This is a genomic window from Arthrobacter sp. NQ4, assembly GCF_029077345.1.
Lineage (GTDB): Bacteria > Actinomycetota > Actinomycetes > Actinomycetales > Micrococcaceae > Arthrobacter.
In genome coordinates, this window is record NZ_JARETC010000006.1 from 1 (window position 1) to 57,671 (window position 57,671).

Genomic DNA, 57,671 nt, shown 5'->3' on the forward strand with positions numbered 1-57,671 from the left:
AGGTTCTTCAGCCCGACGAACTCCGGGCCCATCTGGACCTTGGCCTTGATCCACTCCGGCTTGCGCTCCACCGGGACCGCAGCGTTGCGCTGCTCGATCCGCAGCATCTTCCGGCCTTCAGGTGCCAATGTCACAGTAGAGCTCCTTCAGGGCTCGAAACCAATGCTTCTTCGTGCTTGCGGAATTCCTCCACGAACCGCTCCGCGATGTCCGCGGGATGGATCTCCCTGCCCGTTTCAAGGGACATGGTGGTGACTCCGGCGTCGGTGATGCCGCAGGCGATGATCTGGCCGTAGGGCGCCAGGTCATTGCTGCAGTTGATGGCGACGCCGTGCATGGTGACGCCGTTCAGGACGCGGATGCCGATAGCCGCGATCTTGCGGTCGGGGCCCTTGGAATCGGCCTTGATCCATACGCCGGCGCGGCCTTTGATGCGTTCAGCCTTGATGCCGTAGTCCGCCATGACGGTGATCATGATTTCTTCCAGCCGCTCCACGTAGTCCCTGATCCCGGAGCGGTTCTTCAGCTTCAGGATGGGGTAGGCAACCAGCTGGCCGGGGCCGTGCCAGGTCAGTTTGCCGCCGCGGTCCACTGCGACGACCGGCGTACCGTCAAAGGGCCGCTCGTGGTCCTCGGTAAGCTTGCCGGCCGTATATACAGCGGCGTGCTCCAAAAGAAGGACTGTGCTGGGCGCACTTCCGGCGACAACTTTGTCATGGAGTTCGCGCTGGGCATCCCAGCCTTCCATGTAATCAACGAAGTCGGGGGCAAGACCCAGCTGTGAAAACTCAAGAGTCATGGCATCCAGCTTAGACCCCGCAGCCGCACCGGCCCGGTTTAGTGTCCAAGCTCACCGGCCCTGCCCTTTGTGACTGCAACCCCGGGGGCTGTGGATAACTTCTGCAGGCCGGACGGAACTCGGCTAGACATGGACCATGGACGATGTACAGGCACCCGACGTACCCGGCTACGACGTCGGCAGGCTGCTGGGCCGCGGCGGCAGCGCGGACGTGTGGCTGGCCAGGGAACAACGGACGGGACAGGAATACGCCCTCAAGTGCTTCCGGGCCGCCGGGAGGGGGACGCGCAGCAGCCCGGGCATTACCGAGGAGGAGGTGCGGCGGGAGATCCGCATCCTGTCAGTCCTGGACCACGAGCACCTGATCCGGGCCCACGACGCGGTGCAGGGGACGGAGCCGGGAAATGGTACGGCCCTGACCATGGATTATGCTGCCGGCGGTTCCCTGGCCCAGTTGGTGTCCGCCCGCGGCAGGCTCAGCGTGGGGGAGACGGTCACGGTATTGACGCCGATCGCCCAGGCCTTGGCGTACCTGCACGGCAAAGGCTTCACGCATTCCGACGTCTCGCCCGGAAACGTGCTCTTCACCGGGCAGGGAAAACCGATGCTGTCAGATCTCGGCGTCGCCCGGATGCTCGGGGACCCGGGCGGCGCCGGCACCGCGGGAACGGGCGGATTCCTTGATCCCGCCCCGGTGGACGCGGTCCGTGCCGGCCTGCAGCCCGAACGCGATGTGTACTCGGTGGCTGCCCTTGGGTGGTACTGCCTCACAGGTGAAGCGCCGGGACGCACGGCCGACCGTCCGCCGTTGTCCCTGTTGGTTCCCGGGGTTCCCAAAGACCTCGCGGCTGCCCTGGAAGCAGGCCTGAACGATGAGCGGCGCCTGCGCCCGGACGCGCTGGCGCTGGCCACGGCCGTCTACCGCAGCGCCGAACCGCAGCCCGTGGATCTTTCCGACGCGGTCCACCCCACTGTCCTGCCTGAGCTGTTGACGCGGCGGCACGTTCCCGTCGGGTCAAAGCGCAGCGCACTGCGAACGAAAGCCCAGGGCCTGCGACGCCGGGCGGCCACATCCCGCTGGTCCGCACGGCCGGGAGCGGCAACAGCGACAACCACGCCGGCCAAGGGAAAGCACGTGGACGGGCCCGTTGGTGGGCAGGCGCGGCGGGTGCTGCTGCGCTCCGTCATGCCGCTGATTGCCGCGGTGGCGGCAGTGGCGTGGTGGCTGTCGGCGACCGCAGGGGATGGCACGTGGCTTAAAGGTGCCGCACAGGGGCTGCCACCAACATCTGCGCCGTCAGCAAGTGCAAGTACGGGTGCGGATGCCGATTCAGGCGGCGGTAATGGGCTTCCCTTGCCCGTGGACGCCGCACGGCGGCGGGCCGGAGCAGCTGATCCGGTGGAAGCCGTTCAGGGGCTGGCGGCGCTTCGCGGCTATGCCTTCAGCAGCGGGGGCGTGGAACTGCTGGCCGAGGTGAATGCCCCCGGGTCGACCGCCGCCGCGGCTGACCAGCGCGTCGCCGGCCAGTTTGCCGGATCCGGCCAGCGCCTCACCGGGTTCACCACCACGCTTTCCGAGATCGCCGCCGAAGATGGGGGCACCGAAGCCCATGCCGTGGTGCGGGCTGTATCCGCTACCTCCGGGTACCGGATGGTGGACGCCGGAGACACAGTAGTCGCCACGGGGGCACCCACCAGGCCGCAGCTGCTTCGGCTGGTGCTGGTCTCCGTGGAGGGCCGGTGGCTGGTAGCCGACATCCTTCCGGGCCCGTGAATCGGCACTCCGCTCCGGAGTCCCCGGTAGGGCTAGCCGGCGCTGGTCTTTCCAGCCACCCAGCGGGCAGCATCTGCCAGGTGCCCGTGCTGCCACGTGAACCCTGCGGCGGTCAGGACCGCCGGCTCCATCCGCTGGCTGTACAGCAACAGTTCTTCGCCCAGGCCGGGCATCACGGTGCGCAGCACGGGGGCAGGTACCCGCAGGATGGCGGGGCGGTGCAGCGCGTGGGCCAGCGCTGCCACGATGGTATTGACGTCCGCCTGTTCAGGGGCGGCGAGGTTGACCGGGCCGGAGACCGGGGAGCCCAGGAGGAACAGGAAAGCGGCCGAGACATCGGGCAGTGTCACCCAGGGCCAGAACTGCCGGCCGTTTCCGAACGGTCCGCCCACGCCCAGGCGCAGCAGCGGAAGCAGCTTACCCAATGCGCCGCCTGAGCGGCTGAACACCACCCCGGTCCGGGGCGTTACCACCCGCACTCCCGGCGGCGCCATAAGGGCGGCCTGCTCCCACTCAATGCAGATTTGCGGGAGTGTCCCCTCACCTGCCGCCGCATCTTCCCGCAGCACCGTATTGCCCGCATCGCCGTAATAGCCCGAACCGGACTGGCTGATGAAGGTGGCCGGTGGCATATCAGCCCGTGCCATTGCCTGCACCAGGGTCCTGGTTGGTCCCAGGCGGGAACTGAAGAGTTCCTCCACCCGCCTGCGCGTCCATGGCCTATCGCCGATTCCCGCTCCGGAGAGGTTGACGACGGCGTCAGCGCCCGAGAGTGCGCCCGGATCCAGGACGCCGGCCGCAGGGTCCCAGCGGACTTCGGCGGCGCTGGCAGGGGGCCGGCGGACCAGCGTCACCACCGAATGGCCGGCATTGCGGAATGCCGCGGACATGGAAGTGCCGATGAGCCCCGAGGCGCCGGCCATGACGATGTGCATGGTCCATCTCACCACGGCGGCGCGGGTTGTGTATCTCCCGCGGGGCGGGTGGGGGTTGACTATGATCGAACGATGACCTCTTCCAGCTACTTCCGTTTCCCGCATTTGCACGGCGATCTGGTCACTTTCGTGGCCGAGGATGACGTGTGGATTGCGCCCCTGGACGGCGGCCGCGCCTGGCGTGTTTCCTCGCTCCAGCTTCCTGCCCGCAACCCGCGATTCACCCCGGACGGCAAGCGCCTGGTGTGGACCGTAGTCCAGGGAACGGCGCCGGAGGTAGTGTCCGCACAGGTGGACGGCGGCGGGTACCGGCAGCTCACCTACTTTGGCCACAGCACCACCAAGGTCAAGGGGTTCACCACCGGTGGTTCCGTGGTGGTGACCAGCGCCTTCCGCCAGGCTGAGAGCCGGCACACCCACGCCTACAGCGTTCCGCTTGAGGGCGGCTGGGCCCAGGAGCTCCCGTACGGGCCGGTGGAGTCCGTTGCCTTCGGTCCCGAGGTAGGCGACGAACGCCCTGTAGTGCTGGCCAGCGTGCTCTCCCGTGAGCCGGCGTGGTGGAAGCGCTACCGCGGCGGAACGGCCGGAAAGTTGTGGATCGACCGCGACGGCAACGGCGAGTTCGAACGCCTGCTGCCGGACCTCGACGGCAACCTCACTGATCCGCTGTGGGTGGAGGGCCGGATCGCCTTCCTGTCAGACCACGAGGGCTACGGCAACCTGTATTCGGTGCTTCCCAGCGGCAAGGACCTGCGCCGGCACACCGACCACCAGGACTTCTACGTCCGGCATGCAGCCACGGACGGCAAGCGGGTGATCTTCGAATCCGCAGGCGAACTCTGGGTCCTCCACGGCCTTGCCGCAGACGCGGTCAAGCTCGACATCACCCTCGGCTCCGCCTCACAGACCCGCCGCCCCGCATTGCTCGACGCCGTCAAGCACCTGGGCGCGGTGGCACCGGACACTGCGGGTGCCGCCAGTGCGGTGGAGTCCCACGGCACCATCCACTGGCTGCGGCACAAGGACGGTCCGTCCCGCATCATCGAGGCCACCCCGGGCGTCCGGGGGCGGCTGCCCAGGCCGCTGGGGGACGGCCGCATCGCCTACATCGCCGACCACGACGGTGTGGAAGCACTGCAGATCAAGGACATCGCCACACCCGTCCCGCACACTGCCGGGAAGGTGGACGCGCCGAACAACACCCCGACTGCTGCGGCCAACGCTTCCGCGGAGGCGGCAGCCACCGGCGGGGAGGACGCGGAAGCGGTCAGCCTTCCCCAGCCTGTTCCGGCGTCCGGCGCCAAGGCGCCGGCGGCCGCCACGGTCCACGTTCCCTCCGATGACGAGCAGCAGGCGGACGTGGCGCCACAGGCCGCAGCACCCGTGGCTGACGCCCAGGCAACCACGGCGGGGCCAGGCATCACCGTCCCGACGCCGTCCCGGGCCAGTTCCCTGGAGGCAAGCCCCAACGGCCACTGGGTTGCCCTCGGGACCTCCTTTGGTGACGTGTTCGTCGTGGACACCCGCAGCGGAGACCTCACACAGGTCGCCAGCATCGGGGAAGGCAGTATCTCGGAACTGGCCTGGTCCGCCGATTCCCGCTGGCTGGCATGGTCGGAGCCTGTCACCTCTTTCGGTTCGCGCAGCCGGCTGCGCCTGGCCACCGTGGACCGGCTCGACGCCGAACCCGTAGATGTCACCGACGGCCGCTTCCGCGACGCCTCCCCGGCCTTCACGCCGGACGGCAAATTCCTTGCCTTCCTGTCCAACCGCAGCTTCGACCCCGTGTACGACGGGCATTCGTTCGACCTTTCCTTCCCCAGCCCCATCAAGCCGTACCTGGTGGCACTGACGGCTGAGACGCCGTCGCCCTTTGGCCCTTCGGTTGATCCCGCGGGCGGGGAACCGGACGCCGGCGCGGACGCAAAATCCACGGACGCAGACGAGGCCGGGGACAATGCCGTGCCTGCCGTCACGGTGGACGCGGAGGGCCTGGCCCACCGCGTGATCGGCGTTCCCGTGCCGCAGGGCAACTACAGCTCGCTGAAGGCCGTTGACGGGGCACTCCTCTGGCTCGACTCCGTCCTGGCGGGCGTCACCGGCGACGGAAAGGCCAGCCAGGAGGACAAGGACGCCCGTCCCAGCCTGGTCCGGTACGACATCGCCCGGCGCAAGCAGGCAACCCTGGTGGACTCCGTGGACAGCTACCGCCTCTCCGGTGACCGCAGCAAAGTGGTGATCGTTGCCGACAAGCAGGTGACCGTGGTTCCGTCGGACGCCAAGGCGGATGAGGAATCCGGCAAGGTGGTCAAGGTGGACCTGGGCCGGATCCGTGTCCTGATGGATCCGCTGAGCGTCTGGGGACAGGCTTTCGACGAGGCCTGGCGCCTGCAGCGCGACTTCTTCTGGACCGAGGACATGGCCGGCCAGGACTGGGAGTCCATCCACACCCGGTATCGGCCCCTGGTGGAACGGCTGGGGTCCCATGACGACCTGGTGGACCTGCTGTGGGAACTGCACGGCGAACTGGGAACCTCCCACGCCTACGTGCGCCCTGCCGCCGTCACCGAACGCGGCAGCCGCGGACAAGGCAGGCTCGGCGCCGACCTCACGCACACCGCCCGCGGCTGGGAGATCACCCGCATCCTGGCGGGCGAGTCCTCAGACCCGCTGGCCACCTCCCCGCTCACCAGGCCGGGCGTCGGCGCCAAGGCGGGGGACATCCTGCTGGCCGTCGACGGCGTCCCGCTGTCCGAAAACATCACACCCGCCATGCAGCTGGTCGGGGCTGCCGGCCGCGCCGTGGAGCTTACCCTTCTCAACGGGCCCGGGCATGGCGGTGCTGAAGGCACCCAGCGCCGGGTCGCCGTCGTGCCTGTCAAGGATGAGGAGCGCCTGCGGTACCAGGAATGGGTGGCGGGCAACCGGCGGACCGTCCGGGAGGCGTCGAACGGAACCTTCGGCTACCTGCACATTCCGGACATGATGGCCAACGGCTGGGCCCAGCTGCACCGGGACCTGGACACGGAAACCGCGTTCGATGGCCTGATCGTCGACGTGCGTCGCAACCGTGGGGGACACACCTCGCAGCTTGTCGCTGAACTCATCGGCCGCAAGGTGACGGGATGGAGCATGCCGCGCGGGGAGAAGCCACGCACCTACCCGCACCACGCGCCGAGGGGGCCCGTGATCATCCTTGCGGACGAATTTGCCGGGTCCGACGGCGACATCATCACCCAGGTCTCGAAACTGCGCGGCATCGGCCCCGTGATCGGAACGCGCACCTGGGGCGGTGTTGTTGGAATCGACAACCGCTTCACGCTGGCGGACGGCACTGGCGTCACCCAGCCCCGCTACGCCAACTGGTTCAGCGGCGGCGTGGGCTGGAGCGTGGAAAACTACGGCGTTGATCCGGACATCGAGGTGACCTACCCGCCGCACGCGTACGCTGCCGGACGGGATCCCCAGCTGGAGTACGGCATCGGTGCGCTGAAGGAAATGATCCAGGAACTGCCCACTGACCGGCCTCCGGCCCGCTCGGGCTACCGGAAACTGTTGCCTGCTCCGCTGCCGGCGCGCCGGCAGGACGGCTGACCTCACCGGCAGCAACAAAGGCCCTGCCCTTCCGGAATCCCGGAAGGGCAGGGCCTTTGGTGTTGTGCGGGGCCGTGCGGCCTAGGCCTGCAGCGTGGCGTCGAGGGTGATTTCGATGCCGGCCAGGGCCTGGGACACCGGGCAGCCCTTCTTGGCGGCCTCGGCAATGCGCTGGAAGTCTTCTTCCGAGATGCCGGGGATACGGGCGTTGAGGGTCAGGTGGCTGCCGGTGATGCCGGTTCCGGGCTGGAAGCCAACTTCCGACTTGGTGTTGACCTCTTCCGGCGTGAAGCCCGCCTGGCTGAGTTCGTGGCTGAAGGCCATGGAGAAGCAAGCCGAGTGGGCGGCTGCGATCAGCTCTTCCGGGCTGGTCTTTCCGCCGGCAGCCTCCGTGCGGGCCTTCCAGGTGACATCGAAGGTTCCCAGGCCCGAGCTGTCCAGGGTGGTGTTCCCCGAGCCCTCGGTCAGGCTTCCGGTCCATACGGTGTGGGCGTTGCGTGTTGTAGCCATGTCTCTCCTCAACGTCGATTCGGTCCGGGTCCGGCAGCATGGCCGGGCCCACCGTTTCCCATCCTAGGGATCCGGCACCTGCCATGCACGGATAATCCGCTCTCAGAGGATTATGACCGGCGGTCCGGACGGGGCCGTTACTGCCAGATCGTGGCGATGGCGATGTTGACCAGGGCCAGGCCGCCGACGCCGTGCGCGAGTCCGGTGGAGACCGGCTCACCCTTCTTGACCTTGCGGGATCCGATCACAGCCAGGACGGCAACCACAATGGCGATAACGAACTTGATGCCCAGCTTGGCGTAGTTGGGGTCCTTGTCCGGCAGGAACGGAAGGATGCCCATCATGGCGATGCCGGTGAGCAGCTGCAGGAAAGCGCCATCACGCTGGCGCGGGTGCACGGTGGGGGTCCGCATCGTGGCGATCCAGTAGCCCACGATCATGGCCGCGCCCACCACATGGAGGAAAACCAGGATGTTAAAGAGGATAGTCATGGCTCCAGCTTAGCCAGTCAGTTCTACAGCCCGTAGCAAAGCCACGCTGTCCACCCGTGCCGGGTGCCTGTTAAACAACGACGGCGGCGCGCGCCGCCGGTGGTTATCCCACCGTTGGCACCCGCCGCCGTCGTTCGTGGCTGGCTGTTACAGCCCCAGGTCCGCTTCGAAGGCGCCTTCTTCGAGGCGTGCCTTCAGGGTCTGGAGGAACCGGCCCGCGTCGGCGCCGTCCACCAGGCGGTGGTCGTACGTCAGGGACAGGTACATCATGGAGCGGATGGCGATCGAGTCGTCACCGTTTTCGTCGGCAACCACAACGGGGCGCTTGACGATCGCGCCGGTGCCCAGGATGCCAACCTGCGGCTGGTTGATGATCGGGGTGTCGAACAGTGCGCCCACCGAACCGATGTTGGTGATGCTGAACGTGCCGCCGGACAGTTCGTCCGGACCGATCTTGCCGTCGCGGGTGCGCGAAGCAACATCGGCAATCTTCCCGGCCAGTCCGGCGAGGTTCAGGTTGCCGGCGTCGGAGATGACCGGGACCAGCAGGCCCTTATCGGTGTCGACGGCGATCGCCAGGTGCTCGGCGTTGTGGTAGGTGATTTCCTGCTTGTCCTCGTCGTATGCAGCGTTGAGCTTGGGGTGCTGCTTGAGGGCCTCGGCCACTGCCTTGGCGATGAACGGCAGGAAGGTCAGCTTGGTGCCGTTCTGTGCCTGGAACGAGTTCTTGGCACGGGCGCGCAGCTTGGCGACCTTGGTCATGTCCACTTCGTGCACCTGCGTGAGCTGCGTGGAGACCTCGAGGGACTCGCGCATGCGGCGGGCGATGACCTGGCGGATGCGGGGAGCCTTCTGGGTGGTTCCACGCAGCGACGAGGCTGCTGCACCCGACGCGGCCGGGGCGGAAGCGGCAGGGGCTGCTGCCGGAGCCGCTGCCGGGGCAGCCTTGGCTTCGGCGGCGGCAATGACATCCTGCTTGCGGATGCGGCCGCCAACGCCGGTGCCTGACAGTGAGGAGATGTCCACGCCGTGCTGGTTTGCCAGCTTGCGGACCAGGGGAGTGACGTAGCCGGATTCAGAACCTGCAGCCGGCGCGGCTTCCTGGGCTGCCGGGGCAGCCTGCGGGGCGGGCGCCGGAGCTGCGGCGGGGGCCGGTGCCGCCGCCGGAGCGGGAGCCTCCTGCTTGGGAGCTTCCTGCTTGGGGGCTTCCTGCTGGGGAGCGGCGGGCGCAGCCTGCGGAGCCGCGGCAGCGGCAGCGGGGGCGCCGGAGCCGATAACGGCAAGTACGGAACCAACCTCGGCGGTCTCGTCCTCGTTGACCCGGATTTCCTGCAGCGTGCCGGCAACGGGGGAGGGGATCTCGGTGTCAACCTTGTCGGTGGAAACCTCGAGCAGGGGCTCGTCGACCTCGACGGAGTCGCCTACGGCCTTGAGCCAGCGGGTGACGGTGCCTTCGGTGACGCTCTCACCCAGTGCGGGGAGGGTTACTTCGTGGCTTTCGCCGCCGGCAGCCGGAGCTTCCTGGGCGGGCGCTTCCTGGGCAGGTGCTTCCTGTGCGGGCGCTGCTTCAGCGGGGGCTTCCTGTGCGGGAGCCTCCTGTGCCGGAGCGGCCGCGGGAGCTTCTTCGGCCGGGGCGGAACCGCCGCCGGAGCCGTCACCGATGCGGACCAGCGGTGCGCCTACCTCGGCGGTCTCATCTTCAGCGACCAGGATTTCTTCAATCACGCCAGCTACAGGAGAGGGGATTTCAGTGTCTACTTTGTCGGTGGAGACTTCGAGCAGCGGCTCGTCCACCTCTACCCGGTCACCTACCTGCTTAAGCCAGCGGGTGACGGTTCCTTCGGTGACACTCTCACCGAGGGCGGGCAAGTTAACGGATTCAGACATGTCGTCCCCGTTCTCCTTATTGATCTTTAGTGCGAATGATTGCTGCCTTGTTGGAAGCCTAGTGCACCCGGTCTGCGCGACCGGGTGCACCAGGCCTGGTAATGCTGGTGGGAACTAGCCGTGCAGCGGCTTGCCGGCCAGCGCCAGGTGCGCTTCGCCGAGGGCTTCGTTCTGGGTGGGGTGGGCGTGCAGCAACTGCGCCACATCCTCGGGGTATGCTTCCCAGTTCACGATCAGCTGGGCCTCGCCCACCTGCTCGCCCATGCGGGCGCCGATCATGTGGACGCCCACCACGGGGCCGTCCTTCTGGCGGACCAGCTTGACCAGGCCGGAGGTGCCCAGGATGGAGCTCTTGCCGTTGCCGGCCAGGTTGTATTCCTGGGTCTGGACCTGGTCGTCGCCGAACTTTTCCTTGGCAGCCTTCTCGGTGTAGCCAACGGTGGCGATTTCGGGCTCGGAGTAGGTGACCTTGGGGATGTTGATGTCCTCGACCACAACAGGCTTCAGGCCGGCGATTTCCTCGGCCACGAAGATGCCCTGCTGGTAGCCGCGGTGGGCCAGCTGCACGCCGGGGACGATGTCGCCGACGGCGTAGATGTTGCCGACGCCGGTGTGGAGGCGCTCGTTGGTAATGACGAAGCCGCGGTCGATGGTGACGCCGGCTTCCTCGTAGCCCAGGTTGGCCGTGACGGGGCCGCGGCCGACGGCGACGAGCAGCAGGTCTGCTTCGAACGTCTTGCCGTCCACCAGGGTGACCTTGACGCCGTCGTCGTTCTGCTCCACGCCCTGGAAGAAGACGCCGGTGGAGAACTTGATGCCGCGCTTCTTGAAGGCACGCTCGAAGTTCTTGATGATGGTGGCGTCCTCGTTGGGAACGAGGGAGGGCAGGCCTTCAACGATGGTGACGTCCACGCCGAACGACTTCCAGACCGAGGCGAATTCGACGCCGATGACGCCGCCGCCCAGGATGATGGCGCTCTTGGGGATGTAGTCCATGGTCAGCGCCTGGTCGGAGGTGATGACCTTGCCGCCGATTTCGAGGCCCGGAAGGGTGCGCGAGTAGGAGCCGGTGGCCAGGACGATGTTCTTGCCCTTGTAGGCGGTGCCGTTCACCACGACGGTGTCGGTGCCCTGGAGCTTGCCTTCACCCTCGATGACGGTGATGCCCTTGGACTTGATGAGACCCTGCAGGCCCTTGTACTTGCCGGCGATGATGCCGTCCTTGTACGCGTTGACGGCGTTGATGTCGATGCCGTCGAGGGTGACGTTCACGCCGTACTTGGCGGAATCACGGGCGTGGTCGGCCAGCTCTGCGGAGTGCAGCAGGGCCTTGGTGGGGATGCAGCCGTTGTGGAGGCAGGTGCCGCCCAGCTTGCCCTTCTCCACGAGGCCGACGGTGAGGCCGAGCTGTACCGCACGCAGCGCTGCAGCGTATCCGCCGCTGCCGCCACCGAGTACCAGGATGTCGAATTCTTGCGCAGTTGCCTGATCGGCCACTAAAACGCTCCCTCGCGTGAACGATGACGCGATCAGCGCGCATCATCTGGTCTTGGAACTTGCACTGCCGTGATTATGTCAGCAGGGCAACTCTCTTGCATTTGTGACTACCGTGGTTCACCTTAGCGAACCACCTATCCATGCTCCACCTTGGCACTGCGTTTGTGGAGCGCTTGTGTCCAGTGTCACGCGGCTCTGTGGCACAGGGATCACCTGGCCGCAGAGCCGCGTGGCACCGGGGCTGCAGCCGTTCTCAGGCGGCGGCCAGGATGTCCTCCACGTAGGCCACCAGGGTACGGACGGTGCATCCGGTGCCCTGCTTGTGCGTGTAGCCGTACGGGCTGCCGTTGTTAAACGACGGTCCTGCGATGTCGATGTGCGCCCAGGGGATCTGTTCGCCTGCCTTGTCCTTACCCACGAATTCGCGCAGGAACACGGCTGCGGTCATCATGCCGCCATGCCGTTCGCCGATGTTGGCCAGGTCTGCCACCTGGGAATCGAGGGTGGGGCGCAGTTCCTCCGGCAGGGGCATGGGCCACACCAGTTCACCGGCACGGTCAGCCGCTGCCTTGAGCGCCCCCGTGACGCTGTCCGAGCCCATGACTCCCGCGGTGCGGTTCCCCAGCGCGATCAGCTGCGCGCCGGTGAGGGTGGCGACGTCGATGATCGCGTCAGGGTATTCGCGGCTCGCAGCGACGATGCCGTCCGCCATGACCAGCCGGCCTTCGGCGTCGGTATTGAGCACTTCCACGGTCTTGCCGCCGAACATGGTCAGGACGTCGGCAGGGCGTGAGGCGCCGCCGCCGGGCATGTTCTCGGCGATGCACAGCCAGGCGGTCGCCTTGACCGGCAGGCCCAGGCCGGCCAGGGCCAGGACAGTGTTAAGGACGACGGCGGCGCCCGCCATGTCGCTCTTCATGTCACCCATGTTCAGGGCAGGCTTGAGCGAGATTCCGCCGGTGTCGAACGTGATGCCCTTGCCGACGAGGGCGATCTTGGCGGTGGCCTTGGCGGGGGCGTACTCGACCTTGACCAGGCGGGGCTGGCGCGTGGAGCCCTTGCCCACGCCCATGATTCCGCCGAAGCCTTCCTTCTCAAGGCGCTTCTCATCCCAGACCGTCACCTTGACGGGCAGGCCCTTGGCCAGTTCCTTGGCGGCCTCCGCGAAAGATTCCGGGTAGAGGTGGCTGGGCGGCGTGTTGACGAGGGATCGGGTGTTGTTCACGGCCTTGGCAACGTGCCCGGCACGCTTGAGGGCCGCGTCCAGGTCCGCGCTGGCCGCCAGTTCGGTGAAAATCACGGCGTTGCGGACAGGATCCTTCAGCCCGTCAGTCGAGGAACGGAACTCGGTGAAGGAATAGGCGCCCAGTGCGGCACCTTCCGCGACCGCCGCGATGTCCTGCACCCCGGCGGTGGGGAATGCCAGGGTAACCGTGGCCAGGCCGGCCAGCTGCCGGACGGCGGACCCCGCTGCCCGGCGGAGCGACTCGCCCGTGAGCGTTCCGGCGGCGGGAACCTTGCCGACGCCGGCGAGGACCAGGATGCCTGCCCCGGTTTCGGGCAGGCCCGGCAGGCGGACCAGCTGGTCGGCAGCACCGGTCACCCCAAGTGCCTTGAGCGAGTCCGCGAGTGCCTCCGCGGACTTCGCCGTCAACGGGTTGTCCAGAAGGACCGGGCCATCGGCTCCCTGCCCCACCCCGATGACCACTGCGTCGCTGGGGCTCTTCTTAAGGTCCCGCGAGACGGTACTAAGGTTGACTTCAGTATTCTTGACCACAGGGATGAGTCCTCAATTCTCGAAATGTTCGGGCAGGGATGCATGTTGGGCGCTCTGCCATGGTGGCCCGGATCCGGCCGTTCCGGACGGTCCCGGGGTGGATGCAAGCCCGCCTGGCAGGCCAGTTCCGATCGTAGCCCTTACGCGGTGCCGCCGGAGAATTTCCTGAGAGGTGCGCCACACCTGCCGGCGGAATGCCCGGTGCGCCTGCCGCGTTATGAATGATGTCCACCCGCACCCCTGAAAGGAACATGCCGTGCTTGAACGGATTTCCGGCTCCCTGCTGGACCCCGACGCGCTCTATGCCAGCAACATTGAGCTGTTCCACAGCCCTGAACTCCAGGGGCTGAACATGGTCATGGGTTTCACCGGGTTTGCCGACGCCGGCCACGTGGTGAAGCAGATCAACGCCGAACTGCTGGACTCCCTCGACGCGCAGCCCGTTGCGGTCTTCGACTCGGACCAGCTGATCGACTACCGGTCCCGGCGGCCGCACCTGAGCTTCGTCGAAGACCACATCCAGGACTACCAGGAGCCCCGGCTGGCCCTCTACCGGCTGGTGGATGGCCTGGGGAAGCCCTTCCTCCTCCTGGCCGGCTTCGAACCCGACCTGCAGTGGGAACGGTTCGCCCGCGCCGTCGTGAACATCGTGGAGAAGCTCGACGTCAACCTGGTCACCTGGATCCACTCCATTCCCATGCCCGTGCCGCACACCCGCCCGGTAGGCGTGACCGTGCACGGAAACCGGCCCGAGCTGATCGAAGGCATCTCCGTCTGGAAGCCCACCGTTGAAGTTCCTGCCGCTGTGGGCCACATCCTGGAACTCCGCCTTGTTGAGGCGGGACGCAATGTTGCCGGATACGTCATCCATGTCCCGCACTACCTGGCCGAAGCCGAGTACCCCACCGCCGCCGTCGCCGGCCTGGAATACCTGGGCGCTGCGACGTCCCTCATGCTGCCCACTGACCGGCTCCGCGAATCGGGCCGCGAGGTCAGCCGCCAGATCGCCGAACAGATCGAGGCGTCCGAGGAAGTCCAGCAGGTGGTTTCCCGCCTCGAAACCCGGTACGACGAGAAGGCGGACGGCATGGTGCGCCGGTCGCTGCTGGCCAACGAGAACGACGAGCTTCCCGACGCCGACGACCTCGGTGCCGCCGTGGAGGCCTACCTGGCCAGGGAGAACCCCGGGCAGTAGCGCGGCGTCACAGCATCCGGGGTGCACGCACGCGCCGGGCATAATGAAGTGGTGACTGCACCCCGCGCCTGGCTTATCTGGACCATTGGAATTTTCGGGTACCTGGTGGCCGTGGCGCAGCGGACCTCATTCGGCGTGGTGGGACTCGAGGCCACGGAGCGGTTCCACGCCAGCGCGTCCGCCATCTCCTTCTTTACCGTCCTGCAGCTGCTGGTCTACGCCGGTCTCCAGATCCCCGTGGGCCTGCTGGTGGACAGGTTCGGATCGCGCGCCATGATCGCCGGCGGCGCGGTCCTGATGGGACTCGGGCAGCTGCAGCTGGCCTTTGCCGACAGCATTCCGGGGGGCGTCCTGGGCCGCGTCCTGGTGGGAGCCGGAGATGCCATGACCTTCATTTCGGTGATCCGGCTGATTCCGCTGTGGTTTGCTCCCGCCCGCGTTCCCCTGGTCACCCAGCTGACCGGCATGTCCGGCCAGTTGGGGCAGCTGTTCAGTGTCCTGCCCTTCGCGCTGGTCCTGCATCTCTCCGGCTGGACCCCCGCGTTCCTGATGCTGGCGGGGATGTCCGCCCTCGCCGTCGTACTGGTCGTCCTGCTGCTGCAGGACGCTCCGCCGGGCACCGAAAGGCCGCACGCGCGGCAGGGCCTCCGGGCCACCGGAGCGTCGCTGGCCCGTGCGTGGCGCCAGCCCGGCACCCGCCTGGGCATGTGGAGCCACTTCACTATCCAGTTTTCCGGCACCGTGTTTGCCATGACCTGGGGCTATCCGTTCCTGATCTCCGGCCAGGGCCTGGACGCCGGAACCGTCGCCGCCCTCATGGCGCTCTACGTCGCTGCCGCCATGGCGGTGGGCCCCTTCATTGGGCGCTTCGTTTCGCGGCACCCGCTGCGGCGTTCCACCATGGTCCTGCTGATCGCCGGCGGCACCGCCGCAGCCTGGGCCGCCGTGCTGCTGTTGCCCGGCCGCGCTCCGCTGTGGCTGTTGGCCGGCCTGGTGGTGGTGCTGGCAATCGGCGGCCCGGGATCGATGATCGGCTTCGACTTCGCCCGGACCTTCAACCCGGCGCACCGGATCGGCACCGCCACCGGGATCGTCAACGTTGGCGGCTTCATCGCGGCACTGGTGTCCATATTCCTGATCGGCCTGGTGCTCGACGTCCTCTACGCCTCCGGCTTCTCGCAGGGGGTGCTGTACGGACTGGATCCCTTCCGGTTGGCATTGAGCGTCCAGTTCCTGCTCCTGGCTTTTGGTGCCGCCGCCATCCTGGCCTGCCGGCGGAAGGTACGGCGGCAGATGGCCGACCAGGGGATCGTGGTGCCGCCACTGCGCAGCGCCCTGGCCCGGCAGCGCCGGGAAAGCCTGGCGCGCCGCCGCCAGACAACGCCTACGGACGACTGACTGCTCCTGCACAGGCCGGGTTTTGACCGCCCGGGGGCAGACTTGTCCACTTACGCGGGGAATCGCCTTACGGAAGGCCGGAGTCCGGGCGAAAGCTGGAGCCATGACAGCTTCAGAACGATTAACAGTCCGCGGTCCGGAAGACATCCTTGGCTTCATCCCACACTCACTGGGATATTGGCCGGTCTCCAGCCTGGTAGCCATGACGCTGCACGGCACCACGCTCGGCGCCACGCTGCGGCTCGACCTTCCCGGCCGGGACATCCAGGCAGCCCCGGCCGGTTTCGCCCGCGCCGTCCGCCGCTACCTCGAGGCAGACCGGGACGCTGACGGCTCGTTGCTGGCCGTTTTCACCAGCGACGCCGGGATGGTTCGGCCGTCCGCCTACGAGCACCTGATCTCTGCGGTCCAGTCAGCCCTTGCCGACGGTGGAATGCCCGTGCGCGATGCCTGGTTTGTGGGAGACCGCTACTGGCGCGACGCGTCATGCACCGATCCTTCGTGCTGCCCGGTTCCGGGGCGCCCCGTACAGCAGATCAGGGACAGCCTGCTGAACGCTGAGATGGTGTACCGGGGCAGCAGCGTTGGCCCGGCTCCCCGGACAGGCCGCGGCCCGGCGACGGCGGTCCCCGCCATGCATCTGGCCGCCGTCCTTGAGGCACAGGCCACCTGGGAGGAGGAGCTTGGCGGCAGGTCCGGATGCAGGGCACAGTTCAATGCCGTGCTCGACTTCTGGGAACTGCTGCTGGACCGGTCCCATGCGGGGCCGTGGATGCCCGACGTTGAGCGCGACGCTTTCCTGCGTGCCACGCTGCTCTGTCCCACCTGGCGCGATGCTGTGCTGGTCATGGCAGCGGCCGGCCGCAGCGCTGCGGAAGCCGGAGCCGAACAGTTTGGAGTCCTTCAGGATGCGGGTGCGGACGGCGGCGCAGCCGCAGTGGTGCCGCTGCCTCTGTTGCCTCCGGTGAACTTCCCGGGCCGCCGGGCACCGGGGAACGGCATGCGGGACGAACCTGCCGGCACGCCTGACCCGGCTGCCGTACCCCGGCGGTTGCGCCTGGTGCAGGGCGCCCGGGGCACTTCCGGCCCCACGCCCGTCGGATATGGCGAGGTCCTGATGGGCCTGGCGCCGGACGTTCCCGACTGGGAGTGCCTGGACGCGCTGGACCGGGTCCTTGGGCAATTGGCTGTGCTGGGCGGCCGCCCGGCCGTTGCCGCGCTGACCCTTCAGGGCTGGGTTTCATGGTGCCGGGGCCGCGGATCCTATTCGGCCGCCTATCTGGGCCAGGCCCTTGAACTTGAACCGGACTACCGGCTTGCTGAGCTGTTGCTGGACCTCGTGGGCCGGGGAACACTGTGCGGCTGGGCTGCGCGGAAGGATGCTGCCTGGCAGAAGTTCCGGGAGGAAAGCCCGGAGGAAGGTGCGGGGGATCAGGCTGGCGGGTAGGAGGCCCTGGACGCGGAGGGCAGGCGCAGGCGGAGGTCTGGACACAAGCCAGGCTTTGGCGGCCCATGGCGTGTCAGCGGGAACGGATAACGGCCGGGGAGGCCCGATCCGGGCAAATCATGAGACAATGGATGCCGAGACCCGGTTGGGTCCGTGTATCGAGTGCTTGTAACCGTCCCCGCGAGGGAACATTACAGCTGCTTCGGGAGTTGTCTTAAGTGACTCTGCCGGCCGTGGTGGCGCTTGGTTTTCATCACGGACTTGACAGGGTCATAGTGGTGTTGCCCGTATGGTGATTCCACAGACCACCGCTAGAAAGGTTTTCTGTGACCCCGTCTTCCACGAAGAAGGATTCCGCCGCCCAGGACGTCTTGTCCCCTGAGGAGAAGCAGGCCGCGACCAACGCCAAGCGGGCAGCCACGCGTGCTGCCAACAAGGCTTCGGCCGGCGAGGCTGGAGCGGACGGCAAGCGCGAGCCCAAGAAGCGTGGGCCCAAGCCCGGCGCCAAGGCTGCAGCAGCGGCCGCTGGAAAGTCCGGTGACGTTGACACGGACGAGGTCGAAGAAGTTGAGGAAGACCTCGACGACATCGTCCTCGAAGGTGCGGACGCAGTTGAGGATGCCGACGCTGAACCCGTCAAGGGTGCCGCCGGCAGCGGCAAGGGCTTCGTCTACTCCGACGCCGACGACGATGACGCCCCGGTGCAGCAGGTCATGTCCGCCGGTGCCACCGCTGACCCCGTCAAGGACTACCTGAAGCAGATCGGCAAGGTGGCACTGCTCAACGCGGAGCAGGAAGTGGACCTTGCGCTGCGGATCGAAGCCGGGCTGTTTGCCGAGGAGAAGATCGCCGCTGACGACGGATCCATGGATCCCAAGTACAAGCGGGAGCTCGAGTTCATCATCCACGACGGCAAGCGCGCCAAGAACCACCTGCTGGAGGCCAACCTGCGCCTGGTGGTCTCGCTGGCCAAGCGCTACACCGGCCGCGGCATGCTCTTCCTGGACCTGATCCAGGAAGGCAACCTTGGCCTGATCCGCGCCGTGGAGAAGTTCGACTACACCAAGGGCTTCAAGTTCTCCACCTACGCCACCTGGTGGATCCGCCAGGCCATTACCCGCGCCATGGCCGACCAGGCCCGCACCATCCGTATCCCGGTGCACATGGTTGAGGTCATCAATAAGCTGGCACGTGTCCAGCGCCAGATGCTGCAGGACCTGGGCCGCGAACCCACGCCCGAGGAGCTGGCACTGGAACTGGACATGACCCCGGAAAAGGTTGTCGAAGTCCAGAAGTACGGCCGCGAACCGATTTCGCTCCACACCCCCCTCGGTGAGGACGGCGATTCCGAGTTCGGTGACCTGATCGAGGACTCTGAGGCCGTTGTCCCGGCCGATGCCGTGAGCTTCACGCTCCTGCAGGAGCAGCTGCACTCGGTGCTGGATACCCTTTCCGAGCGCGAGGCCGGCGTCGTCGCCATGCGGTTCGGCCTGACGGATGGACAGCCGAAGACTTTAGACGAAATCGGAAAGGTCTATGGCGTCACCCGCGAGCGGATCCGCCAGATCGAATCGAAGACCATGTCCAAGCTCCGCCACCCGTCCAGGTCGCAGGTGCTGCGGGACTACCTGGACTAAACCCTTCGCAGGGCCGAACAGGGGCCGTTCCGGATCCACTGAAAAGTGGGTCCGGGACGGCCCCTGTTAGTTTTCGGTTCTGTCGTCTCCGGGCTGGCAGGCGGTCCTGTTCCGCTATCGGCCGGGCCCAGTCCGGCTCCGCCTCCTTAAACGCCTGCGGGACCCTTCCGTGTGGAAGAGTCCCGCAGGGTTCGTTGTTACCGATGCCTCATCTAGTCGATTTCAACGGCAGCTTTCTCGTGAAGCTTTCCCGTCTCGTCGTGCCAGTCGGAGCTCAACGGCTTGAGCGTCGCCTCGACTGCACGGGCGTGGTGGCCGCAGAACAACAGCTCACCGCCGGAGGACTCGAGTACAACCCGGACATATGCCTGAGCTCCGCAACGGTCGCACCGGTCCAGTGCATTAAGCGTGCGGTCTGCCACTGCTGTTGTCATATCGGCCTCCTTAGTAGATCAGTACATCTATATAACCAGCATTCGTATCCAAACCATCGCAAGGATGGGGCAAGTTCGCTGTGCGCGTATCCGCAAGGTTCGGTCAAGAACTGCCCAGTTCCGCCCGTCACCAAGGCCCGTGGCGTGCCGCACACCGGCCCGTGGGTGTGGCAGACGGCTGTGGCCGCTGCCGCCGACTATTCTGGAAGGTGCGGTCCCAGCGCCGCGTCGACGTCCCTGAAGGAGTTCATCACCAGTGGCACCCAGCTCTGAGTACACCGCCCGGCACCTCTCCGTCCTGGAAGGCCTTGAAGCCGTCCGCAAGCGCCCGGGCATGTACATCGGTTCGACCGACTCGCGCGGCCTCATGCACTGCCTCTGGGAAATCATCGACAACTCCGTGGACGAGGCCCTGGCCGGATTCGGCCACGACATCCGCATCATCCTCCACGCGGACAACTCCGTGGAAATCCACGACGACGGCCGCGGCATCCCCATCGACAAGGAGCCCAAGACGGGCCTCACCGGCGTCGAAGTGGTGTTCACCAAGCTCCACGCCGGCGGCAAGTTCGGCGGCGGCTCCTACACCGCGTCCGGCGGCCTGCACGGCGTGGGCGCCTCAGTGGTCAACGCCCTGTCCTCGCGGCTGGACGTCGAGGTGGACCGGGGCGGCAAGACGTACCGCATGTCCTTCCGCCGCGGCGAGCCCGGCCGCTTCAAGGACACCGGTTCCCGCCTGGACCCGGCAGCACCGTTCACGCCGTTCGTCAACGACTCCGTCCTGGACGTGGTGGGGAAGGCCAAGCGCGGCGTCACCGGGACCAGGATCCGCTACTGGGCTGACCGGCAGATCTTCACCCCGGACGCCAAGTTCTCCTACGAGGACCTCGTTGCCCGTGCCCGCCAGACCTCCTTCCTGGTGCCCGGCCTCAAGCTCACCGTGCGGGACGAGCGCAAGGTCCCCGGAACCCCGGGCGAGGCCGGCCCCCACGAAGAGGTCTTCCACCACGACGGCGGCATTTCCGAATTCGTCGAGTTCCTCGCCGCGGACCCGGCCGTCACCGACGTCTGGCGGCTGCACGGCGCAGGAAAGTTCAAGGAAACGGTCCCGGTCCTTGACGAACGCGGGCACAGCCAGCTGGCCGAGGTGGAGCGCGACTGCGAGGTGGACGTGGCGCTCCGCTGGGGGATCGGCTACGACAGCACCGTGCGGAGCTTCGTGAACATCATCGCCACCCCGAAGGGCGGAACGCACCAGTCAGGGTTCGAACAGGCCCTGATCAAGACCTTCCGCAAAGCCGTGGAGGCCAATGCCCGCAAGCTCAAGGCCGGCAACGACAAGATCGAAAAAGACGACATCTTCGCCGGCCTGACCGCCGTGCTGACCGTCCGGCTCGCCGAACCCCAGTTCGAGGGCCAGACCAAGGAGATCCTGGGCACCAGCGCCGTACGCGCCATCGTGGCCAAGGTGGTGGAGCGCGAAATCTCCGCCAAACTGTCCTCCAGCAACCGGAACGACAAGGCCCAGTCGGCACTGCTGCTGGAAAAGATCGTCAACGAGATGAAGTCCCGCATCTCGGCCCGCGTGCACAAGGAGACCCAACGGCGCAAGAACGCGCTGGAAACCTCCTCGATGCCCACCAAGCTCGCTGACTGCCGGACGGACGACGTCGAACGTTCCGAACTGTTCATCGTGGAAGGTGACTCCGCGCTGGGCACGGCCAAGCTGGCGCGCTCCTCCGACTTCCAGGCCCTGTTGCCCATCCGCGGCAAGATCCTGAACGTCCAAAAGGCCTCGGTGGGGGACATGCTCTCGAACGCGGAGTGTGCGGCCCTGATCCAGGTGGTCGGGGCAGGGTCCGGCCGCAGCTTCGACATCAGCGCAGCGCGCTACGGCAAGGTCATCCTCATGACCGATGCCGATGTGGACGGTGCCCACATCCGGACGTTGCTGCTGACCCTCTTCTTCCGGTACATGCGGCCCATGATCCTCGAAGGCAGGGTGTTCGCCGCGGTCCCTCCGCTGCACAGGGTGGAAGTCATCAACGCCGGGCAGAAGGCCAACGAAATGATCTACACCTACTCCGAGGCCGAGCTCCACGTGCTCCTGGCCCGCCTGGCCAAGGAAGGCAAGCGGTACAAGGAACCGATCCAGCGCTACAAGGGCCTGGGGGAAATGGACGCCGAGCAACTGGCCGAGACCACCATGGATCCGCGGCACCGCACCCTGCGCAAGGTGGGAATCGAAAACGCCCAGCAGGCGGAAGAGATCTTCGACCTGCTGATGGGCTCGGACGTTTCCCCGCGCAAGGACTTCATCATTGCCGGTGCATCCAGCCTGGACCGGGAGCGCATCGACGCCTGACCGCCGGCGGCGTCAGTCTGTGGCCGGGCAGGTGTGTGCGGCCGGTTTCAGCCGAGCAGCCCGGGGACCACAAGCAGTGCGGTGGGCAGCGCCAGGAGCAGCGCGCAGCCGGCCATGACCGCACTGCGGACGGCCGCCGGAAGCTGGGGCTGCGGCGTCAGGAGGCGGCTGACCCTGGAGGCTGCGGTCCGGACGGCGTCCGAGCCCGGGCCGCCCGATGCTGCCTCGAGTCCGGACAGGGCCAGCGTGGGGGAGGACGGCCGGATGTCCGTGGTGCCCGCGTTGCCTGCAGAGCCGCTGGCCACAATGGCGATGGCCTTGATCAGGGTCGCTTTGCTCTCGGTCCGGAGCGCGACGTCGTCGGCCAGCATTTCGATCAGCGAATTCACCGACTCCTGCGCCAGCCGGGTGGTGGGCAGCCATGGAAGGGCCTGCCGCCAGGCTGCGAAGGCCCACAGGAGCAGGTGGTGCCGCTGGCTCAGGTGGGCGTTTTCGTGGATCAGGACGGCACGCAGTTCGGCCGGTTCAAGTGCCGCCATGAGGCCGTCCGACAGGACGGTCACCGAGCGTGCGCCGCCCGGGAGGCAGTAGGCGACAGGGGAATCGTGGTTGATGACGAGCGTTCCGGCGCCCTGGGCCGAGGGCGAGGCGAGGAGGGCGAGCAGTTCCCGGTGCCGGCGCCGCTGCCGCTGAATTTTGTAATACGTCAGCAGCAGCGTGAAGACCAGGTGGGCCGTGAGCAGTGCGGCAGCGGACAGGGCAAAGATGTGCCAGAACCCCAGTGCCGTGGTGGGGGCATTGAAAAGCACCATGCCGGCAAGGGCGCGCAGCCCCGCGATGAGGTTGTCACCAACTGGTTCCAGGCCGTAGACCAGCATGGCGCCGATCATGGAAAGCCCACCTGCGAGCGCGATTGCCTGCCACAGCAGCATGGCCGTGAAGGGCGATCTGGCCGGCCACTGGGCCCGTGACAGGAGGATTGGCACCGGCCAGGCCAGGATTATCGCAAGGACCGCCAGCAGGTATGAGGCCCAGAACATGGTGTGTTAGAGGTGACCCAGCAGTTTGCGCAGCGTTTCGGCTTCACCTTCGGAGACAGACCCGATGAAGCGGGCCAGGACGGCCTCGCGGTCCGGGGCTGACCCGAGGACCTCATGCATGAGTTCGGCGGTGTGGTCTGCACGGCTGGACACTGCCTGGTACCGGTGCGGGCGGGTTCCGCGTTCGCGCTCAACCAGCCCTTTCTTCTCCAGGCGGGAAAGTACGGTAAGCACCGTTGTGACGGCCAGTTCCTTGCCTTCGTGGCCCGGTCCGCCCTGTGCAGCCGACGTGCGCGCCAGCTGGTCCCTCAGGGTATTGGCCGTAGCCGCTTCCTGGCCCGCCCAGAGCAGGTCCATCACTGCCCGTTCCAGTTCACCAAGACTAGCCATTTCACTTTTCCTTTATTTCCCCGCACCGTGCGCTGTGAGGCGCCCGGTGACGACACGCGGTTGTTCAACTACACAACTAAATTTACCCCTAAACCGCCGAACCTTCTACATCGGGTAGAACATCTGGCGCGCCGCGTCCCGGTGGGCGATCCTTAGGGAGGGTGATCGGTTTTCGCCCGCCGTCGACCATGTTCTACACTGTGTAGAAGTTAAAGTTCTACGAAGCGTAGAAAACTGCATTGGCTTACAGTAGGGACTGCCATGGACGCCTTGGAAATCGCACGCTGGCAATTCGGTATCACCACGGTCTACCACTTCATGATGGTGCCGCTGACCATTGGCCTGGGCCTGGTGGTCGCCGTGATCCAGACGGCCTGGTACCGCACCGGAAAGCCCGAGTACCTGCGCATGACCAAGTTCTGGGGAAAGCTCTTCCTCATCAACTTCATCATGGGCGTTGCCACGGGCATCGTGCAGGAGTTCCAGTTCGGCATGGCCTGGAGCGAGTACAGCCGCTTCGTCGGTGACGTCTTCGGCGCACCGCTGGCCCTTGAGGCACTCCTGGCGTTCTTCGTCGAGTCCACCTTCCTGGGCCTCTGGATCTTCGGCTGGAAGCAGCTCAAGCCCGCCATCCACCTGGCCTGCCTCTGGGTGGCCGTCATAGGATCAGCACTTTCCGCCTACTTCATCATCGTGGCCAACAGCTGGATGCAGCACCCGGTGGGCGTGGAAATGATCAACGGCCGGCCCGTCATGACCGACGCCTGGGCAGTATTCACCAACAACACCGCCCTCGTCGCCGTCCCGCACACCCTGTTTGGTGCTCTCGCCGTAGCAGGCGGATTCCTCCTGGGCATTGCCTGGTACCACCTGTGGCGCAGGCGGCACGACGGCATTGACACCGTGGGCGCCGACGGCCGCGTCATCCCCGGTGAAGACGCCCGCATCCCCGGCCGCGACCGCACCGACCACAGCGTGTGGATCCGGTCCCTGCGCATCGGCGCCGTGGTGGCCATGATCTCCTTCGCCGGCACCGCGGTCACCGGTGACCTGCAGGGCAAGCTCATGTTCCAGCAGCAGCCCATGAAGATGGCCGCCGCGGAGGCCGCCTGCCACGACGGCACCGGGTTCTCCGTCCTGAGCATCGGCAACGTGGGATCCAAGAACTGCGACGACGTGGTGGCCGTGATCGAAGTCCCCGGCATCCTGTCCTTCCTGGCCAAGGGCGACTTCACCACCGAGGTCCAGGGCGTCAACAGCCTGCTGCCCGAGTACAAGGCCAACTACGGAACCCACCTGCCGGACAATCCCATCTACGGCGAACGCGCCGGCCAGGAAATCCAGTACGTCCCCGTCATGGAAGTCACTTACTGGGGCTTCCGGATGATGATCGGCTTCGGCGGACTCGCCGCCCTGGCGGCACTGGTGGCACTCTGGCTCACCCGCAAGGGGACGGTGCCCGAAGCACGGTGGCTCATGCGGCTGGCCGTGTTCGGCATCCTGGCACCCTTCGGCGCCAACGCCGCCGGCTGGATCTTCACCGAGATGGGCCGCCAGCCGTTCGTGGTTGCGCCCAACCCTGATCCCAGCGGCATTGACCAGGTGTTCATGTTCACCGCAGCCGCCGTGTCACCGGGTGTCTCCGCAGGGGAACTGATCGCCTCCCTGGTGGCCCTGACCGCCGTGTACGCCGTCCTGCTGGTGGTGGAAGTGAAACTGCTGGTCAAGTACATCCGCGGCGGCGTGGTCTCCGCGATGCCGGAACTCGCCCATGCACCCGCGGACGAAAACGAGGACCAGACGCCCGGCCCAGGCGGCAACGGGGACACCAAGCCCGCCGACGACGTCCTGGCCTTCGCCTACTAGCAGAGGAACAAACAATGGAACTGCTTCCCACCATATGGTTCGTCGCCATCGCGGTGCTGTGGACCGGCTACCTCTTCCTGGAGGGCTTCGACCTGGGCGTCGGCATGCTGATGAAGCTCTTCGCCCGCAACAACACCGAACGCCGCGTGCTCCTGAACACCATCGGACCCGTCTGGGACGGCAACGAGGTGTGGCTGCTGACTGCAGGCGGTGCCACCTTCGCCGCCTTCCCGCTCTGGTACGCTTCCTTGTTCTCCGCGCTCTACCTGCCGCTGCTGGTGGTCCTGCTGGCCCTGATCTTCCGTGCCGTGGCGTTTGAGTACCGCGGCAAGGTGGACACCGACAGCTGGCGGAACCGGTGGGACTGGGCCATCGCGCTGGGCTCCTTCTTCGCCGCCTTCGGCGTTGGGGCCGCCCTGGCCCTCACCACCACCGGCCTGCCGCTGAACGCCAACGGCGACCGCGAAGGCGGCCCCATGGCCTGGTTCAGCGGCTACGCCCTTCTTGGCGGCGTGGCGGTGGTGGGGTTCTCGCTCCTGCACGCCTTGGCCTTCCTGGCCCTGAAGACCGACGGGGACGTCCGGCACCGGGCCCGCCAGTGGTTCGTGCGGCTCCTGCCGGTCCTGCTCCTGCCCATCGCGGCATGGGCACTCGCCATCCAGTTCATGGACGGCAAGCCCTGGACCTGGGCCGCCGTCGTCCTGGCCGTAGGCGCCGCCATCGCTGCCTGGCTGCTGGCACGGAGGGGTTCTGAAGGCAGGGCGTTCCTGGCCCTCGGCGGCTTCCTGGTGCTGGGCACCACCGCCATCTTCGGCGCCGTGTTCCCCGTGGTGCTGCCCTCCACGCTGGACAGCGCCTTCGACCTCACCATCTCCAACGCATCCTCCTCGGACTACACCCTGGGCCTGATGAGCATTGTGGCGGCATTCGGCCTTCCCCTGGTGATTGCGTACCAGGCATGGACCTACTGGGTGTTCCGCCGCCGGGTGAGCGCCGCGCACATCCCGGAAGCCCACAGCTTCCTCCCGGCGGTCGCCGCCAGGGCCTTCACCACCAAGGGCTGACGTGCGCCCAACTTTCCCCGCCGGTCCGTCCACCCGCTCAGCGATCTACTGGCTGGGACTCCTGGCCGCGCTCAAGGCCCTGTCCCTGGTCCTGATCGGGCAGGCAGTGGCCTCCGTCCTGGCGGGACTGGTTGCCGGGAACCCGGCGTGGGGGAGCCAGCTGACCGCCGGACTTGCCGGCGTCGTCCTCCGCTCCCTGACTGTGTGGGGCCAGGCCGTCGCTGCACGCCGCGCGGCACTGGGCGTGAAGGAGGAGCTTCGCGCTGAGCTGCTGGAGCGCGCCCTGCGCACCGGTGTGCGCGGATCCGGCCCCGGCGACGGCGGCCTGGCGGTCCTCGCCACCCGCGGCCTGGACGCCCTGGACAGCTACTACACCCAGTTCCTTCCCGCACTGGTCAACTGCGCGGCCGTTCCGCTGCTGCTGGGGGCCCGGATCCTCTTCGCGGACTGGGTGAGTGCGCTGGTCATCGTGCTGACGGTGCCGCTGATCCCGGTGTTCATGGTGCTGATCGGCCGCTACACCGAGGACAGCGTCCGGCAGGCCCAGGCGTCGCTGGCACGGCTCTCCGCGCACATGCTGGAGCTCGCCAAGGGCCTGCCGGTCCTGGTGGGGCTGGGACGTGCCACCGCCCAACGCAAGGCCCTTGAAGAGATTTCGGAGGAATACCGCTCGCGCACCATGGGCACTTTGCGCACCGCGTTCCTGTCCGCGCTGGCCCTGGAACTTATCGCCACCATTTCGGTGGCAGTGGTGGCCGTCTTCATTGGCGTCCGGCTGGTCCATGGTGACATGCCGCTGGAGGCCGGCCTGCTGGCGCTCATCCTGGCGCCGGACTGCTACCTTCCGCTGCGCGAACTTGGCACCGCCCACCACGCCAGCGACGACGGCAGGGTGGCGCTCGCGGAAACGGCCGCCGTGACCGGGGCTCCCGAGGCTGCACCCCTGCCCGCTGCGAAAGCCGGCAGGCCCGGCGCCCCCTTGGAGGTCACCGGACTCACCGTGACGTATGCCGGCCGGTCCGGAGCCGCCGTCGGGCCCCTCACGTTCACCGCACCGCAGGACAGGATCACCGCCCTGGACGGCCCCAGCGGCGCCGGCAAGAGCACCGTCCTGGGCGTTCTCGCCGGAACGGTCGGCGACGGCGGCGGGACCAGTACTACCGGGTCCATCAGCGGACTGGACCGCCGCGCGGTGGCCTGGGTGCCGCAGCACCCCGTCATGGTGGCCGGAACCGTCCTGGACGAGGTGCTGCTCTACCTCTCACCGGACCCCGAGCATGGCCCGGACAGGTTCACCGCGGAAGAGGCTGCGCGCCGCTGCCTGGAACGCGCCGGCGCCGGGCACCTGGCAGCAAAGCACCAGGCGGAACTGAGCCCGGGCGAGCTGCGCCGGGTCGCACTGGCCCGCGGCCTGGCCCGGATCGAGGCCGGCGCCACCCTCCTGCTGCTCGACGAACCCACCGCACACCTCGATGACGCGTCCGCCGTGATCGTCGAGGACGCCATCCGCCGGCTCCGTGGCCAGGTCACCGTGATCCTGGTGGCCCACAACCAGCGCACCCGGCAGCTGGCGGACCTGCTGGTACCGGTGGCGCCGGCGCCGGGGGCCGACGCTGCAGCCCACCAGGTGAGTGCTGCTGCCGCGTTGCTTCCCGCCACCATGCCGGCCTCCCTTCCAGCCGGCCCGGCAGGAGCCCGCGCGGCAGACGAGGGGGCCCCGGACACCGCTTCCACGGACCGCCCCGCCACACGAAACCCGGCCGCGGGCGCCCCCGCACAGGCTGCCCCCGGCGCCGCCCGCCTCCTGGCCGCCCTCCTGGCACCGGTCCGGGGCAAGTTCGCGGCCGCGGCCTTCGTCGGCACCCTCGCAGCCGTCTTCGCCGTCGCGCTTTCCGGCCTGTCCGGCTGGCTCATCATCCGGGCCAGCGAACAACCACCCATCCTGTACCTCCTGACCGCCATCGTCGGCGTCCGGTTCTTCGGCATTGGCCGGGCTGTGTTCCGCTACTGGGAACGGCTGCTGCTGCACGATGCCGTGTTCGCCGCACTCACCCGCCTCCGCGGCCGCCTCTGGGAGTCGCTGAGCCGCAGGGCCCTGTCGCTGCGCCGGCTCCTGCAGGGCGGCAACGTGCTGGGAACGGTGATCGATGACGTCGACACCGTCCGGGACCTCCTGCCGCGCGTGGTCCTGCCGCCCGTCACGGGGCTCGCGGTGTCCATCCTGGCCGTGGCAGCCACAGGCATCCTGGTGCCGGACGCCCTTCCCGCCGTGGTGGGAGCTGCAATTGCCGGGCTGCTGCTGGCACCTGCCGCCGCCCTGTGGGGCGACCGCAAATCAGCCGCCGCCGAGCAATCCTTGCGGTCCGGCGTCCTGCGCCGCGTCACCGCTGCCCTCGATGCCCGGGCCGAACTGCACGCCAACGGCGTGGCGCCCCGCGTGCTTGACGCCCTGCTGGCGGAGGACCGCCAGGCCACGCGCGCATCGCAGCGCTCTGCCTGGGCCGACGGGCTGGGACATGGCGTCGCCACCGCGGCCTGCGGCACGGCAGCCCTGGCGGCCGCGTGGCTGGCCGCCCCAGGCGTCGTCTCGGCCCAGGTGGCCCCGGCGACGGCGGCCGTGGTGGTCCTGCTGCTGCTCGCGCTGGTGGAACCCTACGCGGCGATGACGACGGCGGTGCGCCAGTACCCCGCGCTGCGTTCCGTCCTGCGCCGGGTGGGGGAGTCCGGGGCCCTTGACGGGGGCGGGATCCCTGACGGCGGGGAAACCCCCGAGGGCCTGCAGTCTGTTCCCCCCAGGGCCGGGAATGCACCAGGCGTTGAACTGGTGGGTCTGGCCGCGGCATGGCCGGGCGGCTCTCCGGTCTTCTCCGGCGTAGATGCCGTGGCAGTCCCGGGACGTTGGCTGGCGGTCACCGGACCGTCCGGTTCCGGCAAATCCACGCTGCTCTCGGTGCTGCTGGGCTTCCTGCCACCGGCATCCGGGCAGGTCATGGTCACCGGCCGGGCTGCCTGGTGCCCCCAGGAGGCCCACCTGTTCGATTCCACCATCCGGGGAAACCTGCTGCTGGGACGGCCCGCCGCGAACGGCGCGACCCCGGCAGCGGACCACGACCTGGAGGCCGTCCTGGCCGCCGTCGGACTGTCCGCTCTGGTGGGCCGGCTGCCGGCGGGGCTGGACACCCGGATCGGACCCGGCGGTGCCTTCCTGAGCGGCGGCGAGCGCCAGCGCCTGGCGGTAGCGCGGACCCTGCTGACGGGCGCGGAAGTGATCCTGCTGGATGAACCCACCGCCCACCTCGATGCCGGATCCGCGGCCGCCATGCTGGCCGACCTGCGCGCCGGACTGCGGGACCGCACCGTGGTGCTGGTGACGCACAACCCGGCTGACATCCACGCCGGCGACGCCCGGCTGGAGCTTTCAGCCTCCGCCGGACAGCCCCGGGGATCCCTGGCGCCCTCGCGCTGAGTGTTGCCGGATGCGCTTCGCCGCGCCGGCTTCGAGGGCCGGCGGACCCCAGACGTCAGCCGTCGACGTCGTGCAGGTGATGGACCACGTCGTGCAGGAAATACTGGGAGAGCGTCAGGACGGTGAACTCCGAGCCGTTGCTGCGCAGGCCCTTGCGGCCCCAGTCCTCTTCCGGGACGCCGGCGAAGGACTCGGCGGCCTCGTGACCTTCCGCCGCCAGTTCCGGGCCCACCTCGGATGGATCGGCGTTGGCGTAGTCCTTCTCAAGGGCTGTCCGGTCCTGGTCCCAGTCCGCGAATCGGGCGCCATCCTCGGCGAGCATCAGGTTCAGGCGCTGGTTGAAAAGGGTGAAGACGTCCCGCACATGGCACGCGTACTCCAGCGCCGACCACGTCTGCCCGTCGGGGCGCTCCGCCGCGTCCGGCCGGCGGAGGACGGCCAGCCACCGGGGAATCATGCTTTCGATGCTTCCGGGAACCGTGGCAGGGGTGGCCGTGGAGGCATGGAAATTGCATTCCGGGCAGGGCCGTGACAGGACCCAGGTCCAGTCCTTTTCATCAGGAACGATAGGCATGGGAGCAGTCTAAGCCGTGCGGGCCAAAAGACTCTGGGCCGGGTGCAGCGGCCCGGCCAGCGTGGCCGCATGAGCCCGGCTCCGCGCCTGGGCGCGGAGAGTATGGTGCAGCTGGCCGGCCTGACGAAGCGGTTCGGCCGGAACACAGCGCTCGACGACGTGACCCTCACCATTGGACCGGGCGAGGTGTTCGGATACCTGGGCCCCAACGGGGCAGGCAAGACCACCACCATCCGGCTCCTGATGGGGATGCTGCGGCCCACGTCCGGCACGGCGTCCGTCCTGGGGCTGGACGCCTGGCGCCAGTCCCGGGACGTCCACCGGGTGGTGGGCTACGTGCCCGGCGAGCCCGCCCTGTACGACCGCCTCACCGGCCACCAGCACGTGGCCTATTGTTCCCACCTGCGGCACCGGGACGACGGTCAGCGGGCGGCGGAAGTGGCAGCCCGGCTGGACCTGGACCTGGGCAAACCGGCCCGCACGCTGTCACGCGGGAACCGCCAGAAGCTCGCCGTCGTGCTGGCGGTCATGTCCACGCCGCGTCTGCTGGTCCTGGACGAACCAACCAGCGGGATCGACCCGCTGGTGCAGCAGGTGTTCCATTCCATCCTGCGTGAACACACAGCCGACGGCGGCTCGGCCCTGTTCTCTTCCCACGTCCTGGGCGAGGTGGAGCGCGTCGCGGACCGGATCGGGGTGGTGCGCGCAGGCAAGCTGGTTGCGGTGGAGCGGCTGCAGGACCTGGCAGCCCGCTCTCTGCACCGGGTGCGTGCCCGCTTCGCCGGGGAAGTGCCGGCGGCCGGGTTCGCCGCCGTACCCGGCGTACGGGACCTGCTGGTGGACGGCCGGACGCTGAGCTGCAACGCCCCGCAGTCGGCCCTGGACGCCCTGTTGAAACTGGTCAGCGCCGGGGAAGTGGAGGACTTCGAGTGCTCCGAGGCGCCGCTGGAAGAGATGTTCCTGAGCTACTACGGGATGGACCCCGCCGGCAGCGCCGCGGCCAGTCCGTCCAAAAGTGTGGCCGGAACGGCGGTGCACCATGCTGGCTAGCGTCCTGCTGAAGACACTCCGGGACCAGGGCAGGCTGCTCGTGGCCTGGGCTGTTTCCCTTGCCCTCATCGTGGCCATGTACGCGGCCGTCTGGCCCTCGGTAAAGTCCCAGCCCTCTATCAGCGGCTTCATCGACCAGATGCCGGAGGCGTTCCGTTCCCTGTTCGCCACGTCCACCGCCGACATGTCCACCCCCACCGGGTACATCCAAGTGGAGCTGATGTCCTTCATGGGGCCCATAGCGGTGCTGATTTACGCCGTCAGCACGGGTGCGGGAGCCATCGGCGGCGAAGAGGACCGGCACACCATGGACCTGCTGCTCTCCAACCTCGTGGGCCGGGGCAGGGTGGTGGTGGACAAGTTCCTGGCCATGGTGGCGGGCACGTTCGCACTGGCCGCCGTCATGGGCGTGTCCCTGGTGCTGGAAGGCAGCATGGTGGACCTTGTCCTGCCCGCGGACAAGGTGGCCGCGGCCATGCTCCACCTGGCACTTCTGGGCGTCGTTTTCGGCTCCCTGGCCCTGGCGCTCTCAGCGGGGACAGGACGGACCGGGCTCAGCCGGGGCGTTCCGGCCGTGCTGGCGGTCCTGGCCTACATCGTCAACGCCCTGGCGCCCCTGGTGGACGTTTTCTACCGGATCCAGAAGGTGTCGCCCTTCTTCCAGTACATCGCCCACGACCCGCTCCGGAACGGCACCGCCTGGGACAGTGTGCTGGTGGCCGCGGGCACCATTGCGGTGCTGGTGGCGCTCGCCGTCGCCGGGTTCCGGCGCAGCGACGTAGCCGGCTGAGCAGGAGGTGGCCGCAGCCCTGCTCCGCGACGGGCCCTACTCCGCGGTGTCCCCGGCTGAGCCGCCATCCATCCACGCCATGGCCGGCCCCACCACGTCCACGGCCTGGGAGAGCGGGACGCCCGAGCCGTCACGGCGGCCGTGTTCCTGCGGCAGTGACCGGGCCACTCCGCCGGCGGAGGACGCCTTGGCCGGGCCGTGGCCCGCCCACGCGAGGAGCAGCATGTCCTCGCCCTTGAGGAACCGGTGCGACCGGACCCCTGCAGTGGCACGCCCCTTGGCCGGATATTCGGAGAATGCGGTGACCTTGGCCGTGCCCGGGGCGGTGCCTGGGAGGGCCCCGTTGGTCCCGGCGATGGTGACCACGACGGCGGCCTCGTCCTGGGCCTGTACGGCACCAAAGAAGATCACCTGGTCGCCCGCGGCGAGCTTGATCCCGGCCATGCCGCCGGCGGTTCGGCCCTGGGGACGGACCACGGCTGCGGGGAACTTCAGCAGCTGTGCTTCCCGGGTGAGGAACACCAGTTCGGTGTCATCGGCCCCGGCCGGAGCGACTCCCACCACCACGTCCTTGTCCTTGAGGGTGATGACTTCCCAGTCTTCCCGGTTCAGCGGGTAGTCCGGCTGGACCCGCTTCACCACGCCCTGCGCCGTGCCGATGGCCAGGACTTCATCCAGCCGCACGAACGCCACCAGGGTTTCACCCTTCACCAGGGTGAGGAACTCCTTGGCCGGCACGCCGCCGGCCAGGTTCGGCAGGCCGGCCACGGGCGGCAGGACCGGCATGTCCATGACCTGCAGCCTGAGCATCCGGCCCTGCGAGGTGACCGCCGCGATTTCGCCGCGGGCCGACGTCTTGACCACCGAGGTGTACACGTCGTGCCTGCTCCGGGGGCCAGCCTCGGCGAGCGGTTCCTGGGTGCTGGTGCGTGCCACCTGCCCGGAGGCGGTGAGGATGGCCCAGCAGGGGTCGTCAGCGATCTCGAGGGACAGCGGCGCAGCCTTGCCCTTCTTCGCCCCGGCGAGCTCGGCAGCGGCGACGGTGGGGGACACGGCCTCGGACTCCAGGAGGACCGTCCGGCGCGGGGTGCCGTGTTCCTCGGCAATCGCGCCCAGTTCGTCGGAGACCACGGTGCGGAGCAGTTCCTCGGAGTCCAGGATGGCCTGGAGTTCCGCGATCTCGCGGCGCAGCTCGTCCTGCTCCTTCTCCAGCTCGATCCGGGAGTACTTGGTGAGCTGGCGCAGGCGCAGTTCGAGGATGTAGTTGGCCTGGACCTCGGTGAGGTCGTAGATGGACATCAGCCGCTCGCGGGCCGCCGCGGCCTCGTCCGAGGACCGGATGATCTGGATGACCTCGTCGATGTCCACGATGGCGATCAGGAGGCCCTCCACCAGGTGCAGGCGGTCCTTCTTCTTGCCCAGGCGGTAGACGGTCCGGCGGCGGACCACGTTGATCCGGTGGTTGACGTAGACGGACAGCAGGTCCACCAGGCCCAGCGTCTGCGGCTGGCCGTCCACCAGCGTCACGTTGTTGATGCCGAAGGAGTCCTCCATCGGCGTGTAGCGGTAGAGCTGCTGCAGGACCGCGTTCGGGTTGAAGCCGTTCTTCAACTCGATGACCAGCCGCAGCCCGTGCTTGCGGTCCGTCAGGTCCACGATGTCGCTGATGCCGGTCAGCTTCTTGGCGTTGACGGCGTCCTTGATTTTCTCGATCACCTTTTCCGGGCCCACCATGTACGGCAGTTCAGTGACCACCAGGCCGGTGCGGCGTGCGGAGAGCTGTTCGATCTCCACCTTGGCGCGGGTCTTGAAGGATCCGCGGCCGGTGGCGTACGCATCGCGGATGCCGTCCAGGCCCACGATCCGGCCGCCGCTGGGCAGGTCCGGGCCCGGGACGAACCGCATGAGGTCATCCAGGGTGGCGTCGGGGTTGGCGATCAGGTGCCGGGCGGCGGAGATGACCTCCACCAGGTTGTGCGGGGCCATGTTGGTGGCCATGCCGACGGCGATGCCGGTGGCGCCGTTGACCAGCAGGTTGGGGAAGGCGGCGGGCAGGACGTCCGGCTGGGTCAGCTGGTTGTCGTAGTTGGGGACGAAGTCCACCACGTCTTCGTCCAGGTGGTTGGTGAGCGTGAGGGCGGCCGCCGCCAGCCTGGCCTCGGTGTACCGCGGTGCTGCCGGGCCGTCGTCGAGCGAGCCGAAGTTGCCGTGCCCGTCGATCAGCGGCAGGCGCAGCGAAAAGTCCTGCGCCATGCGGACCATGGCGTCGTAGATGGCGGCGTCGCCGTGCGGGTGCAGCTTGCCCATGACCTCGCCCACCACGCGGGCGCTCTTGACGTGGCCGCGGTCAGGGCGCAGGCCCATGTCGCTCATCATGTACAGGATGCGGCGCTGTACCGGCTTGAGCCCGTCGCGCGCATCCGGCAGGGCCCGGGAGTAGATCACCGAGTACGCGTACTCCAGGAAGGAGCCCTGCATTTCGGACGTCACGTCGATATCGACGATGTTTTCCGTGTAGCTGTCGTCCACGATGGGTTTTGAACTTTGCCGGCGGGCCATGGGGTTTGGTGAATCCTTCTGCGGTTACTGCGCAGCCATAGGGTGTGCTGCGATAGTTTTTGGCTAGGCTAAGCCTATGGTGGATCAGCCCGGGGACGGCGAATATCCGGAACATTGGGAAGCCGATGTCGTCCTGCGGGACGGCGGGACAGCGCATCTGCGGCCCATCCACCCGTCGGACGCGGACGCCGTCCAGGCCTTCCATACCGGGCAGTCGCAGAATTCAATCTACATGCGCTTCTTTGCGTTCAAGGCCAGGCTGTCCGCCAAGGAGCTCAAGCGGTTCACCGAGGTGGACTACAAGGACCGGGTGGCGTTCGTCATCACCATTGGCGGCGAAATCATCGGCATCGGCCGGTATGACCGGCTGACCGATCCCACCGAGGCGGAGGTCGCCTTCAACATCGCCGACGCCCACCAGGGGAGGGGCATCGGGTCCATCCTGCTGGAGCACCTGGCCGCCGCGGCGCACGAAAACGGCATCCGGAAGTTCACCGCCGAGGTCCTGCCGGAGAACCGCAAGATGCTGATGGTCTTCTCCGACGCCGGCTACGACGTCAAGCGCCACTTCGACGACGGCGTCGTCAGCCTGGAATTCAACGTCGACCCCACCGAAAAATCCCGTGCCGTGATGGAATCCCGCGAGCACCGCGCGGAGGCGAGGAGCGTCCGGGAGCTGCTGGCGCCGTCGTCCGTTGCCGTCATCGGGGCCAGCCGCCGGTGGGGGACCGTGGGGTACCAGCTGCTGGAGCACATCATCGAGGGCGGTTTCCACGGCCCGGTGTACGCCATCAACCCGGAGGCGCTGGAACTGGCGGGCATGATGTCCTACGGCAAGCTCTCCGAAGTTCCCCAGCCCGTGCAGCTGGCCATCATCGCCGTGCCCTATGAGGAAGTCGCCGGCGTGGTGGAAGAGTGCGCGGCCGCGGGCGTCAAGGGCGTGGTGATCGCCTCCGCAGGCTTCGCGGACGACGGCGAACGCGGGCTCCAGCGGCAGCGCGCCCTGGTGCGCCAGGCCAGGGCGAACGGGATGCGGGTGATCGGGCCGGCGTCGCTGGGCATCGCCAACACCCACCCCGACGTCTCACTGAACGCCTCCATGGCGCCCACCATGCCGCTGCGCGGCAGCCTGGGCCTGTTCAGCCAGTCGGCGGCCATCGGCGTCTCGCTGTATGCCGCCTCCAGCCGGCGCCGGCTGGGGCTGTCCAGCCTGCTCTCGGCGGGCAACCGGGCGGACGTTTCGGGCAACGACATGATGCAGTACTGGGAGGACGACGCCGACACCTCCGCCGTGGGCCTGTACCTCGAATCGATCGGCAACCCGCGCAAGTTCTCCCGCATCGCACGACGGCTGGCACGCACCAAGCCGGTCATCGTCGCCAAATCCGACACCATGGGGCTCCGCCTGCCACCAGGCCATGCCGTCCGCACCACGCAGGCGCCGGCGGGAGCGCTGGATGCCATGCTGCGCCAGTCCGGCGTGATCCGGGTGGAGACCGTCGAACAACTGGTGGACGTGGCACAGGTGGTGTCGGGAAGGCCGCTCCCGGCCGGGCCCGACGTCGCCATCTTCAGCAACTCCCAGGCGCTGGGCAACGTGGTGGCGGACAGCGCTGCGGCGCACGGGCTGGGAGTGGCGCAGGTGGTTTCCGGGCTCGACCTGGACGCCGGGCAATCGGTGGCCCTGCCCCTGCTCCGCAAGGCCCTCCTTGATGCCCTTGCGTCGGACGCCGTCCACGCCGCCGTCGCCGCACTCCTGCCTGCCCGCGGGCTGACGGTCGACGCGGTGGCCCAGGTCCTCGCGGAATGCTCCGCCACCGCAGGGAAACCGGTGGTGGCAGCCTTCACCGGAATCCTGGACCCCGGCATCAACGTGGAGGGCCTGCTGGGAACCGGGGGCTGCACCGTCCCCTGCTTCTCAAACCCCGGCGCCGCGGTGGCCGCCCTCGCTGCGGTGGTCCGGTACGCGGAATGGGCCGCCCGCGACCAGGGGCACTTCGTGGAGCCCGCCGGCTGCGACCCGCGGCAGGCGGCGGCTGAGATCGATGAACTGCTGCGGGATGTCACGGGCGAACAGCTCAAGCAGCTGGACCCGGCGGCAACCGCCTCCCTGCTGGGGCACTACGGTATTTCCGTCCTGCCCTCTGCGCCGTTCACCACTCCGGATGAGGCGGTCGCCGCCGCCGACTCACTGGGCTGGCCGGTGGTGCTGAAGACCACCGAACCTGCCCTCCGCCACCGGCTGGACCTCGGCGGCGTGCGGCTTGGCATCGAGGACGCCGAATCGCTGCGCCTGAATGTGCTGCAGATGCGGCGTGCGCTCGCTGCCTACGGAGATCCGGCCCTCGAAGTCCAGGCCATGGCTCCCGTGGGACAGGCGTGCACGTTCCGGGCCATCGAGGACCCCCTGCTGGGCCCGGTCATCTCGTTCGGCCTCGCCGGTGACGCCGTCAACCTCCTGGACGACTGGTCCCACCGGGTTCCGCCGCTTTCGGCGGCGGATGTCCACGACTTCATCCGGGCGCCCAGGGCGTCCCGGAAGCTCTTCGGCTACCAGGGCCTGCCGGCCGTGGACGTGCACGCGCTGGAGGACCTCGCGGGCAGGCTGGCATGGATGAAGGACAACCATCCGGAGATCGCACTGGTGGAATTCAACCCTGTCCTGTGCGGCACGTCCGGGGCCACCATCCTCGCCGCGGACGTGCGGATCGGCAACGCCGCGCAGCGCACCGACAGCGCCCGCCGGGCCATGCTGGGCTGAGGCGGTTAGCAAGTGACCGGCCGATCTGTGAAAATGGGGGCATGAGCTTCCAGCCTCCCGCGTCGGCGCCCGAAACGCCCGGAAACGAAAACCAGGCAGTCCGCCAGCACAGCTCACACAACCACGGAGTCCAGGGCCAGAGCCTCGAGGACGCGCTGCAGAAGGCCGGGTTCTACCCCCGCCTGGTATCCGATGTTGTCGATGACGCACTGGATGGCCGGGACTGCGTGGCGCACCTGGTGCACCTGGAAACGCACTTCGACCGGGCAGAAGTGCGCCGCCACATCACCGTCCTGGTCCTCACCGCGGACATGCTGGTCATCACCCATGTGGACGACCAGCAGCTGGATGAGGCGGGGGAGCAGATCGTCGCCCAAATCTCCACGGAGTCCGTTCCCGTGTCCCAGATCAGGTCGGTGGTCCTCAGCTACATGTACGCGCAGCCGCAGAACTACAAGCCCTCCGACCCGGTCCGGGAACTGACCCTGTCCATCGCATGGTCCGGCGGCCAGCGGCTGGACATGGGTCCGGCCAGCTGCGGCGATCCGCAGTGCGAAGCGGACCACGGCTACACCGGAACCATCGCGCAGGAGGACATCGTGCTCCGAATCAGCGCCGAAGCTGACGGGCTGCAGGCCGTGCAGGACGCCAAACTGTTTGCCCGGGCCCTGCGCGCCGTCAACACCGGTTCCGCCGCCCCCGTCTCCCACGCCCAGTCCATGGCGCCGCGGCCGCGCTCCGGAGTGTTCGGCAACCGGCTCAGCCGCGGGCACCAGCAGCGCTGATGCCGGAAGACCGCCACCACGCCGTACAAGCCTCCGGACGCACCCCCGACCTTCCGCCTGCTCCCGCCTACGGGCATCGTTCCATCGCTGAGGTGCTGACCAGTGCAGCCGCAAGCCTTGGGGTGGAAGGTTTTGCCAATACCCTCGGATTCCCTGCTGCCTCACGGGTGTGCGTGGTCCTCGCGGACGGACTGGGCCGGAACCTCCTCAAGCAGAAATCCGCCCACACCCCGTTCCTGCGCTCTGTGCTTCAGGCCGGGCAGGGCGACGTCCCGGTGTGGCTGGACTCCGCGTTCCCTTCCACCACAGCAGCGGCCTTGTCCAGCTTTGGGACCGGGCTTCCTGCCGGCCAGCACGGCATGGTGGGCTACGACGTCCTGGACCCTGACCAGGACAAGGTGGTCAACCTGCTGGGGAACTGGGATCCGGGCGTAGATCCGTCGGCCTGGCAGCCGTTCCCTACCGTGTTCGAACGGATCGCCGGACAGGTGGACGTCAGCACGGTCAGCCTCTCCCAGTTCGACGGCTCGCCCATGACCCGAGCCGCACTCCGGGGCGGCAGGTTCATTCCGGGGACAACCGCCCATGCCCGGACCGCCGCCGCGGCCGAAGCCATGGCAGCACCAGGCCCGTCCCTCATGTATTTCTACGTCAACGACCTGGACAAGGCCGGCCACCGCTACGGATGCCGCTCCGAGCAGTGGGAACACCAGCTGGAAGAGCTCGATGCCACGGTCAAGCGGCTCAACTCCACCCTTCCCGCCGGCACCACCATCCTGCTCACGGCAGACCACGGGATGCTGGACGTGGCCGAACCGCAGCGGATCGATTTCTCCACGGACCCCGCCCTGGTGGAGGGCGTCCGGCACACGGCAGGTGAACCACGGATGGTCCACCTGTACCTTGAAGAAACGCATCTGTCGGACGGCGGCGCGGAGCGGCTGCTGGCGGCTTGGAAGGCGCGGTTCGGCGACCGGATCTGGGCCTTCACACGCGGTGAAGCCGTAGCCGGGGGACTCTTCGGCAAGGATGTCCGGCCCGCTGTTGAAGGCAGGATCGGTGACGTCATGATCGCGGCGCGGGACGCCGTCGCGCTTTACGATGGCCGGCGCATGCGGCCGACTGCCATGGAGGTGGTGGGCCAGCACGGCTCGCTGACCAAGGCTGAGCGGGAGGTCCCGCTGCTCTGCTTCACGGCCGAAGGAAGGAACCGTCGGCGTGGCTGAGCTCATCTTCTTCTCCGGCACCATGGACTGCGGAAAGTCCACCCTGGCCCTGCAGATGGACTACAACCACCGGGCCCGCGGCCGCGGCGGTGTCCGGTTCAGCCGCAACGACCGCGCCGGTGAGTCCCGGATCTCCAGCCGCCTGGGTCTGGAGACGGACGCCGTGGAAGTGCTGGACAGCACCGACTTCTGGGAGGAAGTCATGATCCGCCGCACCCAGGGGCAGCGCGTTGACTACCTGATCTGCGACGAAGCCCAGTTCTACACGCCCGAACAGGTGGAGCAGCTGGCCAAAGTGGTGGACGAGATCGACGTCGACGTCTTCGCTTTCGGAATCACCGCTGATTTCCGCACCAGGCTGTTCCCTGGTTCGCAGCGCCTGATTGAGCTCGCCGACCGGGTGCAGGTGCTCCAGGTGGAGGCGCTGTGCTGGTGCGGCCGCCGCGCCACCCACAATGCCAGGACGGTCGACGGCGTCATGGTCACCGAAGGTGCGCAGGTGGTGGTGGGCGACGTGGACATGGTGGTGGAAGCCGCTGCCCCCGAGGCAGGGCATGTTCCGGTGGTGGGGTACGAAACCTTGTGCCGGCGACACTTCATGAGGCGGGTGACGGCTCACGGCGCATCCCTGATGGCACAGCAGGACCAGTTGCTGCCGTTCGACGTCGATGCCTGCCTTTGGCACGGCTCCGGTGGACCTGGCGAGGGCCGGGGGACAGGCTCAAAGGGCTGACCCTTCCGCGCACGCATCCGAACTCCCGCACCGGCACCTCCATTCCGGGAAGCAGAAGCGCTTCCTTGCGGCTCCGACTCATACTGTCGTACCCCTTTGTCATGATGGGTTTATGGGGATGGCGGCGGTGGCGAGGGCGTTCGGGGAGATCCGTGCTGCCCTTGCGGTGCTGAATGCTGAGGTGGATGGGGCCGGTGCGGTGCCTTTTTCTGCGGCTGACCCTCTGGGTGGTTTGGCGGATGGTTGCCTGGAGATTCTGGCCGGGACCCGTGAGGTTGAGGCCGGGATCGCTGCGGTGAAGGCCAAGGCGGCAGTTGGGTATGCGGAGAGCGCCGCAGCTGTTGCGGGGCCGGATGTTCCGGTGCAGGCGCAGGAGACGGCGGTCGCGGCGGAGATCGGGTGTGTGCTGGCCCTGGGTCCGCGGGCGGCGTCGTCGTTCCTGGTCACCTCGCACGCTGTCACGGCGACGTTGCCGCGGACGTTGGAGGCGTTGCAGGCCGGGGCGATCTCCTGGAGCCACGCGGTGGTGATGGCGGACGAGACAGCGTGCCTTGATCCTGATGGGGCTGCGGCGTTGGAAGCCCATTTCCTGGACCCGGACGCCCCGGACCCGGCGCGGGGGTGCCCGGTGGGGCAGTTGCCGGCGCACCGGTTCAAGGCCAAGGCCCGGACTTGGCGGGAACGCCACCAGGCCGGGTCCATCGAACAACGCCACGCCAAAGGTGTCGGGGACCGGCGGGTGGAGTTCCGGCCGGACCAGGACGGGATGGCCTGGCTCTCCGCCTACCTGCCCGCGGACCAGGCCCAGGCCGGGTGGAACCGGCTCACCGCGGCCGCCCGGGGCATGCAGGGACCGGACGAGCCCCGCAGCATGCCCCAACTCCGGGCCGACACCTTCGCCAACGCAATTCTCACCAACGGCGGCAGCACAGGCAACGGTGCCAGGGTCGGCGCGGGAACTGACCAGCAATCTCCGATCCGGGCGCAGGTGCTGGTCACGGTCCCGGTGTTCTCCCTGCTGGGCCAGACCGACGAACCGGCGATGCTGGACGGGTACGGTCCCATCCCGCCGCCAATGGCCCGGCGGCTCGTCGCTGGCGGTGCTGGCTCGTTCTACCGGGTGCTGGTGGACCCGCGGGACGGGGCACCGTTGGAAATCGGCCGGACAAGCTACCGGGTCACCGGCGCGATGCGGGCGTGGCTGCGGATGCGGGACGGCAAATGCCCGTTCCCGGGCTGCAGCAACAACTCCCTCGACAACGACGCCGACCACATCCTCGCCTGGGCCAACGGCGGCACCACCGGAATCAGCAACCTGGGACAGCCCTGCCCGAAACACCACAAACTCCGCCACACCACCGCCTGGAAACCCACCCCGGCCACCAAGAACGAACCACCCGGCTGGACCTCACCCACCGGCCGGCATTACCTGAGCGAACACCAGGACTGGGAACCTGCCCAATGGCCTCCGGGATGGCCGTCAGGGTTCTTGCCCGAGGCCCGCAACAAGCCTGGAGAACGGAGCCTTCTGGAAGATGCCCTCCTCCAGCACCTTGCCGTGTGATGCGCCCTTGTGCGGCGCACGGCCGGGTTGAGCAGCGCTGACTGCTACTGGGCCGTCCGGCGGTAGCGGATGTGCGTGGCCAAGGGAGAGTGGAGTACCTCGACGGGTTCGAAGCCAAATGATTCAATGCCGTCAAAAATCCGTTCACCCGAACCGAGTAAAACGGGAGCGATGTCCAGGGTGAGCTCGTCGATCACGCCGGCGGCCAGCGCCTGGCGGACGGTGGATGCTCCGCCGGCGATATCCACTCCCTTGCCCCCGGCTGCCTCGAGCGCCGCCGCGTACGCCGCATCGAAGCCGTCGGTGACAAAGTGGAAGGTTGTCCCGCCCTCCATCTGGATCGGATCATGCGGGTAATGGGTAAGGACGAACACCGGCGCATGGTAGGGCGGCTCGGGGCCCCACCATCCGCTCCAGTCCTCGTCCCAGTCTCCGCGGACGGGACCAAACATGTTCCGGCCCATCACGTAGGCGCCCCGCGGGCGCATCAGCCAATCAGCCGCGATCCCGTTGGCCTCGTTGGCGCGGGGATCGCCGATGTGCCAGCCGTGGAGTTCAAGCCCCCGCTTGCCCAGCGGGTTCTCGCGGCTTTGGGCAGGCCCGGCGACGAACCCGTCCAGGGACATTGACATGTGGCAGGTGGTGTCCGGCACAGCGAACCTCCAGGGGTAAGTGCAGCTTCTGACCGATGGTGTGCGGGGAGCCTAGCATGCAGCAGTTGGAGGAACTACCCCTGAGGGTGCCGGCAGAGAGCCTTTAGTCGCTCCGTGTGCCGAAGACGATCTCGTCCCAGGACGGGACGCTGGAACGCTTGGGCCGGGCAGGCCGTTCCGGCGCCTCGGTCTCGGGCAACTGCCCGGTAGAGGGGGATGCATCGTTTTGCTTGGGTGCCGGGCGGCGGGGATTGCTGCCCAGCAGCTCATCCAGCCCGGCGCCGCCGGAGTTACCGGACCCGGCAGCAGGCGCGGAACCGGACGGCTTCTGCGGGGACGCCGCAATGGTGATTTCCCGGGTGTCGGTACTGACGCCGTCGTGAAGCCGCAGGGCGTCATCGTTGCCGTCCCGGTGCGGCGGGAGCAGGCTCAGCCGGGACAACATTGACGGCCTTGCATCACGGCGCCGGATGAACGAATCCCCCTGGGCGGCCGGTGCGTCCTGCGGCCCGTCCTGGGATACGGGGTCCTCCGATTCCGGCTCAGGAGCGGCCTCGGCGGCTACCTCGGAAGGCCGCGGGTGGGCAGCCGGGACGCCATGGGCCAGGAGCAGCGCCAGGGCGTCGTCCGAATCTTCGTCCACACCCAGCCGCTGGCCGCGCCGCGACCGGAGCATGTCCAGGAGGCCGTCGGATTCCTTTGCGGCTTCCTGCGCAGGACCCTGACCCCCAGGGGATGCCTTGGAGGAGTCCGCGTCAGTCTCAAAATCGAAGGGGCGGTCGGAAACCGCCGTGAGGCGGCGCGCGGGAACGGGGCCGTCCAAAGGCTCGAGTTCGCTCAGCTGCTGTGCCCAGCGGTTGGTGTTCTGCAGCGATTTGCGGCCGGGGTTGAAGGTCCACAGCGCGGGCGGCTCTTCCCCGATTCCGGAGGTCCCGCCGGGTTTGGCCTCAAAGCTTGCCGAGACAGTCCAGGTGCCGTCCTGGCGCCGCCACGAGTCCCATTCCACAGTGCCTGGGTCGATGCCGTGGGCCGAAAGCCGGTGGGCCACCATGTCGCCCAGCGTGGCCGGGTTGTCGCCGAACGCGGACCGGTAGACGTCGTGGCCGGGGGAGGGTGCCGCGACTTCAACCTTCCGTGCCTGCTGCGCAACGTACTCGCGCTCCGCCAGCACCGGGCCCTCGTAGCGCTCCACCTTGGCCAGCGGCATCCCGGACAACTCCGCGACGTCGGCAGCGGTGGCACCCGCACGGATCCGGGCCTGGATATCCCTGGGGGACATGGGAACGGCAGGCCGCTCCGTCCTCGGTTTCGCCGAGGACCGGCTGGCCGTCCTGAGGGCCTCATCGATCGGCAGCTGGAACATCTCGCCGCCGGCCCCGCTCAACAGGAGATGCGTCCCGTCGTCGTGCACGCCTACAAGCCGTAGATCCTGCATACAAATCCTCCACCCTGGCATTACTATCAACCGAAACTCTGCCACCCGGCGGTGCGGATTTGGCTCAAGAGGCAGGGCGCGCCGTGATTTTCCGCCGGATCAGGGCCCGGGCGGGGCGTAACGGGAGTGTCAGCGGCGGGCCAGGGCTGCCGTCAGTTGGTCCGGGTGGCGGGTCGAGGCCAGCCAGTAGGGGGTCCGGTCGGCCGGGTCAGTGATTTCGATCTTCACCACCGGATCGATCCAACCGCGGATGCATAGGTAGGCCAGCCCGTTCAGCCGGGTGCCGCGCTCCGCCGTCGCTTCGCCGGACGTGAACTGCTGCACACCGCCCACAAAGCGGCGTTCGATGGTGGCCCGTCCAACAGTGAGGGCGTCCGGCGTCACCGTGATGGCAGGCGTGGAAAGGACCAGGAGGACCGTGATGATGGCCAGGAGCACCAGTGCCGCGGTGTAGCCCGCTGCCATGCTGATGGGGGCGAAGACCAGGATGCCGGCCGCGGAGACACCGGCTGCGATAACCCAGATCCAGGCGTTGGGCCACAGCTTCTCCCGGTAAATAACCGGTCCGCCAGTGGAGGGGGTGCTGGGAACGGACGCGGGCGAGCTTGATTCGGGCATAGCCCAAGCTTTCCACCTTTGGCCCGCTATTTCACCTTGGGGCAAGCCTCCCGGCCGGCGCCGTGGCCGCGGGCTCCTTAGGACTGATTCGGGGGCGCGGGTTAGAGTGAGTGACTGTGACTGATCATCCCGCCACGGTAGACCTTGTCCCGGACGCAGCATCACCCGCCCCCGCTGCCCCCACCCTGCAGGTCCAGTTGAAAATGCTGGATCCGGAGCTGGAAGCGCCGTCCTACGCACATCCGGGCGACGCCGGCGCCGACCTCCGTGCCCGCGAGGACGTGGTCCTGCTGCCGGGGGAGCGCAAACTGGTCCCCACCGGCGTCGCCATCGCACTTCCGGAAGGGTTCGTGGCGCTGATCCACCCCCGCTCCGGCCTGGCCACCAAGCACGGCCTCACGATCGTCAACGCGCCCGGCACCGTCGATGCGGGCTATCGGGGCGAGATCTCGGTGACCCTGCTGAACACCGACTCATCCCAGCCGATTGAGCTGCGCCGCGGCGATAGAATTGCCCAAATGGTCATCCAGCGGGTGGAGTACGCCCAGTTCATTCCTGTCAGCGAGTTGAGCGGTTCCGTGCGCGGCACGGGCGGCTTTGGGTCCACCGGCGGTTTCAACGGCCCCGGAGCCTGACACCAGGACGCACCCGCTGCCACGCCAGCACGCACGACGGTGGGACCTTCGCAGTTCCCACCGGAACCATTCAGAACTGGCACATTTTCAGGATTAAGGAGTCACCCATGGTCTTTGGGCTCGGCAGGAAAGCAAAGAATGAAGAGCCGGCGCAGCCGGCCGACGAGCTGACGATCGCGGAGGCCGGAGAAGGCGAACCGGGCACTGCCGCCCGCCGCCAGGACGGCCCCTTCGACGAGTCCGAAATCAGCAGCCGCGACGGCTTTGTTGACCTCGGCGCCCTGCTCATCACACCGAGCGAGGGCCTTCAGCTCCGCCTCGAGGTGGAAGAGGCAACGCAGCGGGTAGTGGCAGTCACCTTGGACCTTAACGGCTCCAGCCTCCAGCTGCAGGCGTTCGCCGCCCCCAAGACAGAGACGCTCTGGGATGAGATCCGCGAACAGATCGGCCAGTCAGTCGGCGCGCAGGGCGGCCAGGTTGAAGAGGTTGAAGGCGCTTTCGGCACCGAACTGGTGGCCAAGCTGCCCGCCGGACTTCCGGACGGCAGCCAGGGCTACCGGGTGGCCCGTTTCATCGGCGTCGATGGGCCCCGCTGGTTCCTGCGCGGCGTCCTGGGTGGACCCGCCGCGCTGGAACGCCCCGCCGCGGAACCGCTCGAGGCCCTGTTCCGGCAGGTCGTGGTGGTCCGCGGGGACAGCCCCATGCCGCCGCGCGATCTTCTGCAGCTGAGGCTGCCCAAGGACGCTTCAGCCACTCCTCCGCCCGCCGCACCCACCCTGGAGGAGCCCGAACGTGGTCCCGAAATTACCCAGATCGGCTGAGTCCCCGCAGGACGGAGCCACGCAGTCAACGCGTGGCGTCACGCCACTGGGCCAACTGCCCGACCGGGGCCGCGTCACGTGCCAGGGGCACATTGACTCCGTGACGTTTGTACCTGCGGACCGGACTGCCGAATTCAGCGCCATCGTTTCGGAGGACGACGCCGCACGTCCGGCCGCTCCGGGACAGGGCCGGCCACCGCGGCTCCGCGTCGTCTGGCTGGGCCGCCGCCGGGTGCCGGGCATCGAAGCAGGTGCGGAAATCCGGGTCGAGGGGATGCTGGCCCGCGGCAAGGACATGCCCACCATATTCAATCCCCGCTACGAGATACTGTCCCGCCAGGAGAACGAATGACCGCGCACCAGCCTGAACAGCCCACCGGACCTGAGAACCCCGGCAGGAACGGGCAGCAGCAGGGCGGCCCTCAGGCTCCAGGTCCGTCCCCGGTTGCCGGCCTCGCCGCTGAGTACGCTGCAAAGGCCGGACTCCACCGCACCCACGACGGACGCGTGGACGTCCTGCGGAGCGCCGGCGGAGTGCAGGGCATTGCGGAGAGCATCGTTCCCGGCCTTGTCTTCCTGGTGGCCTTCACCATTACCCGCGAGCTCACCCTGTCCCTGGTGGCCGCCCTGGCGTCGGCAGCTGTGTTCACCGTGGTCCGGCTGGTGCAGCGGCGCCCCCTGACCCAGGCGCTGGCGGGAGTGGCCGGCGTCGGCATTTCCGCCTGGCTGGCCAACACCACCGGAAAGGCGGAGGACTTCTACCTTCCCGGCTTCTTCACCAACGGCGCCTACATCCTGGCGATGGTCCTTTCCATTGCCGTCAAGTGGCCCGTGGCGGGCCTCCTCTTCGGTTTCATCCGCAATGAGGGCGTGGAGTGGCGCAAGGAACCGGCCCGGGTCAAGGCATACCGGCTGGGCACGTGGATCATTGTCGCGGTCCTGGCGCTCCGGCTCATCGTGCAGGTGCCCCTCTACCTCATGGGCACCGACGGCCTCGCCGCACTCGCCACCACCCGCCTCATCATGGGCGCACCCCTGTACATCCTCGGGATCTGGGTTGCGTGGCTGGTAACCCGGCCTGCTCCGGCCGAGGCTGAAGCCGGCGCAGACCGTACGGCCTGACGCCCAGGCTCCGCGGCGGCCGGCCTAGCCGTCGAAGCCGTCGTCGTCCAAAGCATGGCCGTGGCCGCCCGCGTTGGCCGGCTGGCCGTTGCCCGGGGCCTGTTCCCCGGCGTCGATGCTGCCCGGGGCGGACGAGAGCAGCTCCCGCAGTCCGTCCTCGGCAGCAATGGTGGTGACGAAGAAAAGTTCGTCCCCGCCGTCGATGACGTCGTCCCTGCTGGGCGTAATCGGCGCCTGGTCCCGCAGGATGGCCACCAGGGTGGCGTCCTCCGGCCAGTGGATGTCTCCCACGGTCATGCCGATGACGTGGGAGTCGTGGGGCACGGTGAATTCCACCAGGGACGCCACCCCGGTCTGCAGCGTCAGCAGGCGGACCAGGTCACCGATCTCCACTGCCTCCTCCACGAGGGCGGTCATCAGCTGCGGGGTGTTGACGGCTACATCAACACCCCAGGAGTCATTGAACATCCAGTCATTCTTCGGGTTGTTCACCCGGCCCACGGTGCGGCCAACACCGAACTCGGTCTTCGCCAGCAGGGACACCACCAGGTTCACTTTGTCATCGCCCGTTGCGGAGACTACGACGTCGGCGTCCTCCACCTTGGCGCCCTGCAGCGTGGAGAGCTCGCACGCGTCGCCCACCAGCCAGTGGGCGCCCCGCAGGCCGCTGCGGCCGATCACCTCGGGCTTGAGGTCGATCAGGAGGATCTCGTGCTTATGCGCCAGCAATTCCCTGGCGATGGATGATCCGACGCTGCCGGCGCCGACGATAACGACTTTCACTGGTACTCCTTGGCGGGGGCTTTGGCGAGGATCTGGGCGATCTGGGCGCTGCGGTCCACCTGCAGCATGGCGTGCACGGTGTCACCGTCCTGGTACGCCGTTCCGGCGCCAGGCAGCAGGCCCTCGCCAAAGCGGGTGACATAGGCCACGCGGACATCGGCGGCCTTCTCAATGCTGCTGATCCGGTGCCCGATCCAGCCGGCGTCCAGGTCCAGTTCAGCCAGGACCAGCCGGCCCGAGGGCTCACGGAAATCACCGGCGAGATGTTGTTCGGGAAGGATGCGGCGCAGCACCTGGTCCGCGCTCCAGCGGACGGCGGCCACCGTGGGGATGCCCAGGCGCTGGTAGATTTCGGCGCGACCCGGATCGTAGATCCTGGCGACGACATGCGGAACGTGGAAGGTCTCGCGGGCAACCCGGGTGGCCAGGATGTTTGAGTTGTCACCGCTGGAAACGGCGGCGAAGGCGTAGGCCTCGCCAACTCCTGCCTGCTTGAGGGTCTCGCGGTCAAAGCCCACACCGGTCACCTTCCGGCCGGTGAAGCCCTGGCGGAGCCGGCGGAACGCGCGGTCATCCTGGTCGATGATGGCCACGGAATGACCGGCATCCTCCAGCGTGTGCGCCAGCGTTGCCCCCACCCGGCCACATCCCATGATCACGAAATGCGCCACCGTATCTCCTTTGTATCTAAGTCAGGATCGTGCAGCTAGAACTCTACCGGCATGGCCCTTGTTAGGCCTGGCAGCGGCCCGTCATGACATCGTCCGCGAATCAGACTAGCTTTGTGGGGTGTTGACAATACTGAACGCCGTCAAACGCGTGCTGGTGGGCAGGCCCTTCCGGAATGACCGACTGGCCCACACCCTCCTTCCCAAGAAGATCGCATTGCCGATCTTTGCGTCCGATGCCCTCTCTTCCGTAGCCTACGCACCGGACGAGATCCTGCTCACCCTGGCACTGGCCGGTGTCAGCGCCGTGGCGATCTCTCCGTGGGTCGGCCTGGCGGTGATGGTGGTGCTGCTGACCGTGGTGGCCTCCTACCGGCAGAACGTCCACGCGTACCCGTCAGGCGGCGGCGACTACGAGATCGCCAACGAGAACATGGGCAAGTACGCCGGCCTGACGGTGGCGTCCGCCCTCCTGGTGGACTACGTCCTGACCGTCGCCGTGTCGATGTCCTCCGCCGCGGCGTACCTGACCACGGCTGTGCCCTCGCTGCACGGCGAGCAGGCCGTCATCGCCACCATCGGCGTCGTCATCCTGGCCCTGGTGAACCTGCGCGGCATCAAGGAAGCGGGCAGCGTCTTCGCCGTCCCCACCTACATCTTCATGGCGTCCATCCTCGGCATGACCGCGGTGGGCATGTTCCAGGCCGCCACGGGGCAGTTGGGCGAGGCGCCGTCGGCTGCGTTCACCATTGTTCCCGCCGAAGGCTTCGACCAGGGCCTGGTGGGCCTGGCCGGCGCCTTCCTGCTGCTGCGGGCCTTCTCTTCGGGCGCCGCGGCCCTGACCGGCGTCGAAGCCATCAGCAACGGCGTTCCCAACTTCCGGCACCCCAAGAGCAAGAACGCAGCCACCACCCTGCTGCTCCTGGGCGTGATCGGCGCCGCCATGCTGGCGGGCATCATCTACCTGGCAAATGCCACCAAGGTCCACATTGTGCTGGACCCCGCCAAGGAATTCCTGCTGAACGGCAGCCCGCTGCCTGAGGGCTACATCCAGAACCCGGCCATCAGCCAGATCGCGCAGACCATCTTCGGCGAAGGGTCCATCCCCTTCTACATCGTGGTGGCCGCTACCGGCGTCATCCTGGTGTTCGCCTCCAACACCGCCTTCAACGGCTTCCCGGTCCTGGGTTCCATCCTCGCCCAGGACGGCTACCTGCCCCGCCAGCTCCGGACCCGCGGCGACCGGCTCGCGTTCAGCAACGGCGTGCTGGCCCTCGCGGCAGGCGCCCTGGTGCTCATTATTTCGTTCGACGCGGACGTCACCAAGCTCATCCAGCTCTACATTGTCGGCGTCTTCATTTCCTTCACGCTCAGCCAGCTCGGCATGATCCGGCACTGGGGGCGCGAGCTGAAACTGGCTAAGGACAAGGCCGTCCGGCGGAAGATGATCAAGTCCCGGACCATCAACAGCATCGGCTTCGGCATGACTGGACTGGTGCTGGTCATCGTCCTCATCACCAAGTTCCAGCAGGGTGCCTGGATTGCCCTGCTGGCCATGTTCATCCTCTTCCTGATCATGTGGAGCATCCGGGCCCACTATGACAACGTCGCCAAGGAACTCGCCGTGGACGAGGACTCCTCACCGCGCGCCCTGCCCACCAGGGTCCACGCCGTCCTGCTGGTCTCCCACGTCCGCAAGCCGGTGCTGCGGGCCCTGGCCTACGCGCGGGCATCCCGCCCCTCCCGGCTGGACGCCATCACCGTGGACATCGACCCGGACGAGACCGCACACACCATCGCGGACTGGGAAAAACTTGAGATCCCGGTGCCGCTGACCGTGCTCGCCAGCCCGTACCGCGAGACCGTCACGCCCATCATGGACTACGTCAAGCAGATGCGCCTGGATTCCCCGCGGGACCTGGTGGTGGTCTACATCCCCGAGTACGTGGTGGGCAAGTGGTGGGAGCAGTTGGTTCACAACCAGACCGCCCTCCGCATCAAGACCCGGCTGCACTTCGAACCGGGAGTCATGGTGGCCAGCGTTCCCTGGCAGCTCAAATCCTCCGAAGAAGCCAAGAACCTCCAGGATGTCCAGTGACCGCCAACCCTTCCGCCGCTTTGCCGGCATCAGATACTTCCCTGCCCGCAGGGGATGAAACCGGCCACACCGGTGAGGAGGCCGTCCTCGACGTCGGTCCGGTGGCCCACGGCGGGCACTGCGTGGCGCGCCATGAGGGCCGCGTGGTCTTTGTCCGGCACGCCATTCCGGGGGAGAAAGTCCGCGTCAGGCTCACCGACGCCGCGGACGGCGCCAAGTTCTGGCGGGCCGATGTCATCGAGGTGCTGGAAGCATCGCCGGACCGGGTGGAACACTTCTGGCACGTGGCCGATTCCCTGCGCGCCTGGGGCCACGGCCACCCGCCGGTGGGCGGGGCCGAGTTCGGGCACATGACCCTGGCCCGGCAGCGCAGCCTGAAAGCGGACGTCGTGGCAGAACAGCTCACCCGGCTGGCCGGCTTCGACCAGGTGCCGTCCGTATGGACCGGCGGGGTCGAACGCGTAGGGGAAGCGGACGACGGCGGCACCGGCCTGGGGTGGCGCACGCGGGCGAGTTTTTCGGTCACCCCGGGCGGCAGGCTCGGGATGCACGCCCACCGCTCCAACCACATCGTTGCGGTGCGGGAGATGCCCCTGGCAAGCGAAGCCATCAACGCACTGCGCCTGTGGGACCTGGACCTGCAGGGCATTGAACGGGTTGAGGTGGCCGCGCCGGCCAACGGTTCCCGGCCCCTGGTGCTCCTGGCCCCCGCGCCGGGCACCAAGGACAAGCGGCTGCGGGCGATCGCCGCGGCGCTGCCGGCGGACGCATCGGTGGCAGCCTTCGATCCGCAGGCCGGCACCGTCACGCAGCTCCGGGGACGCACCTGGGTGCAGGAATCCGCCGCCGGCCATGACTACCGGGTGACCGGCGAGGGTTTCTGGCAGATCCACCGCGACGCGCCCGGGACCCTTGTGGGGGCTGTCACAGAATTCCTCCGGCAGGGTGACTTCCTGAACCCCGGAGCCGTGGTCGCCGACCTCTACGCGGGCGCCGGGCTCTTCACTGCCGTGCTGGCTGATGCCGTAGGGGAGACGGGGTCCGTCCTCTCGGTTGAAGGGGCGCCGGGGGCAAGCCGGGATGCCCGGAAGAACCTGCACTCCGCACCGCAGGTGGAGGTGGTCCAGGGGCGCGTGGAGCGGGTCCTGCGCCAGAAACCGCGGAACTTCGACGCCCTGGTCCTCGACCCTCCCCGCGCCGGAGCCGGGAAAGCCGTTGTCGGCCAACTCGTCGCGTCGCAGCCCCGGGCCATTGCCTATGTGTCCTGCGATCCGGCGTCGTTCGCGCGTGACCTCGGTTACTTCCGACGCTCCGGGTGGGAGCTCGCCGGGCTGCGGGCCTTCGACCTGTACCCCCACACCCACCACCTCGAGACAGTGGCACTGCTGACTCCGGCTCCATGATGCCGCCACGGTTTTCGACTACGATGGCCGTAGTAGTCCCACGTCGCGCCCGAATTCTCGGCCGGCCGTGTGCAAATTTTCGGGCCCTGGAACTACTTAGGGCTTCCTAACTAGCAGGCGGTCAACCGCGCGACAAAGATGAAACTGTTGCGAGAGGAGTCCTGCGATGAGCACTGTGGACAGCTTCGGTTCAAAAGGCAAACTTAATGTAGCCGGAACCGAGTACGAAATTTTCCGGTTGAACTCCGTTGAAGGTGCAGAAAACCTTCCGTTCAGCCTCAAGGTATTGCTTGAAAACCTGCTGAGGACCGAGGACGGCGCGAACATCACTGCCGATCACGTTCGCGCTTTGGCAGGCTGGGATCCGAATGCGGAACCCGATACAGAAATCCAGTTCACGCCGGCGCGCGTGATCATGCAGGACTTCACCGGTGTTCCCTGCGTGGTCGACCTGGCCACCATGCGTGAAGCCGTCAAGGACCTGGGTGGCGATCCCAAGCGGGTCAACCCGCTGGCACCGGCCGAAATGGTCATCGACCACTCCGTCCAGATCGACGCCTTCGGCAACTCCGGCGCACTGGAGCGCAACATGGAGATCGAATACCAGCGCAACGGTGAGCGCTACCAGTTCCTGCGCTGGGGCCAGACCGCATTTGACGACTTCAAGGTGGTCCCCCCGGGAACCGGCATCGTGCACCAGGTCAACATTGAATACCTGGCCCGCACCGTCATGACCCGCGAAGTGGACGGTGCACTGCGCGCCTACCCCGACACCTGCGTTGGCACCGACTCGCACACCACCATGGTCAACGGCCTGGGCGTGCTGGGCTGGGGCGTGGGCGGCATCGAAGCCGAGGCAGCAATGCTTGGCCAGCCCGTCTCCATGCTCATCCCGCGCGTCGTGGGCTTCAAGCTCAGCGGCAGCATCCCCGCCGGCGCCACCGCAACCGACGTGGTGCTGACCATCACCGAAATGCTGCGCAAACACGGCGTGGTGGGCAAGTTCGTGGAGTTCTACGGTGAGGGCGTCGCGGCCGTGCCGCTGGCCAACCGCGCCACCATCGGCAACATGAGCCCCGAGTTCGGCTCCACCGCCGCCATGTTCCCCATCGACGACGTGACCCTGGACTACCTGCGCCTCACCGGCCGGTCCGAGCAGAACGTTGCCCTCGTGGAGTCCTACGCCAAGGAACAGGGCCTGTGGCACGATCCTTCCCGCGACATCAAGTTCTCCGAGTACCTGGAACTGGACCTGTCCACGGTTGTTCCGTCGATCGCCGGCCCCAAGCGCCCGCAGGACCGCATTGAACTGACCGAGGCCAAGGACGAGTTCCGCCACGACCTGCTCAACTACGTCTCGCACGACGCGAACGCGGGCACCCTGGACGAGTCCCTCGAGGAGAGCTTCCCGGCTTCGGACGCGCCGTCCTTCACGGGCGGAGCGACCCATATCTCGGACACCGACCGCGAACCGCCGAAGTACTCCGCAGCGCATGGCGGCGCCGGGCGGATCTCCAACCCGGTGCCCGTAAAGATGGCTGACGGCCGCGAGTTTGAGCTGGACCACGGCGCGGTAACCATTGCGTCCATCACGTCCTGCACCAACACGTCCAACCCCTCGGTCATGCTCGCCGCCGCCGTGCTGGCGCGCAACGCCGTCGAAAAGGGCCTCACCGCCAAGCCGTGGGTCAAGACCTCCGTCGCCCCCGGCTCCAAGGTAGTCACCGACTACTACGAGAAGTCCGGCCTGACCCCGTACCTGGAGAAGCTCGGCTTCTACATCGTGGGCTACGGCTGCGCCACTTGCATCGGCAACTCGGGCCCGCTGGAAGCAGAGATCTCCGAGGCCATCCAGGCCAACGACCTCGCCGTCAGCGCCGTCCTGTCCGGCAACCGCAACTTCGAAGGCCGCATCAACCCGGACGTGAAGATGAACTACCTGGCGTCCCCGCCGCTGGTCATCGCCTACGCCCTGGCCGGTTCCATGGACTTCGACTTCGAGGCCGACCCGCTCGGCAAGGACGAGGCCGGCAACGACGTCTTCCTGAAGGACATCTGGCCCAACCCGGTTGAGGTCCAGCAGGTCATCGACTCGTCGATCGACAAGGACATGTTCGCCAAGGGCTACGAGGGCGTCTTCGAGGGCGACGACCGCTGGAAGGCACTGGACACCCCCGCCGGCGACACCTTCGCCTGGGACCAGAACTCCACCTACGTCCGGAAGCCCCCGTACTTTGAGGGCATGAAGGCCCAGCCGGAGCCCGTCAAGGACATCTCGGGCGCCCGCGTGCTCCTGAAGCTCGGCGACTCCGTCACCACCGACCACATCTCCCCGGCTGGTTCCTTCAAGTCCGACACCCCGGCCGGCCAGTACCTGCTGGCCAACGGCGTGGAGCGCAAGGACTTCAACTCCTACGGTTCGCGCCGTGGCAACCACGAAGTGATGATCCGCGGCACGTTCGCGAACATCCGTATCAAGAACCAGCTCCTGGACGGCGTTGAGGGTGGCTTCACCCGCGACTTCACCCAGGCTGACGGCCCGCAGGCATACGTCTACGACGCCGCGCAGAACTACCAGGCAGCCGGCACCCCGCTGGTGGTCCTGGCAGGCAAGGAATACGGTTCCGGGTCATCGCGCGACTGGGCTGCCAAGGGCACCGCACTGCTGGGCGTCAAGGCCGTCATCGCCGAGAGCTACGAGCGCATCCACCGCTCCAACCTCATCGGCATGGGCGTCCTGCCGCTGCAGTACCCGGCCGGCGAGAACGCTGCCAGCCTGGGCCTGACCGGCACGGAAACCTTCTCGGTGGAGGGCGTCACCGCCCTCAACGAGGGCAGCACGCCCAAGACGCTGAAGGTCACCGCCACCGCAGAGGACGGCTCCTCGAAGTCCTTCGACGCGGTGCTCCGCATCGACACCCCGGGCGAAGCGGACTACTACCGCAACGGCGGCATCCTGCAGTACGTGCTGCGCCAGATTTCCGCCAACTAGCGGGAACTGCCGCCCAGGCACCAACCTCCCCGAAGCCCCGGCCGGTCACCGACCAGCCGGGGCTTCGGCTTTGCATTCACACCAAGGCGTTAGAGTTAAACGGCACGTCTACCACCCGAAGGAGGGGTCATTGGGAATCTTGGACACCATCCGGAATCCGCAGGACCTGAACGAGTTGACCGAGGAACAGCTGGAACAGCTGGCTTCGGAGATCAGGGATTTCCTGATCACGAACGTCTCCCAGACGGGCGGCCACCTCGGGCCCAACCTCGGCGTCGTGGAACTGACGCTGGCCGTGCACCGCATCTTCGAATCCCCCCGCGACAGCATCGTCTTTGACACAGGGCACCAGTCCTACGTCCACAAGCTGCTCACCGGACGCCAGGACTTCAGCACGCTCCGCCAGGAAGGCGGGCTCTCCGGCTACCCGGACAGGGCCGAATCGGAACACGACATTGTGGAAAGCTCCCACGCGTCGTCGTCCCTGTCCTGGGCCGACGGCATTTCCCGGGCCCGCCAGCTCACCGGCGAAGGTGACCGGCATGTGGTGGCCATCATCGGCGATGGTGCCCTCACCGGCGGCATGGCCTGGGAAGCCATCAACAATATCGCGGCTGACAAGAAACGCCGCGTGGTCATCGTGGTCAACGACAACGGCCGGTCCTACGCCCCCACGGTGGGTGGCTTCGCGGACTACCTTGCCTCCCTGCGCCCCACCATCGACTCCTTCCGCGCCGCTCCCGCATACGAGGGCGCGCTTGACTGGTGGAAGAAGAAGCTCCAGGACGGCGGCCCCGTGGGGCAGTTCACCTACAAGAGCCTGCACGCCATGAAGAAGGGCATCAAGGACTGGTGGGCGCCGCAGGGCATGTTCGAGGACCTCGGCATGAAGTACATCGGCCCGGTGGACGGCCATAACCTCCAGGCCATGGAGCACGCGCTCTCCACTGCCCGGAACTACGGCGGCCCCGTGATCGTCCACGCCATGACGGAAAAGGGCCACGGCTACGCTCCGGCCCGGGCCCATGAAGCGGACCAGTTCCACGCTGTCGGCATCATCGACCCCGAAACGGGCGAGCCCACCGGCGCCGGCGGCGCCCAGTCCTGGACCTCCGTGTTCGCGGACGAGATCGCCGCCATCGCCGACGAACGCGACGACATCGTGGGCATCACAGGCGCCATGCTGATCCCGGTGGGCCTGCACAAATTCGCGGCCAAGCATCCCAAGCGCGTCATCGACGTCGGCATCGCGGAACAGCATGCGCTCACCGCAGCCGCGGGCATGGCGTTCGGCGGACTGCACCCGGTGGTGGCGGTGTACGCCACCTTCCTGAACCGGGCATTCGACCAGCTCCTCATGGACGTCGCCCTCCACAAGGCCGGCGTCACGATCGTCCTTGACCGGGCCGGCGTTACCGGCCCGGACGGCGCCAGCCACCACGGCATGTGGGACATGGCCATGGTCCAGATCGTCCCCGGATTGCACCTTGCCGCGCCCCGCGACGCCACTCGGCTCCGCGAGGAGCTGCGCGAAGCCGTTGCCATCAGCGATGCCCCCAGCGTCGTCCGCTTCTCCAAGGGATCCGTTGGCCCCGCCGTCGAGGCCCTGGAACGGCTCAGCGACGGCGTGGACATCCTGGCCCGCAGGCCGTCAGGCTCCACGGAAAACGACGTGCTGATCGTCAGCGTGGGCGCCATGGCCGAACTGGCCCTGGACGTTTCCAACCGGCTTGGCGCGCAGGGCATCAGCACCACCGTGGTGGATCCCCGCTGGGTCCTTCCCGTCCGCCGTTCCATCATTGCGCTGGCCTCACACCACCGCCTGGTGATCTGCATCGAAGACGGCGTCCGCGCAGGCGGCGTCGGCTCGCGTATCCGGCAGGAGATGCGTGCCGCGGGCGTCGACACCGCCCTGAACGAGGTGGGCCTGCCGGTGGAGTTCCTCGACCACGGCACCCGCAACCAGGTGCTGGAGCGCGTTGGGCTGACCGCCCAGCAGATCACGCACGACGTCGTCGCACAGGTCCTGGGAACGAAGGTTCCCTTTGCGCGGCCCCTCCCCGGGCAGCAGCACCCCACCACCGGCAGCCTTCCGATCCTGTGAGGGACGAGGACGAACTGAAGTACCCCGGGCCGGCGGGGGAGTCCGGACCGGTCCTGCACACCACCACCACACGCGTTCCCAACGGGCTGGAGCCGGGCCAGCTGGTGGTGTCCAGGAACCGCAAATGGAACGGCAAAGCCCACTGGGTAGTGCCGGGGCGGTACGTGGGCGAGGACCAGCACGGGTGGTGGATCTTCCAGGGCACCAACGAGTTCTGTTCCCGGCCCGGCGCCGCGTTCTACACCCGTTCGGACGCTGTCCTGCTGGTGCCGCGCCAGGGTGACTGGGTGGCCACGTTCTACGACTCCGCCCACCCCGGCGGAGTGCGGGTCTACATCGACCTCGCCGTGGGCCACGAGTGGACACACATCCGGCCGGCGGTAACCGAGTTCCATGTCATCGACATGGACCTGGACGTCATCCGCACCGCCGACCGCGGCGTCTTCATCGACGACCAGGACGAGTTCGCGGAGCACAGCGTCTCCATGCGCTACCCCCACCGTCTGATCAAGGACATCCAGGCCGCGGCGGACGGGCTCTACCACGCCGTCAAGGCACAGCACGCGCCTTTCGACGGCACCGACGTTGAATGGTTTACCAAAGGACGCACCACATGAGCGGCATTGTCAGGGTCTACAAACGCGACGACGAGGGCGCCCTCCAGTTCCGGGAAGCCTGGTTCGACGAGGAGTACTCCCAGTTCGTGATGAACTTCGGTGCTGTGGGGCACC

The 57,671-nt window shown here is 67.7% G+C and carries 44 protein-coding genes and 1 pseudogene (1 of these 45 running past the window's edge); 27 read left to right on the forward strand and 18 right to left on the reverse strand.

The annotated features are described in order from the left end of the window. Together PUN51_RS11805 and lipB are read right to left on the reverse strand one after the other, a co-directional pair. Nucleotides 1-134: pseudogene (locus PUN51_RS11805) on the reverse strand (lipoyl synthase); the annotation flags it as partial. After that, nucleotides 131-808 (reverse strand): lipoyl(octanoyl) transferase LipB, encoded by a 678-nt coding sequence (lipB, locus tag PUN51_RS11810; protein WP_263422201.1) that lies wholly within the window; start codon nucleotides 806-808, stop codon nucleotides 131-133. The gene lipB and the pseudogene PUN51_RS11805, both read right to left, overlap by 4 nt. Before the next feature lie 127 nt (nucleotides 809-935). Here lipB and PUN51_RS11815 point away from each other — a divergent pair, with 127 nt between their 5' ends. Then, nucleotides 936-2,573, forward strand: coding sequence for a serine/threonine-protein kinase (locus PUN51_RS11815; protein ID WP_275181033.1), 1,638 nt, complete (start codon nucleotides 936-938; stop codon nucleotides 2,571-2,573). 32 nt (nucleotides 2,574-2,605) lie between these two features. Here PUN51_RS11815 and PUN51_RS11820 read toward each other — a convergent pair whose 3' ends face one another. Then, nucleotides 2,606-3,508: a TIGR01777 family oxidoreductase gene (locus tag PUN51_RS11820; RefSeq protein ID WP_224025691.1), complete on the reverse strand. Its 903-nt coding sequence runs from the start codon at nucleotides 3,506-3,508 to the stop codon at nucleotides 2,606-2,608. Between the two features lie 72 nt (nucleotides 3,509-3,580). On the opposite strand from PUN51_RS11820, the gene PUN51_RS11825 reads away from it, so the two are divergent. Continuing rightward, the gene (locus PUN51_RS11825) at nucleotides 3,581-7,102 is read left to right on the forward strand and encodes a S41 family peptidase (protein WP_275181034.1); all 3,522 of its coding nucleotides are present in this window, start codon (nucleotides 3,581-3,583) and stop codon (nucleotides 7,100-7,102) included. A gap of 81 nt (nucleotides 7,103-7,183) precedes the next feature. On the opposite strand, the gene PUN51_RS11830 is transcribed toward PUN51_RS11825, so the two are convergent. From PUN51_RS11830 to PUN51_RS11850, 5 genes are all read right to left on the reverse strand, one after another. Then, a complete protein-coding gene (locus PUN51_RS11830; protein ID WP_018761077.1) occupies nucleotides 7,184-7,612 on the reverse strand; it encodes an OsmC family protein in 429 nt (142 codons plus the stop codon). Between the two features lie 137 nt (nucleotides 7,613-7,749). After that, on the reverse strand, nucleotides 7,750-8,103 hold the full coding sequence (locus PUN51_RS11835) for a hypothetical protein (protein WP_224025693.1): 354 nt from the start codon (nucleotides 8,101-8,103) through the stop codon (nucleotides 7,750-7,752). 147 nt (nucleotides 8,104-8,250) lie between these two features. Further along, complete coding sequence (gene sucB, locus PUN51_RS11840) at nucleotides 8,251-9,990, reverse strand: 2-oxoglutarate dehydrogenase, E2 component, dihydrolipoamide succinyltransferase (RefSeq protein ID WP_275181036.1); 1,740 nt, start codon at nucleotides 9,988-9,990, stop codon at nucleotides 8,251-8,253. Between the two features lie 114 nt (nucleotides 9,991-10,104). Further along, nucleotides 10,105-11,487: a dihydrolipoyl dehydrogenase gene (gene lpdA / locus PUN51_RS11845; RefSeq protein ID WP_159632198.1), complete on the reverse strand. Its 1,383-nt coding sequence runs from the start codon at nucleotides 11,485-11,487 to the stop codon at nucleotides 10,105-10,107. A gap of 253 nt (nucleotides 11,488-11,740) precedes the next feature. After that, nucleotides 11,741-13,264 (reverse strand): leucyl aminopeptidase, encoded by a 1,524-nt coding sequence (locus PUN51_RS11850; protein WP_159632197.1) that lies wholly within the window; start codon nucleotides 13,262-13,264, stop codon nucleotides 11,741-11,743. A gap of 256 nt (nucleotides 13,265-13,520) precedes the next feature. Between PUN51_RS11850 and PUN51_RS11855 the strand changes: the two genes are divergently transcribed. The 4 genes from PUN51_RS11855 (at nucleotide 13,521) to PUN51_RS11870 (ending at nucleotide 18,941) form a co-directional block, all read left to right on the forward strand. Continuing rightward, nucleotides 13,521-14,459 carry a proteasome assembly chaperone family protein gene (locus tag PUN51_RS11855; protein WP_275181037.1) on the forward strand — a complete coding sequence of 313 codons (939 nt, stop codon included), beginning with the start codon at nucleotides 13,521-13,523 and terminating at the stop codon, nucleotides 14,457-14,459. Nucleotides 14,460-14,510: 51 nt separating this feature from the next. After that, on the forward strand, nucleotides 14,511-15,857 hold the full coding sequence (locus PUN51_RS11860; protein ID WP_159632195.1) for an MFS transporter: 1,347 nt from the start codon (nucleotides 14,511-14,513) through the stop codon (nucleotides 15,855-15,857). Nucleotides 15,858-15,960: 103 nt separating this feature from the next. Then, nucleotides 15,961-17,304 carry a DUF4192 domain-containing protein gene (locus PUN51_RS11865; protein ID WP_275181039.1) on the forward strand — a complete coding sequence of 448 codons (1,344 nt, stop codon included), beginning with the start codon at nucleotides 15,961-15,963 and terminating at the stop codon, nucleotides 17,302-17,304. 326 nt (nucleotides 17,305-17,630) lie between these two features. Continuing rightward, on the forward strand, nucleotides 17,631-18,941 hold the full coding sequence (locus PUN51_RS11870; RefSeq protein WP_159632193.1) for an RNA polymerase sigma factor: 1,311 nt from the start codon (nucleotides 17,631-17,633) through the stop codon (nucleotides 18,939-18,941). A 212-nt stretch (nucleotides 18,942-19,153) separates the two neighbouring features. Here the strand turns inward: PUN51_RS11870 and PUN51_RS11875 are convergent, their stop codons facing one another. Next, on the reverse strand, nucleotides 19,154-19,375 hold the full coding sequence (locus tag PUN51_RS11875; protein WP_013600696.1) for a DUF7455 domain-containing protein: 222 nt from the start codon (nucleotides 19,373-19,375) through the stop codon (nucleotides 19,154-19,156). Between the two features lie 256 nt (nucleotides 19,376-19,631). On the opposite strand from PUN51_RS11875, the gene PUN51_RS11880 reads away from it, so the two are divergent. Further along, nucleotides 19,632-21,740 carry a DNA gyrase/topoisomerase IV subunit B gene (locus PUN51_RS11880; protein WP_159632192.1) on the forward strand — a complete coding sequence of 703 codons (2,109 nt, stop codon included), beginning with the start codon at nucleotides 19,632-19,634 and terminating at the stop codon, nucleotides 21,738-21,740. Between the two features lie 47 nt (nucleotides 21,741-21,787). Here PUN51_RS11880 and PUN51_RS11885 read toward each other — a convergent pair whose 3' ends face one another. Both PUN51_RS11885 and PUN51_RS11890 read right to left on the reverse strand, forming a co-directional pair. Then, nucleotides 21,788-22,780, reverse strand: coding sequence for a M56 family metallopeptidase (locus tag PUN51_RS11885; protein ID WP_275181045.1), 993 nt, complete (start codon nucleotides 22,778-22,780; stop codon nucleotides 21,788-21,790). Between the two features lie 6 nt (nucleotides 22,781-22,786). Next, the gene (locus tag PUN51_RS11890; protein WP_018769682.1) at nucleotides 22,787-23,170 is read right to left on the reverse strand and encodes a BlaI/MecI/CopY family transcriptional regulator; all 384 of its coding nucleotides are present in this window, start codon (nucleotides 23,168-23,170) and stop codon (nucleotides 22,787-22,789) included. A gap of 261 nt (nucleotides 23,171-23,431) precedes the next feature. On the opposite strand from PUN51_RS11890, the gene PUN51_RS11895 reads away from it, so the two are divergent. Genes PUN51_RS11895 through cydD form a run of 3 tightly spaced genes read left to right on the forward strand, consistent with a single transcriptional unit; the run spans nucleotide 23,432 to nucleotide 29,566 of the window. After that, nucleotides 23,432-25,036, forward strand: coding sequence for a cytochrome ubiquinol oxidase subunit I (locus PUN51_RS11895; protein WP_159632190.1), 1,605 nt, complete (start codon nucleotides 23,432-23,434; stop codon nucleotides 25,034-25,036). A gap of 14 nt (nucleotides 25,037-25,050) precedes the next feature. Then, nucleotides 25,051-26,100 carry a cytochrome d ubiquinol oxidase subunit II gene (cydB, locus tag PUN51_RS11900; RefSeq protein ID WP_275181046.1) on the forward strand — a complete coding sequence of 350 codons (1,050 nt, stop codon included), beginning with the start codon at nucleotides 25,051-25,053 and terminating at the stop codon, nucleotides 26,098-26,100. Between the two features lies 1 nt (nucleotide 26,101). After that, complete coding sequence (gene cydD / locus PUN51_RS11905) at nucleotides 26,102-29,566, forward strand: thiol reductant ABC exporter subunit CydD (protein WP_275181048.1); 3,465 nt, start codon at nucleotides 26,102-26,104, stop codon at nucleotides 29,564-29,566. Between the two features lie 55 nt (nucleotides 29,567-29,621). Here cydD and PUN51_RS11910 read toward each other — a convergent pair whose 3' ends face one another. Next, complete coding sequence (locus PUN51_RS11910) at nucleotides 29,622-30,140, reverse strand: DinB family protein (protein ID WP_224025702.1); 519 nt, start codon at nucleotides 30,138-30,140, stop codon at nucleotides 29,622-29,624. A gap of 69 nt (nucleotides 30,141-30,209) precedes the next feature. On the opposite strand from PUN51_RS11910, the gene PUN51_RS11915 reads away from it, so the two are divergent. Both PUN51_RS11915 and PUN51_RS11920 read left to right on the forward strand, forming a co-directional pair. Further along, nucleotides 30,210-31,190, forward strand: coding sequence for an ABC transporter ATP-binding protein (locus tag PUN51_RS11915; protein WP_275181050.1), 981 nt, complete (start codon nucleotides 30,210-30,212; stop codon nucleotides 31,188-31,190). Continuing rightward, nucleotides 31,180-31,980 (forward strand): ABC transporter permease subunit, encoded by an 801-nt coding sequence (locus tag PUN51_RS11920; protein ID WP_275181051.1) that lies wholly within the window; start codon nucleotides 31,180-31,182, stop codon nucleotides 31,978-31,980. Before PUN51_RS11915 ends, PUN51_RS11920 begins: the two co-directional genes overlap by 11 nt. 36 nt (nucleotides 31,981-32,016) lie before the next feature. Here the strand turns inward: PUN51_RS11920 and PUN51_RS11925 are convergent, their stop codons facing one another. Further along, nucleotides 32,017-34,539, reverse strand: coding sequence for a DNA gyrase/topoisomerase IV subunit A (locus PUN51_RS11925; RefSeq protein WP_275181052.1), 2,523 nt, complete (start codon nucleotides 34,537-34,539; stop codon nucleotides 32,017-32,019). Between the two features lie 76 nt (nucleotides 34,540-34,615). Between PUN51_RS11925 and PUN51_RS11930 the strand changes: the two genes are divergently transcribed. The 5 genes from PUN51_RS11930 (at nucleotide 34,616) to PUN51_RS11950 (ending at nucleotide 41,608) form a co-directional block, all read left to right on the forward strand. Beyond that, complete coding sequence (locus PUN51_RS11930) at nucleotides 34,616-37,300, forward strand: bifunctional acetate--CoA ligase family protein/GNAT family N-acetyltransferase (RefSeq protein ID WP_275181053.1); 2,685 nt, start codon at nucleotides 34,616-34,618, stop codon at nucleotides 37,298-37,300. A gap of 41 nt (nucleotides 37,301-37,341) precedes the next feature. Beyond that, nucleotides 37,342-38,085, forward strand: coding sequence for a DUF5998 family protein (locus tag PUN51_RS11935; RefSeq protein ID WP_159632184.1), 744 nt, complete (start codon nucleotides 37,342-37,344; stop codon nucleotides 38,083-38,085). After that, entirely contained in the window at nucleotides 38,085-39,311 is a 1,227-nt protein-coding gene (locus tag PUN51_RS11940) for an alkaline phosphatase family protein (RefSeq protein ID WP_275181054.1), read from the forward strand. Before PUN51_RS11935 ends, PUN51_RS11940 begins: the two co-directional genes overlap by 1 nt. Then, nucleotides 39,304-40,044 carry a thymidine kinase gene (locus PUN51_RS11945; protein WP_159632182.1) on the forward strand — a complete coding sequence of 247 codons (741 nt, stop codon included), beginning with the start codon at nucleotides 39,304-39,306 and terminating at the stop codon, nucleotides 40,042-40,044. The genes PUN51_RS11940 and PUN51_RS11945 overlap by 8 nt, the downstream gene beginning before the upstream one ends. A 112-nt stretch (nucleotides 40,045-40,156) precedes the next feature. Then, nucleotides 40,157-41,608 (forward strand): HNH endonuclease signature motif containing protein, encoded by a 1,452-nt coding sequence (locus PUN51_RS11950; protein ID WP_275181055.1) that lies wholly within the window; start codon nucleotides 40,157-40,159, stop codon nucleotides 41,606-41,608. Nucleotides 41,609-41,652: 44 nt separating this feature from the next. Here the strand turns inward: PUN51_RS11950 and PUN51_RS11955 are convergent, their stop codons facing one another. The 3 genes from PUN51_RS11955 to PUN51_RS11965 form a co-directional block, all read right to left on the reverse strand. Then, nucleotides 41,653-42,240 (reverse strand): dihydrofolate reductase family protein, encoded by a 588-nt coding sequence (locus PUN51_RS11955; protein WP_275181056.1) that lies wholly within the window; start codon nucleotides 42,238-42,240, stop codon nucleotides 41,653-41,655. A 124-nt stretch (nucleotides 42,241-42,364) separates the two neighbouring features. Further along, on the reverse strand, nucleotides 42,365-43,696 hold the full coding sequence (sepH, locus tag PUN51_RS11960; RefSeq protein WP_275181057.1) for a septation protein SepH: 1,332 nt from the start codon (nucleotides 43,694-43,696) through the stop codon (nucleotides 42,365-42,367). 129 nt (nucleotides 43,697-43,825) lie between these two features. Continuing rightward, complete coding sequence (locus tag PUN51_RS11965) at nucleotides 43,826-44,314, reverse strand: DUF3093 domain-containing protein (RefSeq protein ID WP_224025711.1); 489 nt, start codon at nucleotides 44,312-44,314, stop codon at nucleotides 43,826-43,828. Nucleotides 44,315-44,430: 116 nt separating this feature from the next. Between PUN51_RS11965 and dut the strand changes: the two genes are divergently transcribed. From dut to PUN51_RS11985, 4 genes are all read left to right on the forward strand, one after another. Continuing rightward, nucleotides 44,431-44,949 carry a dUTP diphosphatase gene (gene dut, locus PUN51_RS11970; protein WP_275181058.1) on the forward strand — a complete coding sequence of 173 codons (519 nt, stop codon included), beginning with the start codon at nucleotides 44,431-44,433 and terminating at the stop codon, nucleotides 44,947-44,949. A 107-nt stretch (nucleotides 44,950-45,056) separates the two neighbouring features. After that, nucleotides 45,057-45,770, forward strand: a complete 714-nt coding sequence (locus tag PUN51_RS11975) for a DUF3710 domain-containing protein (RefSeq protein ID WP_224025713.1) — start codon at nucleotides 45,057-45,059, stop codon at nucleotides 45,768-45,770. Nucleotides 45,771-45,870: 100 nt separating this feature from the next. Next, the gene (locus PUN51_RS11980) at nucleotides 45,871-46,122 is read left to right on the forward strand and encodes a hypothetical protein (RefSeq protein WP_307489592.1); all 252 of its coding nucleotides are present in this window, start codon (nucleotides 45,871-45,873) and stop codon (nucleotides 46,120-46,122) included. After that, nucleotides 46,119-46,892, forward strand: coding sequence for a DUF3159 domain-containing protein (locus PUN51_RS11985; protein WP_224025714.1), 774 nt, complete (start codon nucleotides 46,119-46,121; stop codon nucleotides 46,890-46,892). Before PUN51_RS11980 ends, PUN51_RS11985 begins: the two co-directional genes overlap by 4 nt. A gap of 24 nt (nucleotides 46,893-46,916) precedes the next feature. On the opposite strand, the gene PUN51_RS11990 is transcribed toward PUN51_RS11985, so the two are convergent. Both PUN51_RS11990 and PUN51_RS11995 read right to left on the reverse strand, forming a co-directional pair. Continuing rightward, on the reverse strand, nucleotides 46,917-47,675 hold the full coding sequence (locus tag PUN51_RS11990) for a potassium channel family protein (protein ID WP_224025715.1): 759 nt from the start codon (nucleotides 47,673-47,675) through the stop codon (nucleotides 46,917-46,919). After that, the gene (locus PUN51_RS11995; RefSeq protein ID WP_159632173.1) at nucleotides 47,672-48,346 is read right to left on the reverse strand and encodes a potassium channel family protein; all 675 of its coding nucleotides are present in this window, start codon (nucleotides 48,344-48,346) and stop codon (nucleotides 47,672-47,674) included. The genes PUN51_RS11990 and PUN51_RS11995 overlap by 4 nt, the downstream gene beginning before the upstream one ends. A 118-nt stretch (nucleotides 48,347-48,464) precedes the next feature. Between PUN51_RS11995 and PUN51_RS12000 the strand changes: the two genes are divergently transcribed. The 6 genes from PUN51_RS12000 to PUN51_RS12025 form a co-directional block, all read left to right on the forward strand. Then, entirely contained in the window at nucleotides 48,465-50,441 is a 1,977-nt protein-coding gene (locus tag PUN51_RS12000; RefSeq protein ID WP_159632172.1) for an APC family permease, read from the forward strand. A 41-nt stretch (nucleotides 50,442-50,482) separates the two neighbouring features. Then, nucleotides 50,483-51,844 carry a class I SAM-dependent RNA methyltransferase gene (locus tag PUN51_RS12005; RefSeq protein ID WP_159635555.1) on the forward strand — a complete coding sequence of 454 codons (1,362 nt, stop codon included), beginning with the start codon at nucleotides 50,483-50,485 and terminating at the stop codon, nucleotides 51,842-51,844. A gap of 166 nt (nucleotides 51,845-52,010) precedes the next feature. After that, entirely contained in the window at nucleotides 52,011-54,836 is a 2,826-nt protein-coding gene (locus PUN51_RS12010) for an aconitate hydratase (protein ID WP_159632171.1), read from the forward strand. A gap of 130 nt (nucleotides 54,837-54,966) precedes the next feature. Continuing rightward, the gene (dxs, locus tag PUN51_RS12015) at nucleotides 54,967-56,940 is read left to right on the forward strand and encodes a 1-deoxy-D-xylulose-5-phosphate synthase (RefSeq protein ID WP_159632170.1); all 1,974 of its coding nucleotides are present in this window, start codon (nucleotides 54,967-54,969) and stop codon (nucleotides 56,938-56,940) included. Further along, complete coding sequence (locus PUN51_RS12020; RefSeq protein WP_275181061.1) at nucleotides 56,937-57,557, forward strand: DUF402 domain-containing protein; 621 nt, start codon at nucleotides 56,937-56,939, stop codon at nucleotides 57,555-57,557. The genes dxs and PUN51_RS12020 overlap by 4 nt, the downstream gene beginning before the upstream one ends. Next, on the forward strand, nucleotides 57,554-57,671 hold the beginning of the coding sequence (locus tag PUN51_RS12025) for a hypothetical protein (RefSeq protein ID WP_275181063.1). It continues 443 nt past the right edge of the window; the window shows 118 of its 561 coding nt (coding positions 1-118); its start codon is at nucleotides 57,554-57,556; its stop codon lies beyond the right edge, outside the window. The genes PUN51_RS12020 and PUN51_RS12025 overlap by 4 nt, the downstream gene beginning before the upstream one ends.

Coding starts and splice junctions, on each gene's coding strand:
- PUN51_RS11825 (WP_275181034.1), top strand. CDS start 3,581: ATGACCTCTTCCAGCTACTTCCGTTTCCCGCATTTGCACGGCGATCTG.
- PUN51_RS11965 (WP_224025711.1), bottom strand. CDS start 44,314: ATGCCCGAATCAAGCTCGCCCGCGTCCGTTCCCAGCACCCCCTCCACT.
- PUN51_RS11985 (WP_224025714.1), top strand. CDS start 46,119: ATGACCGCGCACCAGCCTGAACAGCCCACCGGACCTGAGAACCCCGGC.
- PUN51_RS11865 (WP_275181039.1), top strand. CDS start 15,961: ATGACAGCTTCAGAACGATTAACAGTCCGCGGTCCGGAAGACATCCTT.
- PUN51_RS11875 (WP_013600696.1), bottom strand. CDS start 19,375: ATGACAACAGCAGTGGCAGACCGCACGCTTAATGCACTGGACCGGTGC.
- PUN51_RS11895 (WP_159632190.1), top strand. CDS start 23,432: ATGGACGCCTTGGAAATCGCACGCTGGCAATTCGGTATCACCACGGTC.
- sucB (WP_275181036.1), bottom strand. CDS start 9,990: ATGTCTGAATCCGTTAACTTGCCCGCCCTCGGTGAGAGTGTCACCGAA.
- PUN51_RS11890 (WP_018769682.1), bottom strand. CDS start 23,170: ATGGCTAGTCTTGGTGAACTGGAACGGGCAGTGATGGACCTGCTCTGG.
- PUN51_RS11915 (WP_275181050.1), top strand. CDS start 30,210: ATGAGCCCGGCTCCGCGCCTGGGCGCGGAGAGTATGGTGCAGCTGGCC.
- sepH (WP_275181057.1), bottom strand. CDS start 43,696: ATGCAGGATCTACGGCTTGTAGGCGTGCACGACGACGGGACGCATCTC.
- PUN51_RS11815 (WP_275181033.1), top strand. CDS start 936: ATGGACGATGTACAGGCACCCGACGTACCCGGCTACGACGTCGGCAGG.
- PUN51_RS11830 (WP_018761077.1), bottom strand. CDS start 7,612: ATGGCTACAACACGCAACGCCCACACCGTATGGACCGGAAGCCTGACC.
- PUN51_RS11950 (WP_275181055.1), top strand. CDS start 40,157: ATGGGGATGGCGGCGGTGGCGAGGGCGTTCGGGGAGATCCGTGCTGCC.
- PUN51_RS11955 (WP_275181056.1), bottom strand. CDS start 42,240: ATGTCAATGTCCCTGGACGGGTTCGTCGCCGGGCCTGCCCAAAGCCGC.
- PUN51_RS11885 (WP_275181045.1), bottom strand. CDS start 22,780: ATGTTCTGGGCCTCATACCTGCTGGCGGTCCTTGCGATAATCCTGGCC.
- PUN51_RS11930 (WP_275181053.1), top strand. CDS start 34,616: ATGGTGGATCAGCCCGGGGACGGCGAATATCCGGAACATTGGGAAGCC.
- PUN51_RS11820 (WP_224025691.1), bottom strand. CDS start 3,508: ATGCACATCGTCATGGCCGGCGCCTCGGGGCTCATCGGCACTTCCATG.
- PUN51_RS11975 (WP_224025713.1), top strand. CDS start 45,057: ATGGTCTTTGGGCTCGGCAGGAAAGCAAAGAATGAAGAGCCGGCGCAG.
- PUN51_RS11935 (WP_159632184.1), top strand. CDS start 37,342: ATGAGCTTCCAGCCTCCCGCGTCGGCGCCCGAAACGCCCGGAAACGAA.
- cydB (WP_275181046.1), top strand. CDS start 25,051: ATGGAACTGCTTCCCACCATATGGTTCGTCGCCATCGCGGTGCTGTGG.
- PUN51_RS11925 (WP_275181052.1), bottom strand. CDS start 34,539: ATGGCCCGCCGGCAAAGTTCAAAACCCATCGTGGACGACAGCTACACG.
- PUN51_RS11910 (WP_224025702.1), bottom strand. CDS start 30,140: ATGCCTATCGTTCCTGATGAAAAGGACTGGACCTGGGTCCTGTCACGG.
- PUN51_RS11940 (WP_275181054.1), top strand. CDS start 38,085: ATGCCGGAAGACCGCCACCACGCCGTACAAGCCTCCGGACGCACCCCC.
- PUN51_RS12010 (WP_159632171.1), top strand. CDS start 52,011: ATGAGCACTGTGGACAGCTTCGGTTCAAAAGGCAAACTTAATGTAGCC.
- PUN51_RS11920 (WP_275181051.1), top strand. CDS start 31,180: ATGCTGGCTAGCGTCCTGCTGAAGACACTCCGGGACCAGGGCAGGCTG.
- PUN51_RS11835 (WP_224025693.1), bottom strand. CDS start 8,103: ATGACTATCCTCTTTAACATCCTGGTTTTCCTCCATGTGGTGGGCGCG.